37 protein-coding genes and 1 tRNA gene (1 of these 38 only partly in view) are annotated in these 42,860 nt (G+C 61.8%); 25 read left to right on the top strand and 13 right to left on the bottom strand.

Annotation, left to right across the window (positions count from 1 at the left end; all coding sequences use genetic code 11):
- Nucleotides 1-29 precede the first annotated feature (29 nt).
- A complete protein-coding gene (locus BGI27_RS02355; protein ID WP_095523306.1) occupies nt 30-740 on the top strand; it encodes an MBL fold metallo-hydrolase in 711 nt (236 codons plus the stop codon).
- Nucleotides 741-981: 241 nt separating this feature from the next.
- On the opposite strand, the gene BGI27_RS02350 is transcribed toward BGI27_RS02355, so the two are convergent.
- The 5 genes from BGI27_RS02350 to dapC form a co-directional block, all read right to left on the bottom strand.
- Nucleotides 982-1,431 carry a response regulator gene (locus BGI27_RS02350; RefSeq protein WP_095523305.1) on the bottom strand — a complete coding sequence of 150 codons (450 nt, stop codon included), beginning with the start codon at nt 1,429-1,431 and terminating at the stop codon, nt 982-984.
- Nucleotides 1,432-1,631: 200 nt separating this feature from the next.
- Nucleotides 1,632-2,597 (bottom strand): 50S ribosomal protein L3 N(5)-glutamine methyltransferase, encoded by a 966-nt coding sequence (gene prmB / locus BGI27_RS02345; RefSeq protein ID WP_095523304.1) that lies wholly within the window; start codon nt 2,595-2,597, stop codon nt 1,632-1,634.
- Nucleotide 2,598: 1 nt separating this feature from the next.
- Nucleotides 2,599-3,777, bottom strand: a complete 1,179-nt coding sequence (locus BGI27_RS02340) for a PilT/PilU family type 4a pilus ATPase (RefSeq protein WP_095523303.1) — start codon at nt 3,775-3,777, stop codon at nt 2,599-2,601.
- Nucleotides 3,778-3,924: 147 nt separating this feature from the next.
- Complete coding sequence (gene dapD, locus BGI27_RS02335; RefSeq protein ID WP_095523302.1) at nt 3,925-4,743, bottom strand: 2,3,4,5-tetrahydropyridine-2,6-dicarboxylate N-succinyltransferase; 819 nt, start codon at nt 4,741-4,743, stop codon at nt 3,925-3,927.
- Nucleotides 4,744-4,880: 137 nt separating this feature from the next.
- Complete coding sequence (gene dapC / locus BGI27_RS02330; protein WP_095523301.1) at nt 4,881-6,074, bottom strand: succinyldiaminopimelate transaminase; 1,194 nt, start codon at nt 6,072-6,074, stop codon at nt 4,881-4,883.
- A 121-nt stretch (nt 6,075-6,195) separates the two neighbouring features.
- Here dapC and smc point away from each other — a divergent pair, with 121 nt between their 5' ends.
- Genes smc through BGI27_RS02310 form a run of 4 tightly spaced genes read left to right on the top strand, consistent with a single transcriptional unit; the run spans nt 6,196 to nt 13,932 of the window.
- A complete protein-coding gene (gene smc / locus BGI27_RS02325; protein ID WP_095523314.1) occupies nt 6,196-9,714 on the top strand; it encodes a chromosome segregation protein SMC in 3,519 nt (1,172 codons plus the stop codon).
- 56 nt (nt 9,715-9,770) lie between these two features.
- The gene (locus BGI27_RS02320) at nt 9,771-10,877 is read left to right on the top strand and encodes a cell division protein ZipA C-terminal FtsZ-binding domain-containing protein (RefSeq protein WP_095523300.1); all 1,107 of its coding nucleotides are present in this window, start codon (nt 9,771-9,773) and stop codon (nt 10,875-10,877) included.
- Nucleotides 10,877-13,261, top strand: coding sequence for an NAD-dependent DNA ligase LigA (ligA, locus tag BGI27_RS02315; RefSeq protein ID WP_223871553.1), 2,385 nt, complete (start codon nt 10,877-10,879; stop codon nt 13,259-13,261). Before BGI27_RS02320 ends, ligA begins: the two co-directional genes overlap by 1 nt.
- The gene (locus BGI27_RS02310; protein ID WP_095523298.1) at nt 13,258-13,932 is read left to right on the top strand and encodes a hypothetical protein; all 675 of its coding nucleotides are present in this window, start codon (nt 13,258-13,260) and stop codon (nt 13,930-13,932) included. Before ligA ends, BGI27_RS02310 begins: the two co-directional genes overlap by 4 nt.
- 80 nt (nt 13,933-14,012) lie before the next feature.
- On the opposite strand, the gene BGI27_RS02305 is transcribed toward BGI27_RS02310, so the two are convergent.
- From BGI27_RS02305 to BGI27_RS02285, 5 genes are all read right to left on the bottom strand, one after another.
- Nucleotides 14,013-14,342 (bottom strand): cupin domain-containing protein, encoded by a 330-nt coding sequence (locus BGI27_RS02305; RefSeq protein WP_095523297.1) that lies wholly within the window; start codon nt 14,340-14,342, stop codon nt 14,013-14,015.
- An 88-nt stretch (nt 14,343-14,430) separates the two neighbouring features.
- Nucleotides 14,431-15,810: an MATE family efflux transporter gene (locus BGI27_RS02300; protein WP_095523296.1), complete on the bottom strand. Its 1,380-nt coding sequence runs from the start codon at nt 15,808-15,810 to the stop codon at nt 14,431-14,433.
- 132 nt (nt 15,811-15,942) lie between these two features.
- On the bottom strand, nt 15,943-16,257 hold the full coding sequence (locus BGI27_RS02295) for a SixA phosphatase family protein (RefSeq protein ID WP_317984271.1): 315 nt from the start codon (nt 16,255-16,257) through the stop codon (nt 15,943-15,945).
- A 180-nt stretch (nt 16,258-16,437) separates the two neighbouring features.
- Complete coding sequence (locus BGI27_RS02290; protein WP_170942891.1) at nt 16,438-17,919, bottom strand: CYTH and CHAD domain-containing protein; 1,482 nt, start codon at nt 17,917-17,919, stop codon at nt 16,438-16,440.
- A gap of 59 nt (nt 17,920-17,978) precedes the next feature.
- Nucleotides 17,979-18,770 (bottom strand): helix-turn-helix transcriptional regulator, encoded by a 792-nt coding sequence (locus tag BGI27_RS02285; RefSeq protein WP_095523294.1) that lies wholly within the window; start codon nt 18,768-18,770, stop codon nt 17,979-17,981.
- Nucleotides 18,771-18,950: 180 nt separating this feature from the next.
- On the opposite strand from BGI27_RS02285, the gene leuC reads away from it, so the two are divergent.
- The 17 genes from leuC to BGI27_RS02200 all read left to right on the top strand — a co-directional run bounded on the left by leuC (nt 18,951) and on the right by BGI27_RS02200 (nt 38,132).
- Nucleotides 18,951-20,354, top strand: a complete 1,404-nt coding sequence (gene leuC, locus BGI27_RS02280; protein WP_095523293.1) for a 3-isopropylmalate dehydratase large subunit — start codon at nt 18,951-18,953, stop codon at nt 20,352-20,354.
- A gap of 14 nt (nt 20,355-20,368) precedes the next feature.
- Nucleotides 20,369-21,007 (top strand): 3-isopropylmalate dehydratase small subunit, encoded by a 639-nt coding sequence (gene leuD, locus BGI27_RS02275; protein WP_095523292.1) that lies wholly within the window; start codon nt 20,369-20,371, stop codon nt 21,005-21,007.
- 107 nt (nt 21,008-21,114) lie between these two features.
- Nucleotides 21,115-22,176, top strand: coding sequence for a 3-isopropylmalate dehydrogenase (gene leuB, locus BGI27_RS02270; protein WP_095523291.1), 1,062 nt, complete (start codon nt 21,115-21,117; stop codon nt 22,174-22,176).
- Between the two features lie 221 nt (nt 22,177-22,397).
- On the top strand, nt 22,398-23,525 hold the full coding sequence (gene asd, locus BGI27_RS02265; protein WP_095523290.1) for an aspartate-semialdehyde dehydrogenase: 1,128 nt from the start codon (nt 22,398-22,400) through the stop codon (nt 23,523-23,525).
- A 311-nt stretch (nt 23,526-23,836) separates the two neighbouring features.
- Complete coding sequence (locus BGI27_RS02260) at nt 23,837-26,584, top strand: motility hub landmark protein FimV (RefSeq protein WP_170942892.1); 2,748 nt, start codon at nt 23,837-23,839, stop codon at nt 26,582-26,584.
- Between the two features lie 13 nt (nt 26,585-26,597).
- Nucleotides 26,598-27,203 (top strand): energy-coupling factor transporter transmembrane component T family protein, encoded by a 606-nt coding sequence (locus BGI27_RS02255; protein WP_095523288.1) that lies wholly within the window; start codon nt 26,598-26,600, stop codon nt 27,201-27,203.
- On the top strand, nt 27,197-27,997 hold the full coding sequence (gene truA, locus BGI27_RS02250; protein WP_095523287.1) for a tRNA pseudouridine(38-40) synthase TruA: 801 nt from the start codon (nt 27,197-27,199) through the stop codon (nt 27,995-27,997). The genes BGI27_RS02255 and truA overlap by 7 nt, the downstream gene beginning before the upstream one ends.
- Complete coding sequence (locus BGI27_RS02245; protein WP_095523286.1) at nt 27,997-28,638, top strand: phosphoribosylanthranilate isomerase; 642 nt, start codon at nt 27,997-27,999, stop codon at nt 28,636-28,638. Before truA ends, BGI27_RS02245 begins: the two co-directional genes overlap by 1 nt.
- Nucleotides 28,613-29,827: a tryptophan synthase subunit beta gene (gene trpB, locus BGI27_RS02240; protein WP_095523285.1), complete on the top strand. Its 1,215-nt coding sequence runs from the start codon at nt 28,613-28,615 to the stop codon at nt 29,825-29,827. The genes BGI27_RS02245 and trpB overlap by 26 nt, the downstream gene beginning before the upstream one ends.
- A gap of 24 nt (nt 29,828-29,851) precedes the next feature.
- Nucleotides 29,852-30,655, top strand: coding sequence for a tryptophan synthase subunit alpha (trpA, locus tag BGI27_RS02235; protein WP_095523284.1), 804 nt, complete (start codon nt 29,852-29,854; stop codon nt 30,653-30,655).
- A gap of 24 nt (nt 30,656-30,679) precedes the next feature.
- Nucleotides 30,680-31,549 (top strand): acetyl-CoA carboxylase, carboxyltransferase subunit beta, encoded by an 870-nt coding sequence (accD, locus tag BGI27_RS02230; RefSeq protein WP_095523283.1) that lies wholly within the window; start codon nt 30,680-30,682, stop codon nt 31,547-31,549.
- Nucleotides 31,550-31,552: 3 nt separating this feature from the next.
- A complete protein-coding gene (gene folC / locus BGI27_RS02225; protein ID WP_095523282.1) occupies nt 31,553-32,824 on the top strand; it encodes a bifunctional tetrahydrofolate synthase/dihydrofolate synthase in 1,272 nt (423 codons plus the stop codon).
- A gap of 9 nt (nt 32,825-32,833) precedes the next feature.
- A complete protein-coding gene (locus BGI27_RS02220; RefSeq protein WP_095523281.1) occupies nt 32,834-33,523 on the top strand; it encodes an SPOR domain-containing protein in 690 nt (229 codons plus the stop codon).
- On the top strand, nt 33,520-34,011 hold the full coding sequence (locus BGI27_RS02215; protein ID WP_095523280.1) for a CvpA family protein: 492 nt from the start codon (nt 33,520-33,522) through the stop codon (nt 34,009-34,011). Before BGI27_RS02220 ends, BGI27_RS02215 begins: the two co-directional genes overlap by 4 nt.
- Nucleotides 34,012-34,024: 13 nt before the next feature.
- Nucleotides 34,025-35,548, top strand: coding sequence for an amidophosphoribosyltransferase (purF, locus tag BGI27_RS02210; protein WP_095523279.1), 1,524 nt, complete (start codon nt 34,025-34,027; stop codon nt 35,546-35,548).
- 48 nt (nt 35,549-35,596) lie between these two features.
- Nucleotides 35,597-35,673, top strand: a tRNA-Met gene (locus tag BGI27_RS02205).
- A 332-nt stretch (nt 35,674-36,005) separates the two neighbouring features.
- A complete protein-coding gene (locus BGI27_RS02200; RefSeq protein ID WP_170942893.1) occupies nt 36,006-38,132 on the top strand; it encodes a S9 family peptidase in 2,127 nt (708 codons plus the stop codon).
- 52 nt (nt 38,133-38,184) lie between these two features.
- Here the strand turns inward: BGI27_RS02200 and BGI27_RS18415 are convergent, their stop codons facing one another.
- From BGI27_RS18415 to metC, 3 genes are read right to left on the bottom strand one after another with little or no spacing between them, the layout of a single operon-like run.
- On the bottom strand, nt 38,185-38,712 hold the full coding sequence (locus BGI27_RS18415) for a threonine aldolase family protein (RefSeq protein ID WP_239591083.1): 528 nt from the start codon (nt 38,710-38,712) through the stop codon (nt 38,185-38,187).
- A complete protein-coding gene (locus BGI27_RS18410) occupies nt 38,667-39,227 on the bottom strand; it encodes a threonine aldolase family protein (protein WP_239591084.1) in 561 nt (186 codons plus the stop codon). The genes BGI27_RS18415 and BGI27_RS18410 overlap by 46 nt, the downstream gene beginning before the upstream one ends.
- Before the next feature lie 21 nt (nt 39,228-39,248).
- The gene (gene metC / locus BGI27_RS02190; RefSeq protein ID WP_095523277.1) at nt 39,249-40,442 is read right to left on the bottom strand and encodes a cystathionine beta-lyase; all 1,194 of its coding nucleotides are present in this window, start codon (nt 40,440-40,442) and stop codon (nt 39,249-39,251) included.
- Between the two features lie 135 nt (nt 40,443-40,577).
- Here metC and BGI27_RS02185 point away from each other — a divergent pair, with 135 nt between their 5' ends.
- From BGI27_RS02185 to BGI27_RS02175, 3 genes are all read left to right on the top strand, one after another.
- A complete protein-coding gene (locus BGI27_RS02185) occupies nt 40,578-41,039 on the top strand; it encodes an Lrp/AsnC family transcriptional regulator (protein WP_095523276.1) in 462 nt (153 codons plus the stop codon).
- Between the two features lie 109 nt (nt 41,040-41,148).
- Nucleotides 41,149-42,210 (top strand): TonB-dependent siderophore receptor, encoded by a 1,062-nt coding sequence (locus BGI27_RS02180; RefSeq protein ID WP_095523275.1) that lies wholly within the window; start codon nt 41,149-41,151, stop codon nt 42,208-42,210.
- Nucleotides 42,092-42,860: the 5' portion of a TonB-dependent siderophore receptor gene (locus BGI27_RS02175; RefSeq protein ID WP_095523274.1), read on the top strand. 692 nt of this gene lie beyond the right edge of the window; only the first 769 of its 1,461 coding nucleotides appear in the window; its start codon is at nt 42,092-42,094; the stop codon falls past the right edge of the window. The genes BGI27_RS02180 and BGI27_RS02175 overlap by 119 nt, the downstream gene beginning before the upstream one ends.

Here is a 42,860-nt window from a genome sequence, read left to right as displayed (position 1 = left end):
CCACTTGGTTGCCAGCTTAAGGCTTCGAAGTGTCTAGTGAACCGGGGGCGATTCATCATGCGCCGCCCATCACACTGGATGAGTTGCCACCCCTGGCGGGCGTGATCCTGTCGCACGACCATTACGATCACCTCGATTACCAGCCGATCCTCCGTCTGGTTCCGAGAACGGAACACTTCCTTGCGCCGCTGGGTGTGGGGGACCGGCTGATCGCTTGGGGCGTGCCTGCCGAGAAGGTCGTGCAGCTCGACTGGTGGGAAGGAACCACCCTCGCGGATGGATTGCAGTTCATCGCCACACCGGCACGGCATTTTTCCGGCCGCGGTCTGACCGACCGGAATCGCAGCCTGTGGGCTTCCTGGGTGATGATTGATGGCACTACGCGCATCTTCTTCAGCGGTGACGGTGGCTATTCCGAAAGCTTCAAGCGCATCGGCGAGCAGTACGGCCCGTTCGATCTGACGATGATGGAGTGCGGTGCTTACGACAGGCGCTGGCCCGAGGTCCACATGCAGCCGGAGCAGGTGATCCAGGCGCATCGCGATCTGCGTGGCCGCCGCCTGCTGCCGATTCACAACGGCACCTTCGATCTTGCCATGCATCCCTGGAAGGAGCCTTTGGAGCGCATTACTGCCCTAGCAGAGGATCAGGCCGTACCGCTGGCGACGCCGCGCATGGGGGAATGCTTCGATCTGCACGCACCGCAGTCTGGTGAGGCCTGGTGGCGGCAGATTTCCTGAGACCTGTTCAAAGTCTGTAGCGAGAGGCCGTCAGCGGGGGCGTAGGCAGCAAACAGCAGAGCGTAGCTCTGCGCTGCCGCAGCCGGTTTGCTATGCAAAGCAAACCGTGGAAAAGAGCAGCGCAGGAACCGGAGTGTAAGGGGATACATGAGGATTCCGAGCAGCGCATGAGCCCCGATCACGGACTCGCAGTAAGACTATGAACAGGTTCTGAGAGGAAGGATTCTGCCCGCGCGCAGGCTCAGGGATGGGTGTGGTCGCCCAGTTCGTTGTAGTTGAGCCAGTACTGGGCCAGCAGGCCCACGGTGCGCAGGAAGCGTTCGAAATCCACGGGCTTGCGGATATAGCTGTTGGCACCGAGCCGGTAGGCCTCGTGGATATCCTGGGGTTCGCGCGAGGTGGTGAGGACGACCACCGGCAGTAACGCGGTGCGTTCATCCGCCCGAAGGCGGCGGAGCACTTCCAGGCCGTCTACGCGCGGAAGCTTGAGGTCGAGGAAGATCACGGCCGGCATTACGCTGATGTCGCGGCCAGCGTAGCGGCCACCGCCGAACAGGTAGTTCAGTGCCTCCAACCCGTCACGGGCGACGACGACCTGATTCTCTATCTTGTTCCTGTCCAGCGCACGCAGGGTCAGTACTTCATCATCGGGATTGTCTTCGACGAGCAGGATCGGTCTGTCGGTTGCCATGGTGTCCCCTGGAGCACACCGGGAAAGCGTCCGGAGTGCTGCGATGCAGCACGATGCTGCCTGCGTTCTTATCGGCAGCGGAATATCCGAGTTGAGTGCTTCACAGCACTCAGGGGCTGTCGACAGTCATTTGCCGGTCGCGTTCGTTCGAAAGCGGCTGCAGGGGCCAACGCGATCCGGCAGATGATTGGAAACGGAGTCTAGCCTGGCAACTGATCCGCGCGCAGCAGGAAGACCCTGCTTTCTTCGCTGGTGTTGGACAGCCACACGAATTCGATATCTGGCCACGCAGCTTCCACCAGTTCGCGATTGTGGCCAACTTCGACGACGAGGATGCCGTCGTCGGTAAGGTGGCGTCGCGCGCCCTCGATGATGCGGCGAACGATGGTGAGGCCATCTTCTCCTCCACCGGCCAGTGCCATCTCGGGTTCGTGACGGTACTCCTCGGGCAGGGCCTCCATCACTTCGGGCGTGACGTAGGGCGGGTTGCTCAGGATCAGGTCGTACTGCTCGTCGCCTAGCGCCTCGAACACATCGGACTCGATCAGGCGTACCACCTCTTCGAGGCCGTAATCGGCCACGTTGCGCCGGGCGACTTCCAGTGCATCCGGCGAAAGGTCGATGGCATCGACCTGCGCATTGGGATAGTGATGCGCCAGCAGGATCGCCAGGCAGCCGCTGCCGGTGCAGAGATCCAGCGCACGGCTGACCTGCAGCGGGTCTTCGATCCAGGGCTCGAAGCCGGCTTCGAGCAGTTCGAAGCAGAAGGAGCGCGGCACGATTACGCGCTCATCCACGTAGAAGCGGAAATCGCCGAGCCAGGCTTCCTGCGTCAGGTAGGCCGCGGGCAGCCGTTCCTCGGTACGGCGACGCAGTACGGCCAGCACTTCGGCGCGTTCGTCGCTCGGGATGCAGGCATCGAGGAAGGGGTCGAGCCAGTCCAGCGGCAGGTGCAGGGTATGCAGCACGAGGTATACGGCTTCGTCATAGGCTTCGCTGCTGCCATGGCCGAAGAACAGGCCGGCACGGTTGAACTGGCTGGTGGCATAGCGGATCAGGTCGCGCACGGTCACCAGTTCGTCGATCGGATCGTGGTGATGATCGTGCTCGTGATCGTGGCCGCAATCGCAGTCTTCGTCGTGCTCGTGGTGTGGGTGTGAAGTCATGTCAGCTGGTTTCATCCATGTGCAGCGTGAAGGAGCTGAAGGAAGCGCCATCTTCTTCTGCGGGTTCGAATTCGGTGATGGCGTCGTGCTGAGCCGGCGTCTTGGGAGCGTCGGCGCTTTCGGACGGTGTGTTGTTGACCAGCCAGGAGAAGTTGGTCGGAGAGTCGGAGTTGGTCAGCGCTTCTTCCAGTGTGATGACACCGGAGCGATACAGGCGGAACAGATCCTGTTCGAAGGTCTGAGACCCCTGCGCCAGTGATTTTTCCATGGCTTCGCGCACTTCGCCGAAATTGCCGGCCTGGATCAGCTCGGCAATGTGGCGCGTGTTCATGAGGATCTCGGCGGCGGGGATGCGGCTGCCGTCGGGTTTCTTCACCAGTCGCTGCGAGATGACGCTGCGCAGCGACACCGAAAGATCAAGGAACAGCAACTCGCGGCTTTCCAGCGGATAGAAGCTGGTGATGCGGTTGAGTGCATGGTGGGCGTTGTTGGCGTGCAGTGTGGCCAGCACGAGGTGGCCGGACTGCGCATAGGAGATCGCCGCCTTCATGGTCTCCAGATCGCGGATCTCGCCGATCAGGATGCAGTCCGGCGCCTGGCGCATCGCATTCTTCAGCGCCTCATGCCAGGACTTGGTATCGAACCCCACCTCGCGCTGATTCACGACCGAACGCTTGTGGCGGAACAGGTACTCGATGGGGTCCTCGACGGTGAGGATGTGTCCGGGCGTATTGTTGTTGCGGTAATCGAGCATCGACGCGATGGTGGTCGATTTGCCCGAGCCCGTGGCGCCCACCACCAGCACCAGACCACGCTTTTCCATGATGATCTCGTAGAGCACGGGCGGCAGGTTCAGCGTTTCCAGACTGGGGATTTCGCCCTGGATGTAGCGCACCACGATGGAGACGCTGTTGCGTTGCCAGAAGAAGTTGATGCGGAAGTTGCCCAGGCCGCGCTTGGAGTGAGAGATGTTGAGCTCGCGTTCCTTTTCGAAATGCGCGATCTGCTCGGGCGTCATGATCTCGTAGGCCATGCGCTGGGTGACCGCTGGCTCCATGATCTGCTGGTTGATCGGCATCACCACGCCGTTGATCTTGATATGCACCGGCGTGCCGGCCGATACGAAGATGTCCGAGGCGCGGCGCTCGGCCATGAGCTGGAAAAGCTTGTCGAAAATCATGAGTCCTCCCGTATCCATCCTGCGCCGCGCTGGCCTGTGTACCCCGTTTGCCACGGGCCGGCTGCGGTCCTGCAAGCTGCTTGTCGGATCCTGCACCCTGTGCGGCGCGTCAATCTCCGTTGACTGCACCGCACGGGGCTACCGCGCTCAGTCGCGCAGCAGTTCGTTGATCGAGGTCTTGGCGCGCGTCTGGGCGTCGACCTGTTTGACGATCACTGCGCAGTACAGCGAATACTTGCCGTCGGCCGACGGCAGATTGCCGGAGACCACCACGGAGCCTGCGGGAATGCGGCCGTAGCTGACTTCGCCGGTGGCGCGGTTGTAGATCTTCGTGCTCTTGCCAATGTAGACGCCCATCGAGATCACGCTGTTGTCTTCGACGATCACGCCTTCGACGACCTCGGAACGAGCACCGACGAAGCAGTTGTCACCGATGATGGTCGGGTTGGCTTGCAGCGGCTCCAGCACGCCGCCGATGCCCACGCCACCGGAAAGGTGTACATGCTTGCCGATCTGGGCGCAGGAGCCTACGGTGGCCCAGGTATCCACCATCGTGCCTTCATCCACATAGGCGCCGATGTTGACGTAGGAGGGCATCAGCACCACGTTCTTGCCGATGAAGCTGCCGCGGCGGGCGATGGCGTTGGGTACCACGCGGAAACCGCCTGCGCGGAAATCCGCCTCGCTGTAGTTGCCGAACTTGGCCGGCACCTTGTCGAAATACTGCGTGCAGCCGCCCGCCATCACTTCGTTGTCGTTGAGGCGGAAGGAGAGCAACACCGCCTTTTTCAGCCATTGATGCGTCACCCAGTCGCCGTCGATCTTCTCGGCCACGCGCAGGCGGCCGGCATCCAGCGTAGAGATGACTTCGTTGACCGCATCGCGCAGTTCGGCCGTGGCGTTGCCCGGATTGATATCGGCGCGGTTTTCGAAGGCGGTTTCAATGACGGTTTGCAGGTTGCTCATGGCGATTTCCAGAGTTGGGGTCGGTTTGTGGGAAAGGAAGACAGCTAAACGGATTCGGCAGCAGGGCCGATATCATCAATCAAGTCATGACGCCCATCGAGTAGGGTGCGCCGTGCGCACCAGCGATGGGGAACACATCACCCCAGCCAGCGCACGAAGCGGACGATGCGGGCGATGCCTTCATCGCATTCGGCCTGGTTGGCGACCAGCGCGATGCGCACGCGCTTGGCGCCGGGATTCTCGCCATGCGCTTCACGGGCCAGATAGGAGCCGGGCAGCACGGTGACGTTTTCCTCAGCGTACAGGCGGCGGGCGAATTCGGTATCGGAGATCGGCGTGCGGGCCCAAAGATAGAAGGAGGCATCGGGCAGATCGACATCCAGCGCCTGCTGCAGCGCAGGCGTGGCGCTGGCGAACTTGGCGGCGTACTGGCGGCGGTTCTCCAGCACATGCGCCTCGTCGCTCCAGGCGGCGATGCTGGCGACCTGCACCATCGGGCTCATGGCACAGCCATGGTAGGTGCGGTAAAGCAGGAATTTCTTCAGCAGCGCGGCGTCACCCGCGACGAAGCCGGAGCGCAGCCCCGGTACGTTGGAGCGTTTTGAGAGGCTGGAGAAGACCACCAGGCGCGGGAAACCTTCGCGCCCCAGCTGCTGTGCCGCCTGCAGTGCGCCCAGCGTGGGCCTGGCTTCGTCGAAATACAGCTCCGAATAGCACTCGTCGGAGGCGATGGTGAAGCCGTACCTGTCGGAAAGAGCGAACAACTCACGCCATTCATCCAGCGACAGCACGCGACCGGTCGGATTGCCCGGCGAGCACACATATAGCAGCTGCACGCGTGCCCATTCGTCGGCGCCGAGCGAATCCAGGTCGAAACCGAAACCATTGGCCTGCGTCTGGTTGAGGAAGACGGGCTGGGCGCCGGCCAGAAAGGCCGCCCCCTCATAGATCTGGTAGAACGGGTTCGGGCAGGCCACGAGCGGCGCCGGGCGGCTGGGGTCCAGCACAGCCTGGGCGAACGAAAACAGCGCCTCGCGCGAACCATTCACCGGCAGCACCTGACTGCCGGCATCGATGGCGGGCAGACCATAACGGCGCTCCAGCCAGCGCGCGATGGTGTTGCGCAGCGCATCGCTGCCATTCGTGCTGGGATACTGGGCCAAGCCACTGAAGCCTTCCTGCAAGGCCTTGAACACCAGTTCGGGCGTGGCGTGCTGGGGTTCGCCGATAGACAGCCGGATGGCCGCCTGATCAGCGGGCGCGGTGCCGGCGAACAGGGCACGCAGTTTCTCGAAAGGGTAGGGCTGGAGACGATCGAGCAGCGGATTCAAGATTTTGACGCTCAGGCTGGGTTGGCGGCCCGCAGCGCTCCGGCGGGCGGGGCACGGGCGGGTCAAAAGAGGGGTGATATTATAGCCCGCCCCGTTCCCCGTGCTTCTGCCTGCTGAAAACGTGCGTCTCTCCAAGCTCAAGCTCGCCGGCTTCAAATCCTTCGTCGATGCCACCACCATCCTCGCGCCGGGGCAACTCGTAGGCATCGTCGGGCCGAATGGCTGCGGCAAGTCCAACGTCATCGACGCGGTACGCTGGGTGCTGGGCGAATCGCGTGCCTCCGCGCTGCGCGGTGAATCGATGCAGGACGTGATCTTCAACGGCTCCACCACGCGCAAGCCGGTCTCGCGCGCCAGCGTCGAGATGATCTTCGACAACGCCGAAGGGCGCGCGGCAGGGCAGTGGTCGCAATACGCCGAAATTTCGGTGAAACGCCAGGTGGACCGCAACGGCGGCTCGGACTACTTCATCAACAACGTCGCGGTGCGCCGCAAGGACGTCATCGACCTCTTTCTCGGCACCGGCCTGGGGCCGCGTGCCTACGCGATCATTGAGCAGGGCATGATCTCGCGTGTGATCGAGGCGCGCCCGGAGGAAGTTCGCGCCTTTCTGGAAGAAGCCGCTGGCATCACGCGCTACAAAGAGCGCCGCCGCGAAACCGAAGGGCGGCTGGCGGACGCGCGCGACAACCTGGCGCGTGTGGAAGACATCCGCGCCGAGCTCACGCAGCAGATTGGCCGCCTGGAGACCCAGGCGGAACTCGCGCGCCGCTACAAGGAGCTTTCCAGCCAGCTCTCGCAGCGTCAGGTGCTGTTGTGGCGCTACAAGCACACCGCCGCGCAGGGCGAGCTGACGCGTTTGGCGGAGACCATCGCGCAGACGCAGACGCATGTCGAGGCCTGCAATCAGCAGGTGGTGGAACTGGATACCGGCATCACGCTGGCGCGCGAGGCGCAGCATGTGGGCAACGAAGCGCTGAATGCCGCCCAGGGAGATCTGTATGCGATCAATACCGAGATTTCGCGCATCGAGGCCGAACTGCGCAATCTGCATGACACCCACGCGCGCCTGAGCCAACGTGGGCAGCAACTGCTGGCCGAAGAAACGCAGTGGCGCGAGCGCCTGGGTACGGCCGAGGCGCAGCATGAGCATTGGGCGCTGCTTGGCGAGCAGGCTCAGGAGCGCCTTGAGATCGCGCTGACCCAGGTGGCCGAGGCCGAAGAAGGACTGCCCGAGGCCGACGCCGCCTGGCGGGATGCGCTGGCCGCGCAGGAATCGGCCAGGCGGGCGGTGGCGCAGGTGGAGCAGCAATTGCGCGTGGAGGATACCCGGCGCCAGTCCGTCGAACGTGCATTGGGTGCGCTGACGCAACGGCGCGAGCGATTGGAGCGCGAGCGCGCGGGCTTGCATGCCGAAGATGAAGCCGTGCTGCGCACGCTGGAAGCCGAACTGGGCGAACTGGTAGCACGCGCGCAGCACGACGAAGCCCGCCTGCACGAGTTGCAGGCTCGTCAGGCCGAGCGCCAGGCCGCACAGCAGGACGCGCAGCAGGCCTTGCAGCAGGCGGGCCGCGAGCTGACCGAAATGCGTGCGCGTCTCGATGCCTTGCGTGGCCTGCAAGCCAGTCTGCGCGATCAGGGCGATCTGGCCGGTTGGCTGGCCGCGGCAGGGCTTGGCGGTGAGGCGCCCGCCTGGCAGGCCTTGCAGGTCGAGGCGGGCTGGGAGCTGGCCGTGGAGGCCGTGCTGCGTGAACGCGTCAGCGCCATCGGGCCGCTGGCCGGCACGCTAGAAACCGTGCTGGACGATCCGGCGCCCGCCACACTCACACTGCTGCGCGAAGGCTCGCCCGGCAAACCCGGCGCGCCGCCCTTTGATGCACCCTTGCTCGAAGAGCACGTGCGCTGCCAGCGCGCCGACCTGCTGCCGCACCTGCGGCATTGGCTGGATGGCGTGTATGCCGTGCCGTCGCTGACGCCCTGGCTGGCGGGTGGGCAGTTGCTGCCAGCTGGCGTCACCCTGGTCACGCCAGCTGGCCAGCTGCTGGATGCCGGTGCGCTGACACTGTTCGCGCCGGATGCCCGTACCCATGGCGCCATCGAGCGGCAGCGCGAGATCGAATTGCTGGAACAGGCTCTGATGCCAGCGGAAGCAAGGCATCAGGCCGCGAAGGATGTCGTGGACGGGCTGCTTGCCGAGCTGCGCGGCCTGCAGGAGGCGCTGGCCGCCGGGCGGCGCGAGCTGCAGCTCTCCCAACAGGCAAGACATGAGCGTCAGCTGGCGCTGGTGAAAGCGCAACAGGCACAGGCGCGGCAGGTCGAGCGTCTGGCACAGCTTGCGACCGAAGCTGCCGAGATACAGAGTCAGGAAGGTCTGGAGCAGGCGCAGCTGGAAGAAATCGCCGAGTCCGCCGCGCGTGCCGAGGCGACGCAGGAAACGCTGGGCATGCAGGCCGAAGAAGCGGCTGAGCGATGCGCCGGGGCAGAAGTGCGCCTGCGTACCGCACGTGAGATGCTCGCTGCAGCCCAGCGAGGCCGCCATGACGCGGAACTGGCTGCGCGCGAGGGTAATGCCCGCCAGGAAGAGGCACGCCGTAACGCCGCCTTGGCTCAGGCACAGCTTGAGAAACTGGCCGTGGAGCGCGAGCGTATCGAGGGCGAGCAGGGCTCGCTGGATGATCAGGCGCTGCTGACTTCACGCCAGACGGCGCTGGATCTGCGCCAGGGGCGGGAGGCCACATTGGCCCGGCGACGCGAGGAACAGGAAGCTCAGGCGCGCCAGCTGCGTGAAATGGAAGCCGCCCGCACGCAGGCCGAACAGGCGCTGACGCCACTGCGCGAGCAATTGGGCGAGCTGCGTCTGGCACATCAGGCGGCGGAACTGGGCGCGCAGCAGGCTGCCGAGCGGCTGGGAGAGCTCGGCGCGGAACTCATGGCGCTGGATGACTCCGTGATGGCGGAGATCCGCGAGACGGCGCTTTCCCGCGAGGTGTCACGGCTGACGCGCGAGATCGCGGAAATGGGCGCGGTCAATCTGGCGGCCCTGGCTGAGCTGGAGTCGGCGCGCGAGCGCAAGGGCTTTCTCGATCGTCAGTTCGATGACCTGATGAGCGCCATCGGTACACTGGAGGACGCCATCCGCCGCATCGACCGCGATACGCGCAGCCAGTTGCAGGAAACCTACAACACGGTCAATCGCCATTTCGGCGAACTCTTTCCGCGTCTCTTCGGCGGCGGGCAGGCACAACTGGTGCTCACCGGCGAGGATCTGCTGGATGCTGGCGTGCAGATCATCGCGCAGCCGCCGGGCAAGAAGAACGCTTCGATCCATCTGCTGTCTGGTGGGGAGAAGGCACTGACGGCCATCGCGCTGGTGTTCGCGATGTTCCAGCTCAATCCGGCGCCTTTCTGCATGCTCGACGAGGTGGATGCCCCGCTGGACGATGCCAATACCGAGCGGTATTGCCGCATGGTGCAGCACATGTCCTCGGTCACCCAGTTCATCTTCATCAGCCACAGCAAGATCACGATGGAGATGGCGCAGCAGCTGGTGGGCGTGACCATGCAGGAGCAGGGCGTGTCGCGTGTGGTGGAAGTGGATATGGACGAAGCGCTCAGGCTGGCGCAGCCTGCGGCAGCTTGATGCGATAATGCGCGCCTTGTATCGAGGCGCATTGTTTTACGGGGTGCACAGCACACATGTCCGGAAATGAATTGCAGTACGGCCTGATTGGCCTGAGTGTCGTCGCGATTTTCGCGCTGGTGGTCTACAACCTCTGGCAGGAGCGACGTGCGCGCAAGGCCGCGGAGCAGGCCTTCCGCTCCGACCACCACGACGTATTGCTGGAAGGCGACGTCGAGCCTGCTGTTCCGCCAGCGCCTGGCGGTCGCATGGAGCCTTCCTTGCACGAAGTCGAGGTGGAGCAGCCCAGCGCCCGTCCGGCTGCGGCGGCCAGCAAGCCGACACGTGCCAGCGAGCCGGTTTTGCCCTGGGAGGCACGCGCCATCGATTGCGCGGTCAGCATCGAAGCACCGGCGGGGGTCGCCGCGGCAGCCCTGTTCGCTGCGCAGCAAGAAGTGCTGGCTGGCGTCAGCCGCCGCCTCCAGTGGTACGGCTGGAACGATCAATCGCATGAATGGTTCGCGTTGGATGCACGCAGTCCGGGCAGTCTTTCGCGCGCCTGTGTCACGCTGCAGCTGGCCGATCGCCGTGGTGCGATCAGCGAAAGCGAGCTGAAGCGTTTCTTTGACCAGTTGCAGCGCGTCTGCGAGCAATTCCTGGCCGTGCCGCGCTTGCCCACGAGCGTCGAAACGCTGCGTTCCGCCGTGGAGCTCGATGGTTTCTGTGCCGATGTCGACATCCAGATTGCCGTCAACGTGATCGCGACCTCCCAACCCTTCAGCGGCCCGCGTCTGCGCGCCGCGGCGGATGCCGCCGACCTGCAGCTGGGGGCCGATGGTACCTACCAGGCGCTCGATGACGCCGGGCAACTGATGTTCTCGCTGGCCAATCAGGAGTCCGCGAAGCTTTCCGCCGAGCAGCTCAAGCATCTACACACGCGCGGACTCACACTGGTGCTGGATGTGCCGCGTGTACGCAACCCGATGCAGGTGTTCGACCGCATGCTGGGCTGCGCGCGCCAGCTGGCCGAGGCTCTGGGGGGGCAGCTGGTCGACGACAACCGCAATCCGTTCTCGGATCGCGCCATTGACCTGATCCGCAGCCAGATCGGGCAGTTCGAGATGCAGATGGAGCGGGCGTCCATTCCCGCCGGTGGTAGCCTGGCACGTCGCCTGTTTGCATGATGGATCTGTTCGACCAGGCCGACGACGCCGAACGTGCGGCCGAATTGCGTGATCTGCTCAACCGTCATGCCCATGCTTATTACGTGCTCGATGCGCCGCAGGTGTCGGACGCCGAGTACGACCGTCTGTTCCAGGAGCTGGACGCGTTGGAGCGGGCGAATCCGGCGTTGCGTACGCCAGACTCACCCACGCAGCGCGTGGGTGGGCGGATCCTGGCGCAGTTCCAGCCCGTGCGTCATGCCGTGCCAATGCTGTCGATCCGCACCGAAACCGATATCAGCGAAGGCGGTGCCATCGCTTTCGATGCCAGGGTGCGCAAGGAACTGGAACTGGATGAAACCGACCCGCCGGTCGAATATCTTGCCGAACTGAAGTTCGACGGCCTTGCCATCAACCTGCGCTATGAACACGGCGTGTTGGTGCGTGCCGCCACGCGGGGCGACGGGGAAGTGGGTGAGGATGTCACCCAGAACATCCGCACCATAGGCCAGATTCCTTTGCGCCTTGCGGGTTTGGCGCCTGCGGTGCTGGAGGTGCGTGGCGAGGCTTACATGCGCCGCGACGATTTCGAAAAGCTGAATGCGGCGCAGGTGCAATTGGGAGAAAAGACTTTCGTCAATCCGCGTAACGCGGCTGCGGGGTCTGTGCGGCAGCTCGATCCGGCAATCGCCCGGCGCCGGCCGCTGAGTTTCTTTGCCTACGCCTTGGGGGAAGTGCAAGGCTGGGATCTTCCTGCGCGTCAAAGCGAGCTGTTGCAGGCATTCAGCCGCATGGGCCTGCCGCTCAGTCAGGAATATACGGTGGCACACGGCGCCGCTGAGCTGGCAGCCTTTCACAGGCGTATCGGCGAACTGCGCAATCAGTTGCCTTTCGACATCGATGGCGTGGTCTACAAGGTGGATCGTCTCGATTGGCAGCGTCAGCTGGGTTGGGTTTCCCGCGAGCCGCGCTGGGCCGTGGCGCACAAATACGCACCGCAGGAAGAGATCACGCGTCTGGTGGATATCGAGATCCAGGTGGGGCGTACCGGCGCGCTGACGCCGGTGGCGCGGCTGGAGCCCGTGTTCGTGGGCGGCGCCACCGTGACCAATGCTTCGCTGCACAACGAGGACATGATCGCGCACAAAGGGGTGCGGATCGGTGACCGGGTGGTGGTACGCCGCGCTGGCGACGTGATTCCTGAAGTGGTGACTGCAGTTGTGGATCTGCGCGACGGCTCCGAACGGGATTTCGTCATGCCCACCGTCTGCCCGGTCTGCGGCAGCCACGTGGTCCGTGAAGCGGGCGAAGCCGTGGCGCGTTGCACGGGAGGGCTGGCTTGCCGTGCCCAGCGCGTGCAGGCGCTGATCCATTTTGCAGGCCGCCGGATGATGGATATCGACGGGCTGGGCGACCGCTACATCGAATCACTGGTCGAATTCGGCTATGTCAGCAGCCCCGCCGATCTGTATCGCCTGCGGTTGGACGATCTGCTGGAAATGAAGCGCCGTGCCGATGAACGCGACGGCGTTACGCCCGAGACCGTGCTGCAGGGCAAGATTGCCACCAAATGGGCGGAGAACCTGATCGATGCCATCGCCGACAGCAAACGGCCGCCGCTGGCGCGTCTGATTTTCGCGCTGGGCATCCGCCATGTAGGCGAGTCGACGGCAAAGACCCTGGCCGACTGGCTGGGCGCGCTGGAGCGCATCCGCCAGGTGCCGCGGGAGATCTTCGCGGCACTGCCTGACATCGGTGAGGTGGTGGCAGAGTCCCTGTACGATTTCTTTGCCGAACCGAACAATGAGCGTGTGCTGGATGAATTGCTGCTTGCGGGCGTCGCGCCGGAAGGGGAGCATGCGCCTTCGGCACAGCTGCCACGCCTGCTCACGCCGGTGGCCTTGCTGGGGCACCTCGGCATTCCACGCCTGACGCCTCTGCGCGCGCAGCAGTTGATCGAACAAGGGCTTGATCTGTCCGGGTTGGCGGCATTGCCGGGTGATGAGATCCAGGCCAGGGGGCTGCCTGCCGAGGTCGGCACCAGTCTGGCGGATTGGCTTGAAAAGGAAGGGAACCGGGAGCGCCTGAAGCAACTCCATGTCAGCGCCCAGGCCTTGATTGCGGCGGCACCGCAGGGGGCTGTCGGCTACGCGCCGCTGGCAGGCAAGACTTTTGTGTTGACGGGAACGCTACCGACGCTCAGCCGTGATGCGGCGACAGCGCGGATCGAGAGCGCTGGCGGCAAGGTAACGGGCTCGGTATCGAAGAAAACGGATTACGTGGTGGCAGGCGAGGAGGCAGGCAGCAAGCTTGCCAAGGCACTGCAACTCGGCGTGCCGGTGCTGGACGAGGCGGGGCTGACGGCCCTGCTGGAAGCATCGGCAGCAGAAATGGACAACAGATGAAACGATGGATACTGGCGGCGCTGGCCAGCCTGGCGTTGCTGACGCCGACCCTGGCCCCCGCCTCGAACAAGCCTTCGGGCACGGCTGCGGCGAAAAGTGCCAAGCCGGCGCAGAGCCAGGCGAAGAAATCCGCGCCAGCCAAGAGGGCTGCGAACAAGGCGCCGGCGAAGCCCAAACAACAGACCGGTACGAAGAAGAAATCCTCGGGCGCAGCTTCAACGGGCAAGAAGGCTGCCGGTGGGGCGGCGACGCAGCAGTCGTCCGGCACGCAGCGCTGTACCATCCAGCGCGTGAAGAACAGCCAGGGCAAGTTCATCAATCGCCGGGTGTGCAAGCCTGCGGCCCAGCCTGATCTGGCCAGCCCGATCAAGCCGGACGCCCTGCAGACCACCAGTGCTGCACCGGCACCGTCTTCCGATCTGCGTGGAAAGCCTGCGCCCGAGCGTGCCTACGCCGTCGATGGCGAGACCTTCTTCTATCAGGGGCGCAAATACCGCGTGGAGGGGCTGAAGGCCAGCGGTAACGGTGACATGGGGCTGCAACGCTTGCAGCGTGCCCTGGATGCCGGCAACCTGAATCTGGATGCACTGGATACAGGCACCGACGGCGTGACGCGGGCGCGGGTGAAGATTGATGGCCGTGATCTTGCGCGGGAGCTGGGCACGCCCTGATTGGGCCACGTATTTTTCCTTGCGTATACCCACAAAAAAGCCGGCTATCAAGGCCGGCTTTTTTGTGCGCGAAGCGGGGATTACTTCTTCGGCAGGAAGTCTTCACGGATCGGCGTGAAGGTATCGAGCAGCACGCCAGCCTTCAGACACTTGCAGCCGTGCATGATGTTCGGTTTCTTGTAGAGCGTGTCACCCGTCTTGACGATCTTGGTCTCGTCGCCGATGGTGAATTCGAACTCGCCGGACAGGATGTAGGTGAGTTGCTCGTGCGGGTGGTTGTGCATGTAGCCGATGGCGCCATCAGCGAAATGGACTTCAACCTGCATCATCTTGCCGCCGTAGGCCAGGATGCGACGGGAAACGCCGTTGCCCAGATCTTCCATCGGGCGATCTTTGCCAAAAACAAACATAGTGACCTCCAGAGAATCAACCTGAGGATTATACGCGGTCGGGTCGTCGTTCCCAAGATGAAAAGGGCCGGTGCGGGGCTGATGCGTGTCAGTTGGCGCGTGGTTTGAGCCGTTGCACGATGCGCCGGCGTGCCGCTCTGGCGCTGTCGGTCCAGCCTTTGGCCCGCCACCGGGCCGCCATGCACAGCCCACGCACCCATTCGTCCACGGTGTAACCAATCCAGATTCCTGGCAGGCCGAGGCCAAAATGGATGCCCATCAACCATGCCAGTCCGGCGCCGAAGACGAAATTGGAGACGACGCTGACCTTGACTGGAAAGCGGACATCTCCCGCCGCCCGCAGGCCGCCGAGCATCAGGATGTTGAGGCAGCGCCCCGGCTCCAGCAGAAGATCGATCAGCAGTACGCCGACGATCAGACTGATCACGGCGAGATCCGTATTCAAACCGTGCAGCAGGAAAGGCGTCACGAAGCAGCTCAGGATGGCACCACTTACGGTGACGACCAGCGCGATCCGCAAAGCTCGTTGGAGCGTGGCGTTGGCCTGCTTCAGACGCCCTGCACCAACCAGGTGGCCCAGGACGATTTCGGAGCCGAAGCTCAGAGACACCATGTAAATGTTTACCCAGCCCGCAGCCTGCAGCACCCAGGCATGTGCGGCCAATGCATCGGTACCCAGGCTGGCGGCCATGGATACTGTCATCAGGAAGGCGATGCGGAAGGCGATCTTCTCGCCCGCCGAGGGCAGGCCAATGGCGAGGATGGGGGGCAGGGCTTCGCGGTGACGTGAATAGAAAAGCGAAGGTGTCAGCCGGATATTCAGGCGGCGCAGCCATAGCATCGCCAGCAAGCCGACGGCCAGCAGGCGCGAGAGCAGATGACCCCAGCCCAGGCCCATCAGTCCGAGCGCAGGCAGGCCTGCCCAGCCGGTGACCAGCGGAATGCTGACCACGACCTGCAGAAGATTCATGGCCATGGTCATGCGCATCGAATCGCGCGTGAAGGTGTAGGCGCGCAGCACCGAGAGCATGGTGACGAAAAGCGAATCCAGCGCCAGCCCGATGGCAGTCAGGATGAAGAACGGCACGGCCAGCTCGAAAAGCTCGACGGGCAGCTGCAGCAATTTCAGCGTTGCCGCGGGCATCAGGCCGACCAGCGCTGCGGAAATCAGGCCCAGCCAAAGCGAGGCAGCCAGCCCCGCGCGTGCCATGGCCGCCGCGCCTTCGTCGTCACCGCCGCCCTTGTGCTGGGTGACCACTACACTGGTGCCGACGCCTACTACGCGGAAGATGCGGTCAAAGATCTGGCGTAACTGATTGGCCAGCCCGAATACCGCCACGGCGCCCAACGAGACCTGGCCTGCGAGCCACAATCCCAATGTGCCGATCGCCATCATCAGGAACTGCTCGACAAACATTGGCCAGGTGATACCCAGCAGGTCGGGCTGACGGGAAGATGGAGCAGGCATCGGGAATGGGCGGGAAAGGCGGCGGAAGTGCCAAATTGTGCGCCTTTCCGGGCTTCATCGTTTGCGACAGTGCAAGCGAGGGCTCTGCCGGATATTACAGAGCCGGGGCCTGGCTATGCCAATACCCAATACCTAGACCAGATCGGCATTGACCACGGTCTTCAACACGGTCTGCCATTCGTCGTTGCGCTGCCGTCGCTGAAACCACCACAACGCCCCCTTCTTGAAAGACAGGTCCTGCGCTTCGCCACGTAGCAACAGAGAGGCGATCTGGCCTAAGGTTGGTTGATGGCCTACGACCAGAACGGGCGTCTCCACATCCGGCCAGCCAACGGCATCCAGCAATGCCGGCGCGGTGGTGTCCAGCCCCAGCGCTTCGCTGATTTCGTAGGGGTGCCCCCAGGATTCGATGGTCTGTCGCGTGCGAGTGGCGGGGCTGCAATACACCTGCAGTCCGCGGTGGGCGCGTGCTGGTCCAGCCAGCGCGCCATGCGCAGAGCCTGTTTGATACCGCGTGGGCTCAGTTCGCGCGCGGTATCAGGGATTCCATCTTCAGCTTCGGCATGACGCCACAGCAGCAGGTCCAACTCATTCTCCTTTGGGCTGGCAGGAGGCGCCGGGATTCCGTCAGCGCTTGTCCCAGGGGTTGGCAGGCGTCAGGTGACGTGCCGCGTTGCGCAGCATACGGCGGCGGGATTTCGTTGCCGTGACAGCGTACCAACCGCAGGCGTAACCAGCGGGGCTGGCCAGTGCGGGCTGTTGCTCGACCAGTGTCTGCAGTGTGGGCGCAAGCTGGGATATGTCGTTGATCCGGCCGAGTTCGTCCTGCAGTTTTCCCAGTGCGAGCAAACGGCGTTGCATGGCGCGTTCGGGATAGAGGCCGGCAAAGAATTCGGCGGCATAGCGCAGGCGTTTGCCGGCAATACGCAAAGCGTGAAGGCTGGCTGGGCGTTTGGCACATGTCTTTTTTAGCCGGCGCAGGGCCTCGCGGGAAAGCTTTCGCAGGCAGCTTCTGGCATGTTTCGCGAGTGGTGTCGGGGATGCGTTTTCGTCGGGCAAGGCCGCCATCAGACCGAGCATGGTCTGCCCCGCGCGTGCAGCATGGTTTCCCGCAAGGATCTGCGTCTGCTGGGCGACGGAGGCTGCCAGCAAGGCTTGATACAGCAGGCTGATGCCTTCCGCCTGGCCTTGCAGCGGTGCGATCTGTTCATCTGCCAGTACGCGCAGCATGCGTGGAGCACCGAGCTCCTGAGCCAGCTCGCCCAACGGTTTGATCCAGGCCTTGCCTTGCGGCCAGAGCGGCGTGAATACCTGCAGGCACGCACGTAGGCGACGCAATGCGATGCGCTGTTGGTGTACGAAGACCGGATCCCCAGGGTTGCGCAGAGCCCCATCCAGGTTGGCGGCCCAATCCGCCAGCAGGCTGTGCGCGATCCGCCGCAGCGAGTCCAGGGCCGGCTGGTCACCTTGCAGGTTGAGGATGCGGGTGTTCTGAGCCTGCACGGGTTCGCCCCGGAACAGACGATAGCCGCGCGCAGCCTTGCTTTCATCGTACGGGCGCAGCGGGAGAGTTTCTGCCAGTTCGCAGGCGAGCCAGAGCAGATCTGCTGCACTGCCGCTAACCAGTTCCAGTTCGAGTTCGCTGATGGCTTCCTGCTGATTTCCGGCCTGGACTTCGCCGGCATCCAGCATCAGGTGGATTTCGATGCCCGCGCGAGGACGGAGTACGAAAGTGTGGCGCCGGAAGTTGGTGGTGAACAGCGGGACGATGCTGTCTGCCTGTGCCTCCAGCAGACTGCGTACATCAGGTGCATCGATGGCCGAGAAATCGAACCGGCCGTGATAGGCGCATTCCCACTCGGGGCGCGAGGAAAGCCCCCCCTGCGAAACAGCGGCGCATTTCACCGTCTGCAACCAGCGCTTGCCGGCCTTGCGGGTGCGGAGTGCCACGCGTGCGGCCGAGAGCGTTTGTGCCGGTGTGTCGTAATAGGTGTTGATCAGCGTCTGAGCGGGTTCCAGACGCTCGGCGTCCCGGATCAGAGTGTGGCGCAATACCTGACGATGCGCACTGGCAGGCAGGGCCAGCTTGAGTTCGATTTCCTTGACCATGAGGGGCACCTGAAGAATGGGCGGCGTGACCATACCCGGCGGTCAGGGCAAGCGCTGCATCAACGCGCAGGGCGCAGCATCACCAGTTTCAGATGCTCATGCTCGACAGGACGCAGCGTGACCTGTTGATAATGGATCAGGCCGCGCTGTGAATGCAGGAAACCGCGCTCGCCGCCCTGACGCTCCAGCACGTCATGCTGCTTCCAGAATCGTTTGAAATCGCTACTGCCTTCGTTGAGTTCGTTCACCAGATGGAGCAGGGCAGGTTCATCCAGACGACTGCGGCAGTCCGCGCGGAATTCGGCGCTGATGCGGCGGGCGCGGGTCTCCCAGTCGACCAGGAACTGTCGGGTGTCAGGGCGGAGGAAGACGAAGCGGAGCATATTCGGCAAGGCGTCGCCCGATGCTCGAGGCTGGTCCAGCCAGCCTGCGAAAAGGGCTGTCGCCGCTGCATTCCAGCCGAGCAGATCCCAATACCGGCCCATCAGATAGGCAGGCACATCGATATCGTTCAATAGCTGGATGAGGATGGGCGGTGCTGCATCCTCTTCGGGCTGGCTGTCCTGTGGGTCACGGCGATCCGCCATCTCGAAGAGGTAGGCCCGTTCCGAGCGAGTCAGCCGCAGACTGCGCGCCAAACGATCGAGCACGTCGGCCGAAACGTTGACCTCGCGGCCTTGTTCCAGCCATGTATACCAGGTGGGGCTGATGGCGATCAGTTGCGCGACCTCCTCACGACGTAGCCCCGGAGTCCGTCGCCGGCTGCCGGCGGCAAAACCAAAATCGGCAGGTTGGCTGCGGGTGCGCAGCACCTGCAGGAATTCACCAAGTTCCTTGCGGCGGGCGTCCATTGGATGATCGTGAGACAGAGGAGAGGCGACAGGGATCAGGCTGTTAGTTTTTATACCAGTATAAGTGCTTGTCTTGTTCGGGTATAGATCGCTGACTATTATCCGCGTCACCAACCCGGGTACAGACCCGGAACCCAGATTTGCGCTGGTGATCCAGCGCCCAGGCAAGGAGTGATTCGAATGGCCAAGACGCTTTACGACAAGCTGTGGGATTCCCACGTTGTCCGCCAGGAAGAGGACGGTACCTGTCTTCTCTACATCGACCGCCACCTCATGCATGAGGTGACCAGCCCCCAGGCTTTCGAAGGGCTGCGTCTGGCCGGCCGTAAGGCCTGGCGCAACACTTCAATCGTGGCGGTGCCTGACCACAACACGCCGACCAACCATTGGGACCGCGATATCGAAGATCCGATCTCCAAGACCCAGGTCGACACGCTGGATGCGAATATCAAGGAATTCGGTTCGCTGATCTACTTCCCGTTCAAGCACAAGAACCAGGGCATCATTCACGTGATCGCCCCGGAAAACGGTGCAACCCTGCCGGGGATGACGGTGGTGTGCGGCGACAGCCATACCGCCACGCATGGTGCTTTTGGCGCGCTGGCCCATGGCATCGGCACCTCCGAAGTCGAGCATGTGCTGGCGACCCAGACCCTGGTGCAGAAGAAATCCAAGGCGATGCTGATCAAGGTCGAAGGTCAGGTTGGCCCTGGCGTGACCGCCAAGGACATCGCATTGGCTGTCATCGGCAAGATCGGCACTGCTGGCGGCACGGGCTACTGTGTGGAATTCGCGGGCTCCGCGATCCGTGCGTTGTCCATGGAAGGCCGCATGACGGTCTGCAACCTTGCCATCGAGGCCGGCGCCCGCGCAGGCATCATCGCCGTCGATGACATTACTGTCTCCTATCTTGAAGGCCGCGAGCATGCGCCCAAGGGTGAGCAATGGAGCCGTGCCGTCGAGTACTGGAAGACACTGCATTCCGACGAAGGTGCGAAGTTCGATGCCGTCGTCGAACTGAAGGCCGAAGCGATCGAGCCACAGGTCACCTGGGGCACGTCTCCCGAGCAGGTGTTGTCGGTGGGCAGCCGTGTACCCAACCCCGCCAACGAAGCTGACCCCGTCAAGCGCGCGAGCTACGAGCGTGCATTGCAGTACATGGGTTTGACGGCCGACCAGCCGATCACCGAGATCGCGATCGACAAGGTCTTCATCGGCTCCTGTACCAACAGCCGTATCGAGGATATGCGTGCCGCAGCTGCCGTGGCCAAAGGCAAGAAGGTGGCTTCGAACGTCAAGCTCGCACTGGTGGTGCCTGGCTCCGGTATCGTCAAGCGTCAGGCTGAGGCAGAAGGGCTGGACAAGATCTTCATCGAAGCCGGCTTCGAATGGCGCGAGCCTGGCTGCTCGATGTGTCTGGCCATGAACGCCGACCGCCTCTCTCCGGGCGAGCGCTGTGCCTCCACCTCCAACCGCAACTTCGAAGGCCGTCAGGGGCCCGGCGGCCGTACCCACCTCGTGAGCCCGGCCATGGCCGCTGCCGCTGCGATCGCCGGTCACTTCGTTGACATCCGTCAGGCCTGATTGAGGAGAAGAACATGAAAGCCTTTACCCGTCTCAACGGCCTCGTATGTCCGCTGGATCGTGCCAACGTCGATACCGATGCCATCATCCCCAAGCAGTTCCTGAAGTCGATCAAGCGCAGCGGCTTCGGCCCCTACCTGTTCGATGAGTGGCGCTACACCAACTACGGCGAGCCGGGAATGGACTGCACGAATCGCCCGAAGAATCCCGATTTCGTGCTCAACCAGCCGCGCTATCAGGGCGCGCAGGTACTGATTGCTCGCGACAACTTCGGTTGCGGCTCCTCGCGCGAGCATGCACCTTGGGCTATCGAGGACTACGGTTTCCGCGTGATCATTGCGCCTTCGTTCGCCGATATCTTCTTCAGCAACTGCTACAAGAACGCCATCCTGCCCATCGTGGCGGATGCCGGGACGGTCGATCGTCTGTTCAAGGAATGCGAAGCGGCCGAAGGCTACACGCTGGATGTGGATCTGGAAGCACAGACCGTGACCACGCCGTCCGGCTTCTCCTTCAAGTTCGATATCACCGAACATCGCAAGTACTGCCTGCTCAATGGGCTGGACGACATCGGCTTGACGCTGAAGCATGCCGATGAGATCCGTGCCTTCGAAACCAGGCACAAGGCGGCACAGCCCTGGCTGTTTGCCTGAAGCGGAGTAGATGTAGAGTGGGTTGGGCCCGCAGGCCGTAACCCACCGATCGACAAACACAACTGGCGGATTACGCCTTCGGCCAATCCGCCCTGCGAGGAAACGAAATGAAGATCTGTGTTCTGCCCGGTGACGGCATCGGCCCTGAAATCATGGCCGAGGCCCTGCGTGTGCTGGAAGTGTTCCGTGGCGAAGGCATGAAGCTGGAGTTTGAAGAAGCCCTGCTGGGGGGCGGTGCGGTGGATGCCACTGGTTCGCCTTATCCGGAGGCCACGCAAAAGGTGGCGCGCGAAGCCGATGCCGTGCTGTTGGGCGCTGTCGGCGGGCCGAAGTGGGATGCGCTGCCGCGTCCGCAACGCCCTGAACGTGGTCTGCTCGGCATCCGCAAGGATCTGAACCTGTTTGCCAACCTGCGTCCCGCAATCCTTTATCCAGAGTTGGCCAATGCGTCCACACTGAAGCCCGAAGTCGTGGCGGGTCTGGATATCCTGATCGTGCGCGAGCTGACCGGTTGCATCTACTTCGGCGAGCCGCGTGGCATCACCACCGAGGATGGCAAGCGCGTGGGCCGCAACACCATGGTCTACAACGAGGATGAAATCCGCCGTATCGGTCATGTGGCCTTCCAGGCTGCGCAGAAGCGTGCGAAGCGCGTCTGTTCCATCGACAAGATGAACGTGCTGGAAACCACTCAGCTGTGGCGTGACGTGATGATCGAGGTGTCGAAAAACTATCCGGACGTCGAGCTCTCGCACATGCTGGTCGACAACGCCGCGATGCAGCTGGTGCGCGCGCCCAAGCAATTCGACGTGATGGTTACCGGCAACATGTTCGGCGACATTCTGTCCGACGAAGCCTCGATGCTCACGGGCTCCATCGGCATGCTGCCCTCGGCTTCGCTGGATGCCAACAACAAGGGTCTATACGAGCCCTCCCACGGCTCCGCCCCCGACATCGCCGGCAAGGGTGTTGCCAACCCGTTGGCAACCATCCTTTCTGCTGCCATGATGTTGCGCTACAGCTTCAACAATGAGGCTTCTGCCCTGCGGATCGAGAATGCCGTCAAGAAGGTGCTGGCCTCCGGCCTGCGTACCGGCGACATCTGGGAAGAGGGCACCAAGCGCGTTGGTACGCGCGAAATGGGCGACGCGGTGATCGCGGCCCTGTAAGGATTGACATGCAACGGATGCTTCAACAAGGCGAACATTCTCGCTCCTGCACTGCAGGCGCGGGTATTCGCACGTCCGTTGCCATGACTGCAATCCTCACTACCACCAAGAAAACCACCAAAACCACCACGGTTTAGTCCTGTCACGCCGCTTTGTGTCTCCGCGGCGGCGGAGACAGGCTAAAAAGTGAGCGGGGACGGTTCTGGCAAAAGGTAATCAACATGAAGCGAGTAGGTATTGTCGGCTGGCGCGGTATGGTCGGCTCGGTGCTCATGCAGCGTATGCGTGAGGAGAATGATTTCGCCCTGATCGATCCCGTGTTCTTCACCACCTCCAATGTGGGCGGCAGGGGGCCTGACATCGGTCGCGATACCGAAGCGCTGAAGGATGCCAAATCGCTTGCCGATCTGGCAAAGATGGACGTGATCATCACCTGCCAGGGCGGTGACTACACGAATGAAATCTTTCCTCAGTTGCGCGCGGTCGGCTGGCAGGGCTATTGGATCGATGCCGCGTCCAGCCTGCGCATGAAGGACGATGCGATCATCGTGCTCGATCCGGTCAACAAGAACGTGATCCAGGATGGCCTTGTACGCGGTGTGAAGAACTACATCGGCGGCAACTGTACGGTCAGCCTGATGCTGATGGGGCTTGGCGGTCTGTTCCAGAATGACATGGTGGAGTGGGCTACCTCCATGACCTATCAGGCGGCTTCCGGTGCTGGCGCGCAAAACATGCGCGAGTTGATCGCGCAGATGGGCAAGATCCACGCGTCAGTGGCCGATCTGCTGGCTGATCCGGCTTCCGCGATCCTCGAAATCGATCGCAAGGTGGCCGAAACCATGCGTTCCCCTGAAATGCCTGTGCAGAATTTCCGCGGCGTACCGCTCGCCGGCAGTCTGATCCCCTGGATCGATGTGCCCTACGAGCACGGCCAGAGCAAGGAGGAATGGAAGGGCGGTGCTGAATGCAACAAGATCCTCGGCAAACAGGCGTTCCGCAGCGCCGGCTCGGTGCCCATCGACGGTCTGTGTGTGCGTATCGGCGCAATGCGCTGTCATAGCCAGGCGCTGACAATCAAACTGCGCCAGGATGTGCCGCTGGATGAAATCTCCGAAATCCTGGCTGCAGCCAATGATTGGGTGCGTGTGATTCCGAACGAGCGCGAAAGAAGCGAGCGCGAACTGTCTCCGAACGCCGTCACTGGGCACCTGCATGTGCCCGTTGGTCGCCTGCACAAGATGGCTATGGGCGGGGAATACCTCGCAGCGTTTACAGTAGGCGACCAACTCCTGTGGGGAGCTGCGGAGCCGCTGCGCCGCATGCTGAGGATCCTGCTGGAGTCCTGAAGCTCCGTCAGAAAATGAAACGCCTTCGCTTCGTTTCGCAGACTTTTGAAACGTAAGTGCTTTTTCGATTCGGCGGTGTCGCATTGGCGACCCGCCGTTATTTTTTGCGAAGAGCGTCTTGAAACGGGCGTGTTTTCAGGCTTGTGTATATGACTATTGGGACGAATGAAAACCCTCGCCCAATGGGGAAATACTCAGGATTTAGGTGAGCTTGCGGCGATAAATCATTGATGTTATTTTGATCTTACATCTCTAACTTCAAGAGACGGTGGCTGCCTGCATGCACCGTGCGTATAGACATGGAAACTCCGATGCTTCGTAAAACGCTTGTTGCAGCAATGATGCTGGCTTTCTGGGGGAGCGCCGGCGCAGCCGGTCTGGGCCGCATCTCTGTTATGAGTTCGCTTGGTCAGCCATTGCGTGCCGAGGTGGAATTGACGGCCAACGTGGACGAGCTTGAGACCATGACAGCGCGTATGGCGTCGCCTGATGCATTCAAGCGGGCGAATATGGAATACGTTGCTTTGCTGGGCGGCATCAAGATGAGCATCGAGCGGCGCAGTGCCAGGCCAGTAATCCTGTTGACCTCTGACCGGTCCATCAACGAACCATTTGTAGGTTTGCTGCTTGATTTGAATTGGGCGGGAGGGCGTCTGCTGCGGGAATATACATTCCTGCTCGATCCTGCTGAGCTGTCCGGTCCGCGCGGCGTACCGTCCGCTGTCGAACCGATCTCAACACCTCTGGAATCCCGTAGTGCATCGCGCCCGGCGCCGGCGCCCGGCAGAGCAGCCCAGGCCCCATTGGCCGTTGCCAAGCCGGTAGCGGAACCGCGCCCGACGTCCTCCGAAGCGGCAAGCTCCGATGCGTATACCGTGCAGCGTGGCGATACGCTTTATCGCATCGCGGATCGCCTGAAATCCGGCGAAGTGAGCCAGGAGCAGATGATGGCAGCGTTGTACCGTGCAAATGCGGATGCATTTGCCGGCGGCGATGCCAACAGGATTCACGCTGGCCGTATTCTGAAGGTGCCGCAGCAGACGGAAGCGCAACAGATTTCCCGTGCGGAAGCGCGCAAGATCGTTTTTCGCGCTACCAACTTCGAGCAATATCGGCAGGGGGTGGCGGCCAGTGTTGCCAATGCGCCCGCACGGGATGCAGGGACACAGGCCGCCAGCGGCCGCATCGCACCTCGAGTGGAGGGCGATGCTCCTGCCAGCACTCAGCCTCGTGACCAGGTCCGGGTAACCTCCAGTGAGGCGCCTCGTGCTGCAGCAGCAGAAGGCGCCGCTACCAAGGCACGCCTGGATGCTCTGACGGATGAGCTGGCGGCCCGGGATCGGGCGCTCAAGGAAGCGAACGAGCGCCGCGTCCAATTGGAGAACAACGTCAAGGAGCTTCAGAAGCTGCTTGAATTGCAGAACGAAAGCCTGGCCAAGATGCAGGCGTCAGCAGCCGAGACGGGCAAGGCCGCTGAGCCACCCAAGGCCCACGCGGAGCAGGCTTCCGCGCCGGTTGCTGCAGAGGCTTCTCCTGCCGGGACTGCCGTAGAACAGGCTCCAGTGATTGAATCCGTGGAGCAAGCCTCGGCGCCGGTCGAGGAGCCGAAGCCGGCGCCAGTGGCCAAGGAACCTCGTCCTGCCGCCCGTCCGGTTCCGCCACCTCCGCCAGAAGACGACGGTCTGCTGCGCAATCTCTGGGCTTTGCTCGGCCTTGCTGTTGCCGGAGCCTTGACCTGCTACGTCGTCATCAAGCAGCGCCGCAGGCGTGCTGCAGCCGGAACGGGCAACACTTTGCTGACAGAGGTGTCCACTACCACCAGCCCTAATTCTGTGTTCGGTTCCGCAGGTGGGCAGGTCGTAGATACAGGTGGCACCAGCCTGTTGCATACAGATTTTAGCCAGTCCGGCATCTCCGCGATTGACGCGGATGAGGGGGTTGATCCTGTCGCCGAGGCAGATGTATACATGGCTTATGGACGTGACGCTCAGGCTGAGGAGATCCTGCTTGATGCCATCAAGAATGATCCTTCGCGAGCAGCAGTCTATGTCAAGCTGCTGGAAATCTATGCCCAGCGTCGTTCCCTGAAGCAGTTTGAAAACGTAGCCACGGATCTGTATGCCCAGACGAATGGCCAGGGTGACGACTGGGCCAAGGCAGCCGCGCTTGGCGCACGTTTGGATCCGCAGAATCCGTTGTACAAATCAGGTCAGGGAGAAGCCGCAGCGCAGGCGCCGGTAATTCCGGATGTTCCGGAGGAACTGTCGGAGCCGGCGACGCCTGCCGTCAGTTTCGGTACGGATAATGTTTCCCAGGTCTGCGCGACCTGGACCGTTCCAGGAGATATCAGCCAGTTCAATGATGGTGCACCTGCGGCAGACGAGCGGAATTCGGCTGCAGTGGTACCCGAAGCGCTGAATCTGGATTTCAATCTCGACCTGGATACGCCTTCTAGTGAAGATCTTCCGACGCAGATGGAGTCCCGTGACCCTCCGTCGGTGCCGAAGCCCGTAGTCGATCTGGCGGAGGATCCTGAATCTCAGGTAACGACACAGGGAGCGGGAGCTCCGCTGGAGTTCGATATCGGTTTCGATGAACCTGAACTGCAACCTGCTCCTGTGCATAAACCGGCGCCTCAACCCGCGCCCGCGCCGGTTGTTGAGCAGGCTGCGCCTGCGGAATTCGATCTGGGTCTGGAGTCCGCTAGTGACAGGGCCCCACTGGCAGAGGTCGACCTGGAGAAGACCAATTTTGATGGCAGTCTGCTGGATTTCGATTTCGAACTGGGTGAGGAGACCAATATCAAACCGACCATTGACCTTTCAGGTGTCAATCTTGGCGAGGCTGAACCGATTGAGGTGCCGCGGGCGCCGGTAGAGCCGATTCAGGACGATATTGACCTGAATGACGAAGTCTCCACCAAGCTGGAATTGGCCCGTGCCTATGAGGAGATGGGTGATGTCGAAGGCGCGCGCGAACTGCTCGAAGAAGTGATTGCGGACGGCGGGGAGAACCAGCGTCAGCAAGCTCAAGGTATCCTTGCACGATTGGGAGCATGAGTCCGGGCTGAATATGATCAGAAGTCTGCATCCGGCCGTCCATGTGACGGCCGGTTTTTTTTTGATTCTGGCGATCCAGTGGCTGCCTTTGCCTGCGCTGCTTGGCGTGAGCGCTCTGGCAGTGGCTTTAGCGTTGGTATGTGCCAGGGCGTCGTTTGTGCGCGTTGCACGACGTCTGCGCTGGATATTCCTTGCACTGTTGCTGCTGTTCGCCTGGCAAGGGCCTGGCCGTTTGTTGCTGCCCAGTCTGGGGGACTGGAGTCCCACGTTTGAGGGGATGCTGATCTTTGCCGAGCACGGCTTGCGTCTGCTGGTTGTCGTGGCCTGCATAGCGATCCTGTTGGCGTTTCTCACGCGCGAGGCCTGGGTGGACAGTCTTCATGCTTTGTTGCGCCCGTTCGAGCGTTTCGGCGCGTCACCTCATAGGTTTGCAGTGCGCTTGGCCTTGGTTCTGGACTATTGCGACCAGGCACGCCTGGACTGGCGCCAGTTCCTGCATGAAGCCGACGCAGCGCCAAAGGCAGAGGCGTTTTCCATGAAGCTCAGGGCACTGACCGTACGTGATCGGGTGGCGATCGTGCTTTTGTGTGCCTTCTTTGCCGGATTTCTGACGTGGTGAGGATTGCGCTCTGCCTTGAATACTGTGGCAGCGGTTTCGAAGGCTGGCAGACCCAGCCTCACGGCCGCACGGTGCAGGATGCGCTGGAGCCTGCGCTGGCTGCGATCGCAGGTGAACCTGTCGCCACGGTCTGTGCCGGGCGTACGGATACGGGAGTGCATGCCTCGACACAGGTGGTGCATTTCGATACAACAGCCAACAGGCCGTTGTCAGCCTGGGTCAGAGGCGTGAATACCCATTTGCCTGCGGGCGTGGTGGTCACCTGGGCTCAAGAGGTGGCCGAGGATTTTCATGCACGTTTTTCCGCCTTGTCGAGGCGTTACCGCTATGTGCTGCTCAATCGGCCCATGCGCAGTGCGTTGCTGCATGGGCGTGTGGGCTGGCATCACGCAGCACTGGATGTCGAGGCTATGCATGCTGCCTGCGCGTTTCTGCCGGGGATTCACGATTTCTCCGCTTTCCGCGCCGCACAGTGCCAGGCTGCGTCGCCAGTGCGTGATCTGCGTGTGGCACAGGTTGAGCGGCGCGGAGAGTGGATTCTGTTCGATTTCGAGGCCAATGCCTTTCTGCACCATATGATTCGCAATCTGGTCGGCGCGCTGGTGGATATCGGCAAGGGCGGACATTCCCCTGGCTGGATCCAGGAGTTGCTGGCGATGCGTGACCGTCGCCTGGCTCCGCCGACGTTTTCTCCGGATGGTCTGTATCTGGCCGGTGTGCACTATCCGGATCGCTGGAATCTGCCCGATCAAGGCCGTATCATCGCGCCCCTGTTCCTGCCCGGCGAAGGCTGATCATGCGTACCCGAATCAAGATTTGTGGCCTGACACGGCCTGAAGATGTACGCGATGCCGTGGCTGCCGGCGCAGATGCAATCGGCTTCGTGTTTTACCCGCCCAGTCCGCGCAGCGTGAGCGTAGAGCAGGCGCAGGCGCTCATAAGCCTTCTGCCGCCCTTTGTGACTTCGGTGGGCTTATTCGTCAACGAGGAGCCTGCAAGGGTGCGCGAAGTGCTGGATGCCGTGCCGTTGGGGCTTTTGCAGTTTCATGGCGATGAGGACGACGCCTATGGCGCAGCCTTTGGACGCCCCTGGATGAAGGCCGCGCGGGTGAGGGCGGGCTTCGATCTGGTAAACTACGCCGCCCGTTTTCCGAGAGCCTGCGCCATTCTTGCCGACGCTTGGGTGGATGGTTACGGCGGTGGCGGGGAAGTCTTTGACTGGAGCCTGCTGCCCTCCGGGTTTTCGAAGCCGCTGGTGCTGGCGGGTGGCCTGACGCCTGCCAATGTGGCTGCCGCCGTGGAGCGGGTACGGCCCTGGGCCGTGGATGTCAGCAGTGGCGTGGAGATCGCCAAGGGCATCAAGGCTTGCGCCCTGATGGAAGCTTTTGTTGCTGGAGTACGTGAAGCCGATGGCCGCAAACAATCAGCCGTATGAACTGCCGGACGAGCATGGTCACTTTGGTCAGTTCGGTGGCATCTATGTCGCAGAAACCCTGATCCCCGCGCTCGATGAGTTGCGCGAGGAGTATCAAAGGGCCATGAAGGATCCGGCCTTTCTGGCCGAGTTCGAATACGAGCTCAAGCACTATGTCGGTCGTCCCAGCCCTCTGTATCACGCCAGGCGTTGGTCGGATGAGCTTGGTGGTGCGCAGATCTACCTCAAGCGTGAAGACCTCAACCATACCGGGGCACACAAGATAAACAACACCATCGGCCAGGCGCTGTTGGCCCGCCGTATGGGCAAGAAGCGCGTGATCGCGGAAACCGGCGCCGGTCAGCACGGCGTAGCCTCGGCGACGGTTGCTGCCCGTTACGGGCTCGAATGCGTGGTCTACATGGGCGCAGAAGATGTTGCCCGCCAGGCGCCAAACGTATTTCGCATGAAATTGCTCGGCGCTTCCGTGGTCGCCGTGGAAAGTGGTTCGCGGACGCTTAAGGATGCGATGAACGAAGCGATGCGTGACTGGGTGACCAATGTTGACAGCACGTATTACATCATTGGTACCTGCGCAGGCCCGCACCCCTATCCGCAGCTGGTGCGCGATTTTCAGTCCGTGATCGGCGAGGAATGCAAGGTCCAGTGCGCGGAGCAGATAGGCCGCCAGCCGGATGCGGTCGTCGCCTGCGTGGGGGGAGGCTCCAATGCTATTGGTATCTTTTACCCGTATATCGATGTGCCGGGCGTACGCCTGATCGGTGTTGAAGCCGGCGGGAATGGCGTCGAAACCGGTCGTCACGCAGCACCGCTGACCAGCAATGCCCGCCCCGGAGTGCTCCACGGTCAACGCGTGAACCTGATGCAGGACGAGAATGGGCAGATCGTCGATACCCATTCGATTTCCGCCGGTCTCGATTATCCTGGCGTCGGCCCGGAGCATTGCTATTTGAACGAGATCGGGCGCGCGGAATACGTTGCCATCAACGATGACGAAGCGCTCACGGCTTTCCATGATCTTTGCCGCTACGAAGGCATCATCCCCGCGCTCGAATCCAGCCACGCGCTGGCGCATGGCGCCAAGATGGCCAGTCAGATGAGCCGCGATCAGATCATCGTGATCAATCTTTCCGGACGAGGGGACAAGGACATTCCGACCATCGCCCGCCTGGACGGCATCGTCCTCTAAGGTCATCCAACCCAGAATCCGATCATGTCCCGTATCCAGAACGCATTCACCCGTCTGAAGGCCGCCGGTCAGCAGGCGTTGATTCCCTACATTACCGCCGGAGATCCGCATCCCGGCGCAACGGTTTCACTGATGCACGCGCTCGTCGCGGGCGGGGCGGACATCATCGAACTGGGTGTGCCCTTCACCGATCCGTCGGCGGATGGTCCGGTGATCCAGCGAGCTGCCGAACGGGCGCTGGCCCATGGCGTGAGCTTGCGTCAGATCATCACGATGGTGGCTGAATTCCGCAAGGCCGATTCCGATACGCCTGTGGTGCTGATGGGCTATGCCAACCCTGTCGAAGCGATGGGTTATGAAGCCTTTGCCAAGGCGGCCAGCGCTGCCGGTATCGACGGATTGCTCACGGTGGATCTGCCGCCCGAGGAGGCTATTGATCGTGTTGCCATCCTCAAGCGTTACGGTATCGATCCGATCTTCCTGCTCGCGCTCACCACGCCGCCTGCGCGCGCACGCGCGGTTGCGGAGCTGGCCGCAGGCTATGTTTACTATGTCTCCCTGAAGGGGGTTACCGGCGCGGCCAACCTGGATGTCGGCAGCGTCGCGACCAAGCTGGCCGAGTTGCGCCAGTACATTCCCTTGCCCATTGGCGTGGGCTTCGGGATCCGCGATGCAGCGTCCGCACGTGCCGTGGCGGCGGTGGCCGATGCCGTGGTGATCGGCTCGCGCATCGTGCAGGAGTTTGAAGCGGGCGAATCCGGTCTTGCCGGACGTCTGACGGATTTTGTCGCCGGCGTGCGCAGCGCGATGAACGCGCCCCGTGCCTGAACCCATTGCTCGAGAGGTAATCCCATGAGTTGGCTGACCAAACTGCTGCCACCCAAGATCAAGCGTGACCAGCCTGCGCGCAAATCGATCCCGGAAGGCCTGTGGATCAAGTGCGATGCCTGCGAGGCCGTACTCTATCGTTCCGATCTCGAAGCCAGTCAGCATGTCTGCCCGAAGTGCGGCCATCACAAGCGTATCCGGGCGCGTGCCCGGCTTGATCTGTTGCTGGATGCCGAAGGACGTTTCGAGATCGGCTCCGAAGTAGTTCCGGTCGATCCGCTGAAGTTCCGGGACAGCAAGAAATATGTGGATCGTCTCGCCGCCGCCAGTGAGGACACTGGCGAGACCGATGCGCTGGTCGTCGTCCAGGGAGCGATCAAGACCGTACCGTTAGTGGTCGCCGTATTCGAGTTCGATTTCCAGGGCGGCTCCATGGGCTCGGTGGTCGGTGAGCGTTTCGTGCGTGGTGTGAATGCGGCGGTCGAGCAGGGGTTGCCGTTCGTGTGCTTTACCGCCACGGGGGGCGCACGCATGCAGGAGGGCCTTTTCTCCCTGATGCAAATGGCCAAGACCACGGCCGCGATCACGCGTCTTTCCGCCAAAAAGCTACCTTTCATCACCGTGCTGACCGATCCGACCATGGGTGGCGTCTCTGCCAGCTTCGCCTTTATGGGCGACGTGGTAATGGCCGAGCGTGGAGCACTGATCGGTTTTGCCGGCCCACGCGTGATCGAGCAGACCGTGCGCGAGAAGCTGCCAGAAGGTTTCCAGCGTTCGGAATTCCTGCTCGAGAAAGGCGCTGTCGACATGGTGGTCGACCGCCGCGAGTTGCGTGACCAGTTGGCGCAGACGCTGACCTTGCTCTCCCGCCAACCTGCCGTGACCAGCGCCTGACTCATGCCCGCAGTCTTCGCCACGCTGGATGCCTGGCTGGCGTATATCGAATCGCAGCACAGCCGGCCGATCGATCTCGGGCTGGAGCGTGTGGTCAAGGTTCGCGATGCGTTGGGGGCTGTGACCTCCGCTAGAGTGATCACGGTCGGTGGTACCAATGGCAAGGGGTCGACCTGTGCCATGCTGGAGGCCATTCTGCGCGCAGCCGGTTACCGTGTCGGTGTCTATTCCTCGCCTCATCTGTTGCGCTACAACGAGCGTGTGCGTGTGGAGGGGATGGAGGTCGGAGACGAGGCGCTGTGCACTGCATTTGCGGCTGTGGAGGCTGCGCGCGGTGATACATCGCTGACCTATTTCGAGTACGGCACGCTGGCCGCCTGGTGGCTCTTCTGCCAGCAGGGGCTGGATGTGATCGTCCTGGAAGTCGGCCTTGGCGGGCGGCTGGATGCGGTCAATGCCATCGAGCCCGATTGCAGCATCGTTACCGGCGTGGCGCTGGATCACATGGATTACCTGGGAGATACGCGGGAAAAAATCGGTTTCGAAAAATCCGGCATCTTCCGTGCAGAAAAGCCCGCGGTTTGTGGCGATCCCAATCCTCCCCAAAGCCTGCTTGAGCACGCACGCGCCATCGGGGCACAGCTCTGGGTGCAGGGGCGAGATTTTGGCTACTCAGGCGACAAGACGCAGTGGAACTATCGCGGCCGTGCCCAGAACCGGCATAGCCTGGCCTATCCAGCCCTGCGGGGGGCCAACCAGTTGCTCAACGCCGCTACCGTACTGGCAGCGCTCGAAAGTCTTCAGGCCTGTCTGCCGGTCTCGATGCAGGCTGTACGCGAGGGACTGATGCACGTCGAGATTCCGGCGCGCTTCCAGATACTGCCCGGCAAGCCGCCAGTCGTCCTCGATGTGGCACACAATCCACAGGCTGCCGGCGTGCTGGCCGAGAATCTTCTCAGCATGGGGTTCTACCGTGAAACCTGGGCTGTTTGCGGCATGTTGAGCGATAAGGATATTGCCGGAACGCTGCGGCATCTGCTGCCCCGTATCGATCACTGGCTGCTTTGCGACCTGCAAGGACCGCGGGCAGCTACAGCCTCAATGCTCAAGGACGTGCTTCGAGGCGCTGGCTGCCAGGCCGAGATCGTCTGTCTGGATTCACCTGCCGGGGCGCTGCAAGTTGCACGGGAGCGGGCAGGTGAGGGTGATAGAATCGTGGCCTTCGGTTCCTTCCTGACCGTGGCTGGCGTGATGCAGGCGCTGGCCGTGAAGTGAGCGTTTCCCATGGCTGAGAATGATGTCCAGCTCGATCTGAAGAAGCGTGCCCGACGCCGCTTGGTGGGTGCCATTGCATTGGCGCTGCTGGCAGCCATCGTGTTGCCGATGGTGATGGATAGCGAGCCCTTGCCAGGCAGCCAGGATCTGTCCATCCGGATTCCTGCGAAGGATCAGGACATGCTGGCATTGCGACCTTCCGACAAGGCTCCGGCACCTCAGCCGCCGCAACTGCCGCAAGTGGGGCAGGAGGTCGCGCCTGCGCCGATCGAGGCTGATCCGGAAGAGCTGCCTGCTACGCGCACCCCGTCACCATCTGTACCATCGGTTTCTCCATCTGTAGCGTCCGCCTCAAGCAGCATCCGCCGTCCCGAGCGGAGTGTGGCAAGCAGTAGCGCACCGGCCAGAAACACAAACGAAGCCGCGCGTGCACGCCAGATCCTTGAAGGCGCCGGCGGGAATGCGCCTGCTGCCGTAGCGAACGGGCGTTTCTTTGTGCAGCTGGGCCTTTATCGGGAAGAAGCCAACGCGAAAGGCGTGCTGACGAAAGCACGCGAGGCCGGCATCAAGGCAAGCAGCGAGCGACAAGGCGGGCAATTCCGCGTGATTGCTGGGCCTTTTGCAACGCGTGGCGAGGCCGACGGCATTCTGGCCAAGGTACGCAAGGCGGGGCTGAGTGGTTTCGTGACCAGCAAGTGAACGCCTTTGATCTGATCTTCCTGGTGCTGATGCTGTTGAGCATTGCCGTGGGACTCTGGCGTGGCCTGATCAGCGAAGTGTTTGCCTTACTCGGCCTGTTTGTAGCTTTGTTTGCCGCCTGGGAACTGGCCTGGTTCTGCGTGCCTCTGATGAGCGCTCTCAGGATTGCTGACTGGTTGCAGTGGCCTCTGGCCTTCCTGGTGGTTTTCATGCTCGTGCTGCTGTTGCTGGGGCTGCTTCGCTTCCTTTTGCGCGGCCTGCTCAGCATTGCCGGCTTGAGTCCGATGGATAGAGGGCTGGGTGCATTGTTTGGCGCCGCCCGTGGCCTGCTACTTGCCGTTCTGGCTGTGGCAGTTGCCGGGATGACTGATTTGCCGCGAGAGCCTTGGTGGAAGACAGCCAAGCTCGCGCCGCCGCTGGAGACGGCAGTGATCGCTGCCAAACCCTGGCTCCCGCCGGAGCTGGGGAAACGTATCAAGTATCGATGACAGGTGAAACGGTATGTGCGGAATCATAGGTGTCGTGGCGACAAGCCCCGTGAATCAGTTGCTCTACGACGGATTGCAGGTTCTGCAGCACCGCGGTCAGGATGCGGCCGGTATCGCGACGGCAGAGGGCGGACGGTTCCACATGCACAAGGGCTCTGGCCTAGCAAGCGAAGTATTTCGCACGCGCAACATGCGTAATCTGCAAGGCAACTGGGGGATTGCGCACTGTCGCTATCCGACGGCCGGCTCGGCCTTCAATTCCGCAGAAGCCCAGCCCTTCTATGTGAATTCGCCGTTCGGCTTGATGTTGGCCCACAACGGCAATCTGACCAATTCCGACGCGCTCAAGCGCGAGATGTATCTCGCGGATCTGCGCCACATGAACACCAATTCCGATTCGGAAGTGCTGCTCAATGTGCTCGCACATGAGCTGCAGGTAGCTTCCAATGGCCGTTTCCAGCTGGATGAAGACACTATCTTCCGTGCTGTGGCGGGGACCCACAAACGTGCCCGTGGCGCCTATGCGGCGGTTGTGATGATTGCCGGTTATGGTTTGCTGGCTTTCCGCGACCCCAACGGGATCCGCCCGCTTATTCTGGGCAAGAATGAAACGCCGGCCGGCGTCGATTACATGGTGGCTTCCGAATCGGTGGCGCTGGATGTGCTCGGTTTCAAGATCGTGCGCGATATCGCGCCGGGTGAGGCTGTACTGGTGGATACCCATGGCAAGCTGTCCACCCGATCCTGTGCAGCAGCTGCACCCTATGCGCCATGCATGTTCGAGTATGTCTACCTGGCTCGCCCGGACTCCATCATCGACGGTATCTCCGTCTATGAAAGCCGCGTGAAGATGGGGGTCTATCTGGCCGAGAAGATCCGTCGTGATTTTTCCCATCTGAAGATCGATGTGGTCATCCCGATTCCGGATTCGTCACGTTCGGCCGCGATGGAGCTTGCCAGCTGCCTGGGGTTGCCGTACCGCGAAGGCTTCGTGAAGAACCGCTATATCGGACGCACCTTCATCATGCCCGGGCAGTCGGTCCGCAAGAAGTCCGTGCGCCAGAAGCTCAATGCCATGCACCAGGAATTCGCGGGCAAGAACGTACTGTTGGTAGATGATTCCATCGTGCGTGGCACGACCAGCCGCGAGATCATCAACATGGCGCGTGAAGCCGGGGCGACCAATGTGTACATGGCATCGGCCGCGCCACCCGTGCGCTACGCGAACGTTTACGGGATCGACATGCCCAGCCGGAGCGAACTGATCGGTGCTTTCCGTAATGAGGCCGAAGTTGGTGTCGAAATCGGAGCAGATGCACTGATCTATCAGGATCTGGCAGACCTGAAGCGCGCAGTTGGCTCCTTGAATCCCACCGTGGAGCGTTTTGAATGCTCCTGTTTCGACGGCGACTACGTGACCGGCGATGTGACTGCAGACTATCTGGACAGGGTGGAGGGGAGTCGCGGTGCGGCCAGCAAGGCCGCTGATGAGGACGCCGAACAGCTGGACCTGAATCTTATGGCCGGTCAAAGCTGATCTTCCTTGACAGGACGACGGCTGTCAGCCATACTCTTTCCTCTCTGACGCGGGGTGGAGCAGTCTGGCAGCTCGTCGGGCTCATAACCCGAAGGTCACAGGTTCAAATCCTGTCCCCGCAACCAAATCCTTCAGCAAAAGGCCCAACTTCGGTTGGGCCTTTTGCTTTGCGGCATCCATTTCATGGCAGGCGCCGGATGACAGACTCTTCGAGTCTGATCGCCTCCGTTTCAGGTGCTGGGCTGTCACTTTTCCCGTCTTGTTTCACAACAGGAGCAAGTGCCCTCAATGGGCTTTTCCTGATGGAACGAGAATGCGGTCACTCCGGTATGGTCTGTTTTTATGCTGCCTGTTTTCTTGTTTGCCTGCTTTGGCCAGTGAAGGGCTGGCGAATGGGGCGGATTTGCTGTCAGCCTACCAGCGGGCCTTTCAACTGCCGGGAAAATGGCGTCAGGCCGTGAAAGGACTGTCCTTCGAGCCCGTCTGGATCGATTCCAGCAGGTTCTGGTTTCGCTCCGAGGAAGATGAAGGTTTCCGGTATGTGCTGATCGATGTGCGTGCCGCAACACGTACCCCGGTCTTTGATCACGTACGTCTGGCTGCACAACTTGCAGAGCAGATCGGGCAAGTCGTGGATGAGGGGGCTTTCAATTTCCCTCATTTCTCTCTCGCGCCGGATTTGTCGACGATGGATTTCATCTTTGCTGATCGTCTCTGGCATTATGACCTGGCATCTGGCGTGCTGAATCTGCGTGGCCCGGCTGTGGCCACTCCGGGTTACTGGGGTAACGAAGAAGAGGAAAGAGGGCGGATCGAAGTTCCTTCGCTCGATGGGCGCAAGGTGGCCTGGGTCGAGGGCTGGAACCTGAAACTGCTCGATGCGGCAAGTGGTCAGATCACGACGCTCAGCCAGGATGGTTCGGCCGAACACTACTATTCCAACCGTCTGATCTGGTCTCCGGACTCGCAACATATTGCGGCAGCGCGTATTACCTTGCCGGCCGAAAGGTCGCTGTTGTTGCTCGAATCGACGCCTCGGGAGGGCGGTCTGCCTCGGTTGCAGACACGTCATTACCCACGTGCCGGTGATCCGGTGATCCAGCGGGAGCCCCGCATCTTTGGCATTGACGGCAAGGTACTCGAGGCTGATCCGGCGCTGTTTCCCGATCCGTATCGTCTCGACGGCTTTCGCTGGAACCGGCGCGGTGATGTCCTGAGCTTCGATTATGCAGACCGGGCCTACCAGCTCTACCGCGTGCTGGGCATGTCCGCCAGCGATGGTCGCGTGTGGTCTCAGGTGGAAGAGCGCAGCGATACCTACATCAACCTGCCACGGATCTACCGCTTTGATCTGGCAGATGATCGCCACATGCTGTGGGCGAGTGAGCGGGACGGGTATAACCATCTGTATCTGTATGAGCGTGTTTCCGGACGGAAGATCCGCCAGATCACGCATGGCCTCTGGTATGTGCGCGATGTCCTGCGTGTCGATGAGCTGCGACGCGAAATCGTCTTCTCCGCGAATGGCGTGAATCCGGCCGAGGATCCCTATCTGATCCGGTATTACAGGATCGGCTTCGATGGCAAGGATATGCGGGATATCACACCCGCGCCGGGCATGCATTCGGCCTGGCTTTCACCCGATGGCCGTTATCTGCTGGATCGCTGGTCCACGCTTTCCTTGCCACCACAAACCGCGGTACGTGATGCCCTGACAGGCGAAGTGCTCATGCCGGTCGAGCGTGTGGATGATCGCACCTTGAAAACCTTGGGGTGGTCGGCTCCCGAGCCCTTTGTAGCCAAGGGGCGGGATGGTGTAACGGATATTTGGGGCGTGATCATCCGTCCATCCGATTTCGATCCCTCACGCGTCTATCCCGTGATCGAGTGCATCTACGCGAGTCCTGGCGGGCAATTCGTGCCTAAGCGCTTCATGCCGGATCACTGGCCGATGACGGCAATGGCCGAGCTGGGTTTCATCGTCGTGCAGATCGATGGCATGGGCACTTCCTTCCGCTCACGCAGCTTCGAGAATGTGATCTGGAAAAACCTGGCCGATAGCGGCCTGTCGGATCGCATCGCGTGGATCAAGGCCGCGGCGCAGACCCGTCCCTGGATGGACATTTCGCGCGTCGGCATCTTTGGTGCTTCCGCCGGGGGCCACAGCGCCATGGCTGCCGTGCTGCACCATCCCGAGTTCTACAAGGCGGCTTTCGCCGCAGCCGGCAGTCATGACAACCGGTTGGACAAACGCTGGTGGAACGAGCAATGGATGGGTTATCCGGTAGGGCCCGGGTATGCCGCCTCATCGAACGTCGACAATGCCTGGCGTCTGACCCGACCGCTCATGTTGCTGGTCGGTGAGCTGGACGATAACGTCGATCCGGCCTCCACGTTACGCGTAGCAGATGCATTGATCCGCGCAAAGAAGGATTTCGAACTGGTCTTCATGCCCGGCGTGGGGCATACCCTGGGAGGGTCGTATGGTGACCACAAGCGCTATGACTTCTTCGTCCGTACGCTCATGGGGCGGTCGCCTCCGAACTGGCAACTGCTCGAAGATCAAGGCCGGCCCAGCCCCTGAACGACGTTGCAGAACCGGGCGGGGCGGCCCGGTGCATCAAAAGGCGAACGGTTCAGGCCGCGTAGCGGAAGGTGCGGGCCGTTGCCAGCAGCGCGTCCACATCCGCTTCGGTGGTAGCCCAGGAGCATACGAAACGTGCACCGCCATTGCCGATGAAGCGATAGAACACCCATCCCGCATCGTTCAGGTGCTTGCTCAGGTCAGCAGGCAACTGGGCGAACACTGCGTTGGACTGCACCGGTGCGACCAGGCTGACGCCTTCAAGCGCTGCCAGACCTCTGCCCAGGCGGTCCGCCATCTCGTTGGCATGCGTGCAGTGGCGCAGCCATGCGTCATCGGTCAGCATGCCGATCCAGGGGGCGGTGAGATAGCGCATCTTCGAGGCAAGCTGGCCGGCCTGTTTGCAGCGATAGTCGAAATCTGCCGCCAGCGCCTTGTTGAAGAAGACGATGGCTTCCCCTATCGGCATTCCCATCTTGGTGCCACCGAACGACAGCACATCCACACCGGCTTTCCAGGTCAACGCTGCAGGTTTCACACCCAGATGCGCGCAGGCGTTCCCGAATCGGGCGCCATCCATGTGCAGATGCAGACCGTGTCGTGTCGTGTCGTTTCCGCATGGATGGCTGCAAGCTCTCCAGGGGTATAGACGGTGCCCAGCTCCGTACTCTGCGTAAGCGAAACAACCTTGGGCTTCGGGTAGTGGATGTCGGCCCGTCGCGTCACTACACGAGCAATCTCCTGCGGTGCGAGCTTTCCTTGCTCTCCGCCTGCCAGAAGCAGTTTGGTGCCATTGGAGAAAAACTCCGGGGCACCGCATTCGTCCGTTTCCACGTGGGCAAGCTCGTGACAGATCACGGAGTGGTAACTTTGGCAGAGGGACGCCAGCGACAGCGCATTGGCTGCGGTGCCATTGAATACGAAAAAAACCTCGCAATCGTATTCAAAGGTATTGCGGATGGCGTCCGAAGCTTGCTGCGTCCAGCGATCCTGGCCGTAAGAGGGGTGAAAGCCCTCGTTGGCCCCGAGCAGTGCTTGCAAGGCTTCAGGGCAAACGGGGGCTGTGTTGTCGCTGGCAAAGGCGTAGTGATTCATGGCGTGATTCTTCCTCGGGATTCAGGCTGCGTCGCGCCGATCCCTTGTGATCCTCGCGGAGGCGCTGTCGAGCGCGCCGAGCATGTCGGCAAGCAGCTCTTCGCCATCCTCCAGACCGGCGTGTACGCGGATCAGTGTACCTTGATGCGGCCAGGCGGATGCCGTGCGTTTGGGGCGCCCGACAGGCAGTGCAAGGCTTTCGAAGCCTCCCCAGGAAAGCCCGATGCCGAAGTGCCGCAAGGCACCGAAGAAGCACGACAGCACCTGCGGCGATTCACTGTCGAGCACAAAGGCGAAGAGCCCGCTGGCTCCCAGGAAGTCACGCTTCCACAAGGCGTGCCCAGGGTCATTCTGCAGCGCGGGGTGCAAGACACGGACAACGGCCGGATGATCCCCGAGTGCAGTTGCCAGCGCGATGCCGTTTTCCTGGTGCTGACGCAGGCGTACGCCCAGCGTTCGCAGACCGCGCAAGGCCAGATTCACATCCTCCGGGCCGGCTGTTTCGCCGAAGAGCGGCAGGCGCTTGCCCAGCGCTTCCCAGGCATGTTCATTGCATGTCACGGTGCCGAGCAGGGCGTCCGAGTGGCCCAGGATGTATTTGGTGGCCGCCTGGATGGAAATGTCCGCGCCACGGGTGAAAGGTTTGAAGAACAGCGGCGAGGCCCAGGAGTTGTCGATGGCGAGCAATGAGCCAGCGGCATGGACGGCCTGCGCGATGGCGGGCACGTCACAGACCTCGAAACTCAACGAACCGGGGGACTCCAGGAAGACCAGCCGTGTCTGTGGGCGCAGCAAGGAGGCAATGCTGGCCCCCAGCAGAGGATCGAAGTACTCGACGTCGACGCCCAGCCGGCTGAGCATGCCATCGGCAAAGCTACGCGTGGGCCCGTACACATTGTCCGTGATCAGAACGTGATCGCCACTGCCCAGCACACCCATCAGCGTGTGTGTGCAAGCAGACAGGCCCGAGGGGAAAACCTGGCAGCGATATCCGCCTTCCAGTCCGGCGATGGCTTCCTCGAAGGCGCGGATGGTCGGCGAGCCGAATCGTCCGTAGTTGCCATAGGGATTGCCGGTCTGCTTGGCGGCTTCCCACGATTCGTAGCTTTCGGCCAGGATGGTGGAGCCACGGAAGAGGGGCGGGTTTACATAGCCTGCGTAGGCTGCCGGGTTGCGTCCGGTCTGGATGAGCAGGGTGTCTTGAGAGTGCGACATGGGCTTTCCTGTCGGAGAAAACTGAAGGAATAGCGTAGATCCACGGCGGGAGAAAAAAATGGACAATTTCCCTGTTATTTCTGTCTTTGTCGAAATATATTTCGATTTTATTGGTTTTTATTGGATTGTTTTTTTATGGACAAGTTTGATGTCGCAATTCTTTCTCGTCTTCAGGCTGACTGCTCGATATCGCTCAACGATCTGGCAGAGGCCGTGAAACTGGGCGCCACGGCTTGCTGGCGCCGCGTGCAGAAACTGGAGGAGGCGGGTTACATCCGTGGGCGTGTGGCCGTTCTGGATCGCAAGAAGCTCAATGTCGGTGTTTCGGTGTTCGTCTCCGTGAGTACCAATCAGCACAACCTGCAGTGGATCGAATCCTTTCACGAAGTGGTGGCGGACATCCCGGAGATCGTCGAGGTCTACCGTATGGCGGGCGAAACCGACTACCTGATGCGCGTCGTGGTGCCGGACATCGAGGCCTACGATGGTGTGTACAAGCGGTTGATCCAAGTGTCCGGCCTCACGGACGTCAGCTCGGCCTTTGCCATGGAGCAGATCAAGTACACCACCGAGCTGCCGCTCAAGTATGTGAAATAGGCGTGGTGTTTTTTCCTGTCATCGCGCTGTCACTTTTCCTCCTGCGTTTCACATACGGGCTGAAGGCAAGACCTTCCCGACAAATGAAACGTGACGCAGGAGAAGCATCTTGGATCCAAAAGCCCCCTTTGCCGCCAGACCCCATCCACTTGTCCTGGCGCTTTCCATTGCCTACGCCGGCGCATTCCTGGCGATGCCGGCCCAGGCGCAGCAATCCGCACAGGTTGTCGCGGCCGTCAGCTACAGCCTTGAAAGCGGTCCGCTGGCGCAGACACTGCTGGCAATCGGCCGTCTTTCCGGCAGGAGCGTAGCGTTTGACCCGGCGCTGGCCAACGGCCGCACCGCTACCGCAGTGAAGGGGAATTTCAGTGCCGAGGACGCTGTGCGCAAGGCGCTGGAAGGTTCCGGCCTGGTGCTGGCGGTGAATGCCGAAGGAGTCCTGAGCGTGGTGGCTCCGGCCTCCGCCCAGACTGCGGCCGCTGGCGGAGAAACCCAGCTGAAGGCCATCCGCGTGGTGGCAGAGCGGGATCAGGCGGAAACCAGCTACAAGGTGGATCGCTCCAGCACCTCCACCCGTAGCGATCTGGATCTGATGGATGTTCCGGCTGCGGTCAGCGTGGTAACGGCCAAGGTGCTGGAAGATCAGCAAGCGACTTCCGTCGAGGACGCTATCAAGGCTGTTGCCGGCGTGGTCTATACCAAGAGCCCGCAAGGCACTCCGAGTTACTCGATCCGTGGTTTCGGCCAGACCAGTACGCTCAGCAACGGTCTGAGCAATAGCGGTGCGCCCAGCACAAATATCGCAGGTGTGGAGCGTATTGAAGTCCTCAAGGGGCCGCAGGCGATCCTGGCTGGTGCCGGCTCCAGCGGCGGAGCGTCCAATCCCGGTGCGCTCGGTGGTGCCATCAATATTGTCAGCAAGAAGCCGCAGGCCGAAACGCTGCGCGAAGTGACGCTGCAGTACGGCAGCTACGGCGATAAGTTCGTCTCCGCTGACCTTTCCGACGCGCTGACCGACGACAAGCGTCTGACCTACCGCCTGGTTTCCTCCGTTGAAGCGCAGACCCAGCAACTGGGCCGGATACCGCGGCAACCAGACCGAATATGTCGCACCGCAACTGCGCTGGAAAGACGATGGTATCGATACGACGATCGGGTACTCCACGGATAACCGCCGGATTGCACCGCCTGCCTATACCTTTGCTTATCGCGGCAGCGTCCAGGAGAAGCCAGACCAGCTGCTGGGAGACAGGTCCGACGGGTTTGAAGTACAGGCACAGAATTTCTTCTACAACTTCGAGAAGAGTCTGGGCCGCGATGCAACTTTTCACAGCAAGATGCAGCACACGGAGCTCCAGCTTGCGCTGCGCATGAAGTCGCCATTGGGCCTTGCCGGTACCGATACGATCTACTACAGCAACACCCACTCCGAGAATAAAACCACCTCTACGGTAGGCGATCATTACGTCGAGTCGAAGCTGTCGACGGGGCCGATCACGCACAAGCTCACCACCGGTTTCAGCCACGACGATACCGAGTACGAGCAGAACGAATACGACAGCCCGTCGGCGCTGGTACAGCCGTATTCCCCCTATACGTTCTCCCGTTCGGAAGGCACGCATTATTCGCTTTTCGCCATGAACTCCAAACAGATGGGCGCCTATGCGGTTGATATGCTGACCTGGGGTGACGTAAACCTGCTGCTGGGCCTGCGCCGCAGTCGATACGAGACAGAAAGCAGCGTTTCTTATCTCACCTCGGGAAGCCGCAGAGATACTCCCAAGCAGGCTGTCTGGGAGACTACCCCCGGTATTGGCATCG

The sequence above is a fragment of the Candidatus Dactylopiibacterium carminicum genome (genome assembly GCF_014736495.1).
Classification (GTDB): Bacteria; Pseudomonadota; Gammaproteobacteria; order Burkholderiales; family Rhodocyclaceae; genus Uliginosibacterium; species Uliginosibacterium carminicum.
The sequence above is the reverse complement of the archived record's forward strand: the minus strand, read 5'-3'. Positions and strand labels throughout refer to the sequence as shown.

Excerpts from the sequence above, each read along its gene's own strand:
- BGI27_RS02350 (WP_095523305.1), bottom strand. The coding sequence starts at position 1,431 with ATGGCAACCGACAGACCGATCCTGCTCGTCGAAGACAATCCCGATGAT.
- prmB (WP_095523304.1), bottom strand. The coding sequence starts at position 2,597 with ATGACTTCACACCCACACCACGAGCACGACGAAGACTGCGATTGCGGC.
- BGI27_RS02340 (WP_095523303.1), bottom strand. The coding sequence starts at position 3,777 with ATGATTTTCGACAAGCTTTTCCAGCTCATGGCCGAGCGCCGCGCCTCG.
- dapD (WP_095523302.1), bottom strand. The coding sequence starts at position 4,743 with ATGAGCAACCTGCAAACCGTCATTGAAACCGCCTTCGAAAACCGCGCC.
- BGI27_RS02320 (WP_095523300.1), top strand. The coding sequence starts at position 9,771 with ATGTCCGGAAATGAATTGCAGTACGGCCTGATTGGCCTGAGTGTCGTC.
- ligA (WP_223871553.1), top strand. The coding sequence starts at position 10,877 with ATGGATCTGTTCGACCAGGCCGACGACGCCGAACGTGCGGCCGAATTG.
- BGI27_RS02310 (WP_095523298.1), top strand. The coding sequence starts at position 13,258 with ATGAAACGATGGATACTGGCGGCGCTGGCCAGCCTGGCGTTGCTGACG.
- BGI27_RS02305 (WP_095523297.1), bottom strand. The coding sequence starts at position 14,342 with ATGTTTGTTTTTGGCAAAGATCGCCCGATGGAAGATCTGGGCAACGGC.
- BGI27_RS02300 (WP_095523296.1), bottom strand. The coding sequence starts at position 15,810 with ATGCCTGCTCCATCTTCCCGTCAGCCCGACCTGCTGGGTATCACCTGG.
- BGI27_RS02290 (WP_170942891.1), bottom strand. The coding sequence starts at position 17,919 with ATGGTCAAGGAAATCGAACTCAAGCTGGCCCTGCCTGCCAGTGCGCAT.
- BGI27_RS02285 (WP_095523294.1), bottom strand. The coding sequence starts at position 18,770 with ATGGACGCCCGCCGCAAGGAACTTGGTGAATTCCTGCAGGTGCTGCGC.
- leuC (WP_095523293.1), top strand. The coding sequence starts at position 18,951 with ATGGCCAAGACGCTTTACGACAAGCTGTGGGATTCCCACGTTGTCCGC.
- leuD (WP_095523292.1), top strand. The coding sequence starts at position 20,369 with ATGAAAGCCTTTACCCGTCTCAACGGCCTCGTATGTCCGCTGGATCGT.
- leuB (WP_095523291.1), top strand. The coding sequence starts at position 21,115 with ATGAAGATCTGTGTTCTGCCCGGTGACGGCATCGGCCCTGAAATCATG.
- asd (WP_095523290.1), top strand. The coding sequence starts at position 22,398 with ATGAAGCGAGTAGGTATTGTCGGCTGGCGCGGTATGGTCGGCTCGGTG.
- BGI27_RS02260 (WP_170942892.1), top strand. The coding sequence starts at position 23,837 with ATGCTTCGTAAAACGCTTGTTGCAGCAATGATGCTGGCTTTCTGGGGG.
- BGI27_RS02255 (WP_095523288.1), top strand. The coding sequence starts at position 26,598 with ATGATCAGAAGTCTGCATCCGGCCGTCCATGTGACGGCCGGTTTTTTT.
- trpB (WP_095523285.1), top strand. The coding sequence starts at position 28,613 with ATGGCCGCAAACAATCAGCCGTATGAACTGCCGGACGAGCATGGTCAC.
- trpA (WP_095523284.1), top strand. The coding sequence starts at position 29,852 with ATGTCCCGTATCCAGAACGCATTCACCCGTCTGAAGGCCGCCGGTCAG.
- accD (WP_095523283.1), top strand. The coding sequence starts at position 30,680 with ATGAGTTGGCTGACCAAACTGCTGCCACCCAAGATCAAGCGTGACCAG.
- folC (WP_095523282.1), top strand. The coding sequence starts at position 31,553 with ATGCCCGCAGTCTTCGCCACGCTGGATGCCTGGCTGGCGTATATCGAA.
- BGI27_RS02220 (WP_095523281.1), top strand. The coding sequence starts at position 32,834 with ATGGCTGAGAATGATGTCCAGCTCGATCTGAAGAAGCGTGCCCGACGC.
- purF (WP_095523279.1), top strand. The coding sequence starts at position 34,025 with ATGTGCGGAATCATAGGTGTCGTGGCGACAAGCCCCGTGAATCAGTTG.
- BGI27_RS18415 (WP_239591083.1), bottom strand. The coding sequence starts at position 38,712 with ATGGATGGCGCCCGATTCGGGAACGCCTGCGCGCATCTGGGTGTGAAA.
- BGI27_RS18410 (WP_239591084.1), bottom strand. The coding sequence starts at position 39,227 with ATGAATCACTACGCCTTTGCCAGCGACAACACAGCCCCCGTTTGCCCT.
- metC (WP_095523277.1), bottom strand. The coding sequence starts at position 40,442 with ATGTCGCACTCTCAAGACACCCTGCTCATCCAGACCGGACGCAACCCG.
- BGI27_RS02185 (WP_095523276.1), top strand. The coding sequence starts at position 40,578 with ATGGACAAGTTTGATGTCGCAATTCTTTCTCGTCTTCAGGCTGACTGC.